The sequence below is a fragment of the Lysinibacillus sp. NPDC048646 genome, assembly GCF_050272295.1.
In the GTDB taxonomy this organism is placed as follows: Bacteria; Bacillota; Bacilli; order Bacillales_A; family Planococcaceae; genus Lysinibacillus.
This window is the reverse complement of record NZ_JBNNLZ010000018.1, coordinates 1-57,671: the sequence shown is the minus strand read 5'-3', so window position 1 is coordinate 57,671 and position 57,671 is coordinate 1. Positions and strand designations below refer to the sequence as shown.

Annotated in this window: 61 protein-coding genes and 6 pseudogenes (1 of these 67 running past the window's edge); 41 read left to right on the top strand and 26 right to left on the bottom strand. The window is 35.4% G+C overall.

The annotated features are described in order from the left end of the window. The 5 genes from ACQKII_RS17515 to ACQKII_RS17495 form a co-directional block, all read right to left on the bottom strand. Window positions 1-670: the start of a spore germination protein gene (locus ACQKII_RS17515; protein ID WP_427461396.1), read on the bottom strand. Its footprint begins 791 nt before the window's first position; only the first 670 of its 1,461 coding nucleotides appear in the window; the start codon lies at window positions 668-670; its stop codon lies off the left edge, out of view. Further along, window positions 670-1,794: an endospore germination permease gene (locus ACQKII_RS17510; protein ID WP_427461394.1), complete on the bottom strand. Its 1,125-nt coding sequence runs from the start codon at window positions 1,792-1,794 to the stop codon at window positions 670-672. The genes ACQKII_RS17515 and ACQKII_RS17510 overlap by 1 nt, the downstream gene beginning before the upstream one ends. Before the next feature lie 109 nt (window positions 1,795-1,903). Next, entirely contained in the window at window positions 1,904-2,794 is an 891-nt protein-coding gene (locus tag ACQKII_RS17505; protein ID WP_427461392.1) for a DUF3298 domain-containing protein, read from the bottom strand. Then, complete coding sequence (locus tag ACQKII_RS17500) at window positions 2,787-3,305, bottom strand: RNA polymerase sigma factor (RefSeq protein ID WP_427461390.1); 519 nt, start codon at window positions 3,303-3,305, stop codon at window positions 2,787-2,789. Before ACQKII_RS17500 ends, ACQKII_RS17505 begins: the two co-directional genes overlap by 8 nt. A gap of 249 nt (window positions 3,306-3,554) precedes the next feature. After that, window positions 3,555-4,322 carry a sulfite exporter TauE/SafE family protein gene (locus ACQKII_RS17495; protein ID WP_427461388.1) on the bottom strand — a complete coding sequence of 256 codons (768 nt, stop codon included), beginning with the start codon at window positions 4,320-4,322 and terminating at the stop codon, window positions 3,555-3,557. A gap of 247 nt (window positions 4,323-4,569) precedes the next feature. Here ACQKII_RS17495 and ACQKII_RS17490 point away from each other — a divergent pair, with 247 nt between their 5' ends. Continuing rightward, window positions 4,570-4,995: a hypothetical protein gene (locus tag ACQKII_RS17490; protein ID WP_427461386.1), complete on the top strand. Its 426-nt coding sequence runs from the start codon at window positions 4,570-4,572 to the stop codon at window positions 4,993-4,995. Window positions 4,996-5,070: 75 nt separating this feature from the next. Beyond that, window positions 5,071-6,063, top strand: coding sequence for an LLM class flavin-dependent oxidoreductase (locus ACQKII_RS17485; protein ID WP_427461384.1), 993 nt, complete (start codon window positions 5,071-5,073; stop codon window positions 6,061-6,063). A 113-nt stretch (window positions 6,064-6,176) separates the two neighbouring features. Here ACQKII_RS17485 and yfkAB read toward each other — a convergent pair whose 3' ends face one another. Then, the gene (gene yfkAB / locus ACQKII_RS17480) at window positions 6,177-7,289 is read right to left on the bottom strand and encodes a radical SAM/CxCxxxxC motif protein YfkAB (RefSeq protein WP_427461382.1); all 1,113 of its coding nucleotides are present in this window, start codon (window positions 7,287-7,289) and stop codon (window positions 6,177-6,179) included. 266 nt (window positions 7,290-7,555) lie between these two features. Here yfkAB and ACQKII_RS17475 point away from each other — a divergent pair, with 266 nt between their 5' ends. From ACQKII_RS17475 to ACQKII_RS17465, 3 genes are all read left to right on the top strand, one after another. Beyond that, the gene (locus ACQKII_RS17475; RefSeq protein ID WP_427461380.1) at window positions 7,556-8,245 is read left to right on the top strand and encodes a YjjG family noncanonical pyrimidine nucleotidase; all 690 of its coding nucleotides are present in this window, start codon (window positions 7,556-7,558) and stop codon (window positions 8,243-8,245) included. A gap of 214 nt (window positions 8,246-8,459) precedes the next feature. Beyond that, window positions 8,460-9,374, top strand: a complete 915-nt coding sequence (locus ACQKII_RS17470; protein WP_427461378.1) for an S-layer homology domain-containing protein — start codon at window positions 8,460-8,462, stop codon at window positions 9,372-9,374. Window positions 9,375-9,538: 164 nt separating this feature from the next. After that, window positions 9,539-10,171: a 50S ribosomal protein L25/general stress protein Ctc gene (locus ACQKII_RS17465; protein ID WP_427461376.1), complete on the top strand. Its 633-nt coding sequence runs from the start codon at window positions 9,539-9,541 to the stop codon at window positions 10,169-10,171. A 222-nt stretch (window positions 10,172-10,393) separates the two neighbouring features. On the opposite strand, the gene ACQKII_RS17460 is transcribed toward ACQKII_RS17465, so the two are convergent. Beyond that, window positions 10,394-11,020 carry a YczE/YyaS/YitT family protein gene (locus ACQKII_RS17460; RefSeq protein WP_427461374.1) on the bottom strand — a complete coding sequence of 209 codons (627 nt, stop codon included), beginning with the start codon at window positions 11,018-11,020 and terminating at the stop codon, window positions 10,394-10,396. Between the two features lie 165 nt (window positions 11,021-11,185). On the opposite strand from ACQKII_RS17460, the gene ACQKII_RS17455 reads away from it, so the two are divergent. The 5 genes and pseudogenes from ACQKII_RS17455 (at window position 11,186) to ACQKII_RS17435 (ending at window position 16,569) form a co-directional block, all read left to right on the top strand. Beyond that, complete coding sequence (locus tag ACQKII_RS17455) at window positions 11,186-11,605, top strand: pyridoxamine 5'-phosphate oxidase family protein (RefSeq protein WP_427461372.1); 420 nt, start codon at window positions 11,186-11,188, stop codon at window positions 11,603-11,605. Between the two features lie 314 nt (window positions 11,606-11,919). Further along, a pseudogene (locus tag ACQKII_RS17450) lies at window positions 11,920-12,169 on the top strand (transposase); the annotation flags it as partial. Between the two features lie 119 nt (window positions 12,170-12,288). Next, a complete protein-coding gene (gene ade, locus ACQKII_RS17445; protein WP_427461371.1) occupies window positions 12,289-14,034 on the top strand; it encodes an adenine deaminase in 1,746 nt (581 codons plus the stop codon). A gap of 240 nt (window positions 14,035-14,274) precedes the next feature. After that, complete coding sequence (locus ACQKII_RS17440) at window positions 14,275-15,933, top strand: right-handed parallel beta-helix repeat-containing protein (RefSeq protein ID WP_427461370.1); 1,659 nt, start codon at window positions 14,275-14,277, stop codon at window positions 15,931-15,933. A gap of 444 nt (window positions 15,934-16,377) precedes the next feature. Beyond that, a complete protein-coding gene (locus tag ACQKII_RS17435) occupies window positions 16,378-16,569 on the top strand; it encodes a hypothetical protein (RefSeq protein WP_427461369.1) in 192 nt (63 codons plus the stop codon). 437 nt (window positions 16,570-17,006) lie between these two features. Here ACQKII_RS17435 and aac(6') read toward each other — a convergent pair whose 3' ends face one another. Continuing rightward, window positions 17,007-17,441 (bottom strand): aminoglycoside 6'-N-acetyltransferase, encoded by a 435-nt coding sequence (gene aac(6') / locus ACQKII_RS17430; RefSeq protein ID WP_427461368.1) that lies wholly within the window; start codon window positions 17,439-17,441, stop codon window positions 17,007-17,009. Between the two features lie 156 nt (window positions 17,442-17,597). On the opposite strand from aac(6'), the gene ACQKII_RS17425 reads away from it, so the two are divergent. The 4 genes from ACQKII_RS17425 (at window position 17,598) to ACQKII_RS17410 (ending at window position 19,737) form a co-directional block, all read left to right on the top strand. Next, window positions 17,598-17,762, top strand: a complete 165-nt coding sequence (locus ACQKII_RS17425; protein ID WP_427461366.1) for an isochorismatase family protein — start codon at window positions 17,598-17,600, stop codon at window positions 17,760-17,762. 75 nt (window positions 17,763-17,837) lie between these two features. After that, the gene (locus ACQKII_RS17420; RefSeq protein ID WP_427461364.1) at window positions 17,838-18,434 is read left to right on the top strand and encodes a class I SAM-dependent methyltransferase; all 597 of its coding nucleotides are present in this window, start codon (window positions 17,838-17,840) and stop codon (window positions 18,432-18,434) included. 45 nt (window positions 18,435-18,479) lie between these two features. Beyond that, window positions 18,480-19,049: a DNA-3-methyladenine glycosylase I gene (locus ACQKII_RS17415; RefSeq protein ID WP_427461362.1), complete on the top strand. Its 570-nt coding sequence runs from the start codon at window positions 18,480-18,482 to the stop codon at window positions 19,047-19,049. Window position 19,050: 1 nt separating this feature from the next. Continuing rightward, complete coding sequence (locus ACQKII_RS17410; RefSeq protein ID WP_427461360.1) at window positions 19,051-19,737, top strand: DUF1963 domain-containing protein; 687 nt, start codon at window positions 19,051-19,053, stop codon at window positions 19,735-19,737. 162 nt (window positions 19,738-19,899) lie between these two features. Here ACQKII_RS17410 and ACQKII_RS17405 read toward each other — a convergent pair whose 3' ends face one another. Both ACQKII_RS17405 and ACQKII_RS17400 read right to left on the bottom strand, forming a co-directional pair. Further along, window positions 19,900-20,679 carry an alpha/beta fold hydrolase gene (locus tag ACQKII_RS17405; RefSeq protein WP_427461359.1) on the bottom strand — a complete coding sequence of 260 codons (780 nt, stop codon included), beginning with the start codon at window positions 20,677-20,679 and terminating at the stop codon, window positions 19,900-19,902. Between the two features lie 59 nt (window positions 20,680-20,738). Further along, the gene (locus ACQKII_RS17400; RefSeq protein WP_427461357.1) at window positions 20,739-21,167 is read right to left on the bottom strand and encodes a MarR family winged helix-turn-helix transcriptional regulator; all 429 of its coding nucleotides are present in this window, start codon (window positions 21,165-21,167) and stop codon (window positions 20,739-20,741) included. Between the two features lie 726 nt (window positions 21,168-21,893). On the opposite strand from ACQKII_RS17400, the gene ACQKII_RS17395 reads away from it, so the two are divergent. After that, entirely contained in the window at window positions 21,894-22,094 is a 201-nt protein-coding gene (locus ACQKII_RS17395) for a cold-shock protein (protein ID WP_010859579.1), read from the top strand. A 158-nt stretch (window positions 22,095-22,252) separates the two neighbouring features. Here ACQKII_RS17395 and ACQKII_RS17390 read toward each other — a convergent pair whose 3' ends face one another. Together ACQKII_RS17390 and ACQKII_RS17385 are read right to left on the bottom strand one after the other, a co-directional pair. Beyond that, a complete protein-coding gene (locus ACQKII_RS17390; RefSeq protein ID WP_427461355.1) occupies window positions 22,253-22,540 on the bottom strand; it encodes a transposase in 288 nt (95 codons plus the stop codon). A gap of 318 nt (window positions 22,541-22,858) precedes the next feature. Continuing rightward, window positions 22,859-23,080 (bottom strand): hypothetical protein, encoded by a 222-nt coding sequence (locus tag ACQKII_RS17385; RefSeq protein WP_427461353.1) that lies wholly within the window; start codon window positions 23,078-23,080, stop codon window positions 22,859-22,861. Between the two features lie 164 nt (window positions 23,081-23,244). Here ACQKII_RS17385 and ACQKII_RS17380 point away from each other — a divergent pair, with 164 nt between their 5' ends. Then, entirely contained in the window at window positions 23,245-23,448 is a 204-nt protein-coding gene (locus ACQKII_RS17380) for a hypothetical protein (protein ID WP_427461351.1), read from the top strand. Between the two features lie 324 nt (window positions 23,449-23,772). Beyond that, a complete protein-coding gene (locus ACQKII_RS17375) occupies window positions 23,773-24,066 on the top strand; it encodes a hypothetical protein (RefSeq protein WP_427461349.1) in 294 nt (97 codons plus the stop codon). A gap of 209 nt (window positions 24,067-24,275) precedes the next feature. Here ACQKII_RS17375 and ACQKII_RS17370 read toward each other — a convergent pair whose 3' ends face one another. Beyond that, the gene (locus tag ACQKII_RS17370) at window positions 24,276-24,680 is read right to left on the bottom strand and encodes a hypothetical protein (protein WP_427461347.1); all 405 of its coding nucleotides are present in this window, start codon (window positions 24,678-24,680) and stop codon (window positions 24,276-24,278) included. A 352-nt stretch (window positions 24,681-25,032) separates the two neighbouring features. On the opposite strand from ACQKII_RS17370, the gene ACQKII_RS17365 reads away from it, so the two are divergent. From ACQKII_RS17365 to ACQKII_RS17355, 3 genes and pseudogenes are all read left to right on the top strand, one after another. Beyond that, on the top strand, window positions 25,033-25,410 hold the full coding sequence (locus ACQKII_RS17365) for a hypothetical protein (protein WP_427461345.1): 378 nt from the start codon (window positions 25,033-25,035) through the stop codon (window positions 25,408-25,410). 321 nt (window positions 25,411-25,731) lie between these two features. Further along, window positions 25,732-25,989 (top strand): annotated as a pseudogene (locus tag ACQKII_RS17360) (transposase); the annotation flags it as partial. A gap of 181 nt (window positions 25,990-26,170) precedes the next feature. Continuing rightward, window positions 26,171-26,791 (top strand): NAD(P)-dependent oxidoreductase, encoded by a 621-nt coding sequence (locus ACQKII_RS17355; protein WP_427461343.1) that lies wholly within the window; start codon window positions 26,171-26,173, stop codon window positions 26,789-26,791. Window positions 26,792-27,036: 245 nt separating this feature from the next. On the opposite strand, the gene ACQKII_RS17350 is transcribed toward ACQKII_RS17355, so the two are convergent. Beyond that, window positions 27,037-27,867, bottom strand: coding sequence for a DNA alkylation repair protein (locus ACQKII_RS17350; RefSeq protein ID WP_427461341.1), 831 nt, complete (start codon window positions 27,865-27,867; stop codon window positions 27,037-27,039). A 169-nt stretch (window positions 27,868-28,036) separates the two neighbouring features. Next, window positions 28,037-28,801 carry a TSUP family transporter gene (locus tag ACQKII_RS17345; protein ID WP_427461339.1) on the bottom strand — a complete coding sequence of 255 codons (765 nt, stop codon included), beginning with the start codon at window positions 28,799-28,801 and terminating at the stop codon, window positions 28,037-28,039. 125 nt (window positions 28,802-28,926) lie between these two features. Here ACQKII_RS17345 and ACQKII_RS17340 point away from each other — a divergent pair, with 125 nt between their 5' ends. From ACQKII_RS17340 to ACQKII_RS17320, 5 genes and pseudogenes are all read left to right on the top strand, one after another. Further along, window positions 28,927-29,706 carry a TrmB family transcriptional regulator gene (locus ACQKII_RS17340; RefSeq protein WP_427461337.1) on the top strand — a complete coding sequence of 260 codons (780 nt, stop codon included), beginning with the start codon at window positions 28,927-28,929 and terminating at the stop codon, window positions 29,704-29,706. A 258-nt stretch (window positions 29,707-29,964) separates the two neighbouring features. Then, window positions 29,965-30,123, top strand: coding sequence for a hypothetical protein (locus tag ACQKII_RS17335; protein ID WP_427461335.1), 159 nt, complete (start codon window positions 29,965-29,967; stop codon window positions 30,121-30,123). Window positions 30,124-30,478: 355 nt separating this feature from the next. Continuing rightward, window positions 30,479-30,769: pseudogene (locus tag ACQKII_RS17330) on the top strand (hypothetical protein); the annotation flags it as partial. Between the two features lie 380 nt (window positions 30,770-31,149). Beyond that, on the top strand, window positions 31,150-31,575 hold the full coding sequence (locus tag ACQKII_RS17325; protein WP_427461333.1) for a hypothetical protein: 426 nt from the start codon (window positions 31,150-31,152) through the stop codon (window positions 31,573-31,575). Continuing rightward, complete coding sequence (locus tag ACQKII_RS17320; protein ID WP_427461331.1) at window positions 31,562-32,200, top strand: O-methyltransferase; 639 nt, start codon at window positions 31,562-31,564, stop codon at window positions 32,198-32,200. The genes ACQKII_RS17325 and ACQKII_RS17320 overlap by 14 nt, the downstream gene beginning before the upstream one ends. Before the next feature lie 586 nt (window positions 32,201-32,786). Here ACQKII_RS17320 and ACQKII_RS17315 read toward each other — a convergent pair. Together ACQKII_RS17315 and ACQKII_RS17310 are read right to left on the bottom strand one after the other, a co-directional pair. Beyond that, complete coding sequence (locus ACQKII_RS17315) at window positions 32,787-32,918, bottom strand: hypothetical protein (protein WP_427461329.1); 132 nt, start codon at window positions 32,916-32,918, stop codon at window positions 32,787-32,789. Between the two features lie 259 nt (window positions 32,919-33,177). Then, window positions 33,178-33,378 (bottom strand): hypothetical protein, encoded by a 201-nt coding sequence (locus tag ACQKII_RS17310; protein ID WP_427461328.1) that lies wholly within the window; start codon window positions 33,376-33,378, stop codon window positions 33,178-33,180. A gap of 495 nt (window positions 33,379-33,873) precedes the next feature. Here ACQKII_RS17310 and ACQKII_RS17305 point away from each other — a divergent pair, with 495 nt between their 5' ends. The 3 genes from ACQKII_RS17305 (at window position 33,874) to ACQKII_RS17295 (ending at window position 35,754) form a co-directional block, all read left to right on the top strand. Then, complete coding sequence (locus ACQKII_RS17305; RefSeq protein WP_427461326.1) at window positions 33,874-34,284, top strand: MarR family winged helix-turn-helix transcriptional regulator; 411 nt, start codon at window positions 33,874-33,876, stop codon at window positions 34,282-34,284. Continuing rightward, window positions 34,281-34,754 (top strand): glutathione peroxidase, encoded by a 474-nt coding sequence (locus tag ACQKII_RS17300; RefSeq protein ID WP_427461324.1) that lies wholly within the window; start codon window positions 34,281-34,283, stop codon window positions 34,752-34,754. Before ACQKII_RS17305 ends, ACQKII_RS17300 begins: the two co-directional genes overlap by 4 nt. 643 nt (window positions 34,755-35,397) lie before the next feature. Continuing rightward, entirely contained in the window at window positions 35,398-35,754 is a 357-nt protein-coding gene (locus ACQKII_RS17295; protein WP_427461322.1) for a hypothetical protein, read from the top strand. 429 nt (window positions 35,755-36,183) lie between these two features. Here the strand turns inward: ACQKII_RS17295 and ACQKII_RS17290 are convergent. Further along, window positions 36,184-36,255: pseudogene (locus ACQKII_RS17290) on the bottom strand (YjcZ family sporulation protein); the annotation flags it as partial. Between the two features lie 368 nt (window positions 36,256-36,623). Between ACQKII_RS17290 and ACQKII_RS17285 the strand changes: the two are divergent. Beyond that, complete coding sequence (locus ACQKII_RS17285; RefSeq protein ID WP_427461320.1) at window positions 36,624-37,670, top strand: alpha/beta fold hydrolase; 1,047 nt, start codon at window positions 36,624-36,626, stop codon at window positions 37,668-37,670. A gap of 651 nt (window positions 37,671-38,321) precedes the next feature. Then, the gene (locus tag ACQKII_RS17280) at window positions 38,322-39,986 is read left to right on the top strand and encodes a methyl-accepting chemotaxis protein (protein ID WP_427461318.1); all 1,665 of its coding nucleotides are present in this window, start codon (window positions 38,322-38,324) and stop codon (window positions 39,984-39,986) included. 335 nt (window positions 39,987-40,321) lie between these two features. Here ACQKII_RS17280 and ACQKII_RS17275 read toward each other — a convergent pair whose 3' ends face one another. After that, window positions 40,322-41,194, bottom strand: a complete 873-nt coding sequence (locus ACQKII_RS17275; protein ID WP_427461316.1) for a DMT family transporter — start codon at window positions 41,192-41,194, stop codon at window positions 40,322-40,324. 412 nt (window positions 41,195-41,606) lie between these two features. On the opposite strand from ACQKII_RS17275, the gene ACQKII_RS17270 reads away from it, so the two are divergent. Together ACQKII_RS17270 and ACQKII_RS17265 are read left to right on the top strand one after the other, a co-directional pair. Next, window positions 41,607-41,774, top strand: coding sequence for a hypothetical protein (locus ACQKII_RS17270; protein ID WP_427461314.1), 168 nt, complete (start codon window positions 41,607-41,609; stop codon window positions 41,772-41,774). Between the two features lie 488 nt (window positions 41,775-42,262). Further along, window positions 42,263-42,421: pseudogene (locus tag ACQKII_RS17265) on the top strand (IS5/IS1182 family transposase); the annotation flags it as partial. Window positions 42,422-42,530: 109 nt separating this feature from the next. Here the strand turns inward: ACQKII_RS17265 and ACQKII_RS17260 are convergent. From ACQKII_RS17260 to ACQKII_RS17250, 3 genes are all read right to left on the bottom strand, one after another. After that, window positions 42,531-42,863, bottom strand: a complete 333-nt coding sequence (locus ACQKII_RS17260; protein ID WP_427461312.1) for a hypothetical protein — start codon at window positions 42,861-42,863, stop codon at window positions 42,531-42,533. A gap of 125 nt (window positions 42,864-42,988) precedes the next feature. Next, window positions 42,989-43,381: a hypothetical protein gene (locus ACQKII_RS17255; protein ID WP_427461310.1), complete on the bottom strand. Its 393-nt coding sequence runs from the start codon at window positions 43,379-43,381 to the stop codon at window positions 42,989-42,991. 26 nt (window positions 43,382-43,407) lie between these two features. Then, window positions 43,408-44,475: a hypothetical protein gene (locus tag ACQKII_RS17250; RefSeq protein ID WP_427461308.1), complete on the bottom strand. Its 1,068-nt coding sequence runs from the start codon at window positions 44,473-44,475 to the stop codon at window positions 43,408-43,410. Window positions 44,476-45,303: 828 nt separating this feature from the next. Between ACQKII_RS17250 and ACQKII_RS17245 the strand changes: the two genes are divergently transcribed. Continuing rightward, a complete protein-coding gene (locus ACQKII_RS17245; protein ID WP_427461306.1) occupies window positions 45,304-46,161 on the top strand; it encodes a PhzF family phenazine biosynthesis protein in 858 nt (285 codons plus the stop codon). Between the two features lie 427 nt (window positions 46,162-46,588). Continuing rightward, window positions 46,589-46,786 (top strand): annotated as a pseudogene (locus ACQKII_RS17240) (HNH endonuclease); the annotation flags it as partial. 138 nt (window positions 46,787-46,924) lie between these two features. Here the strand turns inward: ACQKII_RS17240 and ACQKII_RS17235 are convergent. The 4 genes from ACQKII_RS17235 to ACQKII_RS17220 form a co-directional block, all read right to left on the bottom strand. Continuing rightward, the gene (locus tag ACQKII_RS17235; protein ID WP_427461454.1) at window positions 46,925-47,026 is read right to left on the bottom strand and encodes a YjcZ family sporulation protein; all 102 of its coding nucleotides are present in this window, start codon (window positions 47,024-47,026) and stop codon (window positions 46,925-46,927) included. A gap of 415 nt (window positions 47,027-47,441) precedes the next feature. Beyond that, on the bottom strand, window positions 47,442-47,597 hold the full coding sequence (locus ACQKII_RS17230) for a YjcZ family sporulation protein (protein WP_427461304.1): 156 nt from the start codon (window positions 47,595-47,597) through the stop codon (window positions 47,442-47,444). Between the two features lie 174 nt (window positions 47,598-47,771). Further along, complete coding sequence (locus ACQKII_RS17225) at window positions 47,772-48,059, bottom strand: hydrolase (RefSeq protein WP_427461302.1); 288 nt, start codon at window positions 48,057-48,059, stop codon at window positions 47,772-47,774. Window positions 48,060-49,101: 1,042 nt separating this feature from the next. Next, window positions 49,102-49,356, bottom strand: coding sequence for a hypothetical protein (locus ACQKII_RS17220; RefSeq protein WP_427461300.1), 255 nt, complete (start codon window positions 49,354-49,356; stop codon window positions 49,102-49,104). A gap of 405 nt (window positions 49,357-49,761) precedes the next feature. Between ACQKII_RS17220 and ACQKII_RS17215 the strand changes: the two genes are divergently transcribed. The 7 genes from ACQKII_RS17215 (at window position 49,762) to ACQKII_RS17185 (ending at window position 57,049) form a co-directional block, all read left to right on the top strand. Then, window positions 49,762-50,262 carry a sigma-70 family RNA polymerase sigma factor gene (locus ACQKII_RS17215; protein WP_427461299.1) on the top strand — a complete coding sequence of 167 codons (501 nt, stop codon included), beginning with the start codon at window positions 49,762-49,764 and terminating at the stop codon, window positions 50,260-50,262. Further along, window positions 50,259-51,518 carry a DUF4179 domain-containing protein gene (locus ACQKII_RS17210; protein ID WP_427461297.1) on the top strand — a complete coding sequence of 420 codons (1,260 nt, stop codon included), beginning with the start codon at window positions 50,259-50,261 and terminating at the stop codon, window positions 51,516-51,518. The genes ACQKII_RS17215 and ACQKII_RS17210 overlap by 4 nt, the downstream gene beginning before the upstream one ends. Window positions 51,519-52,616: 1,098 nt before the next feature. Next, window positions 52,617-53,798: a NupC/NupG family nucleoside CNT transporter gene (locus ACQKII_RS17205; protein ID WP_427461295.1), complete on the top strand. Its 1,182-nt coding sequence runs from the start codon at window positions 52,617-52,619 to the stop codon at window positions 53,796-53,798. A 532-nt stretch (window positions 53,799-54,330) separates the two neighbouring features. After that, window positions 54,331-54,801 (top strand): GNAT family N-acetyltransferase, encoded by a 471-nt coding sequence (locus ACQKII_RS17200; protein WP_427461293.1) that lies wholly within the window; start codon window positions 54,331-54,333, stop codon window positions 54,799-54,801. Between the two features lie 132 nt (window positions 54,802-54,933). Further along, window positions 54,934-55,110 (top strand): hypothetical protein, encoded by a 177-nt coding sequence (locus ACQKII_RS17195; protein WP_427461291.1) that lies wholly within the window; start codon window positions 54,934-54,936, stop codon window positions 55,108-55,110. A 364-nt stretch (window positions 55,111-55,474) separates the two neighbouring features. Beyond that, entirely contained in the window at window positions 55,475-56,104 is a 630-nt protein-coding gene (locus ACQKII_RS17190) for a class I SAM-dependent methyltransferase (protein ID WP_427461289.1), read from the top strand. A 420-nt stretch (window positions 56,105-56,524) separates the two neighbouring features. Next, entirely contained in the window at window positions 56,525-57,049 is a 525-nt protein-coding gene (locus ACQKII_RS17185; protein ID WP_427461287.1) for a GNAT family N-acetyltransferase, read from the top strand. The last annotated feature ends 622 nt before the right edge of the window (window positions 57,050-57,671 follow it).

Here is a 57,671-nt window from a genome sequence, read left to right as displayed (position 1 = left end):
CGAATTTCGGGAATAATTTTGAATTTTTATTGATCCGTTCCATCAATAAATCACCACTAAATACAATGTCTGTGTCCACTGCTGCTAATTGCTTTTTGATGCCATGTAAAATGTCCAAATCAACAATATCTTCAAAATAAAGAATGGCTACTGTTGTCTTTGAGCGTTCTCCTAAAGTCATTTTTTCGACACATAAAGAATTAGTAGGGAGCCGTTTCCGTAATAATGCGATATTGACGGAGATATCTTCAATAAAGTTGTCCCTAGGACCTTTTACAAGAACTTCCATTCTTGTCTCTTCGGGATTTCGATTGGGTTTTTTCGCGATATTACTTGCGAATAAAAGTCCCTCATCTTCAAAATAAAGCAGGAGATACCCGGTGTATACAAGTGATATGGCTTCTGCCTTATCAGTTACTGGTATTAAATTTGGTATGTGCAATTGTGTGTTTATGCCTTCTTCAATGGATTTATCTGCTAAAATATCAAAAAAATGCTGAATACGTTCAATAATGACTTCATTAAGTAATTGCTGATCAATCATCGCATTACAAGTAATGAACTGTACTTTGTGTTGGTGAAATGTATATTCTTGAAATACAATATCGGCTGATTTATGGAATAATTGTTTTAAGGTGTTTAAATCTATGGCCTTATCCACCTGGGGCATTAGGATTCACCGCTTTCCATTTCTTGTTTATCAGGTTTAACCTTTTTAGATGACTTATCTGATATGAAAGCTACAATTACTAAAAAAATTGATAATAGTAAAAAGAAAACAAAAGTAGATGTCAATATATAATTCCCTTTAACCTTTAAAAATATGTTTTCATTCAACATCATGAGCGGTAAACACAGGAAGAAGAAGGGAGGAGCAAGCATTTTCCATATGCGCTTCGGGTCTCCAGTCATATTCAACAAATCCGCTACAATATATAGAATGAAGCTAACGCGTATAAATGTGCCTGTAAGCCATTGATAAATAGAGAAAAAATCAAGATGCTCGATATAACGTCCGATTGTCACTAATCCCCATTCTTCAAAGGCCGGATATCTTTGTTTTGCAGCTTCACTTGGTCCGAATTCTGTAATGGCTCCAATCAGTGGTCCGGTTGTGAGTCCCATCAAAATAAAAAGCATGATGGAAAAATGATACCAGCGAATACGATCTTTAATTTGATGCTGTAAAAACAACAGCATTATGAGTTCAACAAATCCTGATGCGGGATAGATCAAGCCATTCACAATAGGTTTGAATCCATGCTCGAAAAATGGACGTAACAATGCATAGTCTTTTACCTGCATGTTTGTAAAAGCCACAAAAAATCCTAAGACCACTACTCCAAATAACACAAATACATTTAAAATAACAATCGTTTGTAGACTTGTGGTAACCAGTAGTATGCAGAGAATAGTATAGATAAATAACAATATAATAACTGGTGTTTGTGGTAAAAACGTGGTATTTACCCATTGCAATGTTTCAACCATCGAAAAGGCAGTCAATATTACTAAATACCCCACTAAAATATAAATGATGACCTTAGAGCCGGTTTTTCCAATTTTTTGCTCTAGCCAGTCTTTTAAAGGCTCTTGCTTGGTCTTTTTTTGAATATAAACTAATAAAAATAGCCAAAAGAATATAATGAACGCGGCCAAAATCACAGATAGCCAACCATCCCTACCTACAACATCTAACAGTGGCGGAAGAATCGTTACGTGATTTTTTAATCCAATAACTGTCATTGAAAGGAAGATAACATGTAATATACTAATTGATCCTACGTTTTTCATATGAAAACCCTCTAACATATATTGATACAGTATAGCTTTGACAAAAAATTGCAGGATTATAAGTAATGAAAAAGGCACTATCTCATGTTATTTGAGATAGTGCCTACTATTAATGTATATACTGATTGCTAACAAGTTTATCTTGCAGGACTTCTGTAGGTATTTCAAATTCTACAATGCCCATATATCCAGGTGCCACTTCATATTTATCGAAGGAAATCACGAGTTTGCCCTTATCGTTAATGTAGAATTCCTGTTGCGCTTTTATGCCTGTAAAGTCGTCCATAAGCTCTTCGTCAGCTAGGCCAGCACCTTTCACCCAATACACTTTCTCTTCATTGCTTGCACTTATTTCGGCGCGCATTTGCTCTTTGATATTTTCACTAATCACATTCATATAACTCTCATCTTTAAAGAGCATTGGTAACGTGATTAAAATTTCGTTTTGTTTATCAATCGTGTCGTAATGCATAACAGTTGAAGAAGAAGCAACTGTATTAACCGTATATCGACCAATCGATAAAATCTGATCGTTATCCGTTTTAATTTCGTAGCCGCTATCAACGCCTAAATGGCCACCTCCATTTGCCTTTAAATCCCCAACTTCTGCTATAAAATCATTATAAAGTGCGTTACCTTCTGAACGGTATTTGTCATTTAATGTATTTGCAAGATCTTTATTTTCTAAATTCTCTATGGAAGGTACTTTGATGTTGGCATCGTAGGTGTCTTCTGCTATTTCATATTCTGTCCATGTTAAAACCTTTACAACACTACCAACAACAGGTATTTCTGAAAGGCTACGTGCCATTACTGGACTGACATTTAAACTAGCTGTAAAAAGCATAACGGCAGCAGCAGATCCAAGTAACCATTGTGGTGTTCGATTCTTTTTCTTTTTTTTCCCTTGTTTTAATGCATTCTCCACGATGAAATCTAGCTCCTTTGGTATAGGTACTTCATTATAATGTTTTTCTAAGTCATTTAATTTTTTATCCATGTGATGTTTCTCCCTTCACATCTTGCAATTGTATTTTTAGTAGTTTTAGCGCTTTGTAAAGTCGCGATTTGACGGTACTTAACTTAATGTCAAGTATGTTGGCAACATCTGCAAGCTTTAAATCTTCAAAATAATGCAAGATGACAACTTCACGAAACATCTGAGGCAACTCTGCTAACGCATGCTCCAAATCAACGTTTTCGTAGACATCTTCTTGAGCGGGCGTTAAATATTGCATTGTGTCGTCATCTGTCACCTGTAAGCGTTTATGCTTGCGTAAAAAATCAATTGCTGTACGAACTACAATTTTGTAAAACCAGCTTTTCATATAATCCACATTTTCTAGTCGATCGAGAGAAAGCATAGCTTTTTGAATACTGTCCTGTACAACATCGAGGGCATCCTGTTCATTCTTTGTGTAGCTATACGCGAGCAAATAAAAACGTTCTTTTTGTTCACGAATAAACGGGACAAACACCTCTTCATGTTGAAATGTATTTTTTGTTTTCATGTCTAAAGAAGCTCCTTTATAACTTTATTCAGCTGAAGTTTCCCTTTTTTATAGGGTGTTGAAATGAACGCCGACAAGCTTATGATTCAATGGTAGTTAAAGACTACCTGAAACTAATCGTTCAATTTCATTTGTATACAACTACTAGACGTATGGAAGGGGAGAAAAAGTTGATGGAATGAAAAAAACTTACCCCACAACGAGGTAAGGTTTATCTTATTCAATTACATCAAGGTATTAAATGATGTGTCACGAAAAATAGTCATATGTATTTTTCAGTAGTAATACAATGGTTACGACGATAAAGAGCTTACGCACATAACCACTACCACGTTTAATCGCAAATTTAGAGCCTACAATCGCGCCAGCAATTTGAGCAAGCCCCATTGGTAAACCATAGGCATAATGGATCTGCCCTAGGTACATAAACATGAGAAGCGCGGCAATATTGCTACCGAAATTTAGGAATTTAGCATTGCCGGCAGATTTTAAAAAATCAAAACCGACAATTAAAAAGGCAAAAAGTAAAAATGAGCCTGTACCAGGACCTAAAAAGCCATCATAAAAGCCAATTAATGTAATGATAACGATGAATAATGCATAGCGTTTTGGTGTTAGTTTTTTATAAGTGGAAATGCCACCCCAGTCTTTTTTGAAAATCGTATAAGCGGCTACAGCTGCTAACATGACAAGCATTAATGGCTTTAAGACACTCGGGTCCATTAAATGGACAATCCATGCCCCAATCATGGAGCCGAAAAAGACAAAAGGAAACAGTTTATAAACAGATTTAATATCTAGTTTACCAGAGCGATAAAACGTAATCGTACTTGTTAGAGATCCCATCGTACCTGCTAGTTTATTTGTTGCCACAGCTGCTGAAGGTGGTAATCCGACGAACATAAGGGCTGGTAATGAAATGAGTCCACCACCACCGACAACTGAATCGATGAAAGCAGCTAAAAAGCCAAAAAGAATAAGAATTAGTAGAATATTAAAATCTAAATCAAAAGGCACGACAGTCAACTCTTTTCTATAATAATAATCTGATATTATCGGAACAAAGAGCGACTGTAAATAGCCTGAAAAATTTTACACTTTCACTTAATGGAGGATACTCCTTTTTTTACTAGTAAATAGTATGTGGCGTATTTTGACGAAATATAATAAATTCTGCAAAAAACAAAAATATTCTGTTTTAAGTAATTATTTTAATGTATTATGAAAGAAATGGTGTTTTTGCGTAAAGGGGACGTGATGACATTTGAGTTTAGGAAATCATTTTAGAGTATTTGTTTGTGTTGTGTTCATGGGGGTGCTTGTTGGCTTTGTTTATAACGCCAAGAAAGATGTTACAGATAACACGTTTATCGATGCAGTAAAGGAAGGGTACTTGGCTGATTATTCTGATGTAACAGTCCGAAATGCATTTAATTACGCGTTTAAAGAGCCTTATTGGCGTTATTACGAGACAACAACAGGTCAGCATGTTGTAGAACTATCAGGGGAAATAGCACACTTAGGAGAACAGGGCCATGCCATTTTACAGTTTGTGGTGAATGAAGAAGAAACAAGATTTACACTCTTTGCCATGAAATTTAACGAATCTGTATTAGATATGCAACAAAAATGGACATTTATAGGTGCAGTTTATGAAACATGGCAGATGAAACAACTTGCTTATCAATAGTGCCTTTTACTTTTGAAAAAGAAAATCCTATATTACAGTAGAAAGGGGAGCTACATACAGAAAGGGTGTTTTTCAATGATATTAAGTATTTTAGATCAAATTCCTGTGCCCAAAGGACATACTGCTGAGGACGCCTTTAAGCGAACAGAGCAGCTAGCGCTATTAGGTGAAGAGCTTGGCTTCCATCGTATGTGGCTGGCAGAGCATCATAATAGTGGGTCACTTGCGAGTTCGGCGCCTGAAATCACAGCTGCCTTTTTAGCGGCGAAAACAAAACGTCTGCGTATCGGTACAGGGGGCGTCATGATGATGCATTATTCGCCCTATAAGCTGGCCGAGATATTTAAAACTTTAAGTGCTCTTGCACCTAATCGTATTGACTTTGGTGTAGGTCGTGCTCCAGGTGGTGATCATCCATCCATTTATGCGCTTGCTGAAGGTCGTAGACAACGAATGACAGAGCAGTACGACAAACTCGATGTTATTTTGAAGCTCATGAACGAGCAAAAATCGGGGGAGTATGTTTATGATCAGGTCATTGCGTCACCGACAAATATTCAGTTACCCGAAGCATGGTTACTTGGCTCAAGTGGCCAAAGTGCAATGCAGGCAGGACAGCAAGGTGTTGGCTATTCATATGCACAATTTTTCACCGGTAATATGTCAAAAGATATTTTTGATACGTATAAGTCATACTTTACACCGTCTTATTATATGGAAAAGCCACAAATTATCGTCACTTATGCGACTACGGTTGCGGATACATTAGATGAAGCAGAATATTTGGCAAAGCCGATTGATATTACGCGTCTTCAGCTAATGAAGGGGCAAATTATTCAATCGATGTCACCTGAAGAGGCGAAGGATTACCCACTAACAGAGATGGACAAACTAACGATTGCGAATAATCGTAAGGCAAATCTTGTTGGCACACCGAAAGATATTGCCCAATATTTAGTAGCAGAGCAAGAACAATATGGTTTTGATGAAGTGATGCTAAACTGCAATCAATTTTCACAGGAAAGTCGTTTGAATTGCTATAAGCTACTAGCGAAGGAATTATTATAGAACATAGCTACCAGTTGCTTTAGCTTCGATATCATTTGTTAATAAACTTTTAATATTCTATACATGAAAAACGTCCAATGCAGCCACCAGTGACTGTATTGGACGTTTTCTTATCATATTATCGCTGAGCCACTTACAAAAGGAGCATCTTGATAATACATATTTTTAACAAGAACGTTTGGACCTAGGCATTTCACCGCAGGACAGTGACAATTTAGTGATTGTGCTAAATCGGTTGTCATCCATTTGTCGAAAACAGCTGGTAGCTCGTCGTTTACGATATTGCCAAGAGCAGGTGTATCACCAAAATCTGTAACGATGACATCGCCTGTAAAAATATTGACGTTTAACCGTGAACGGCCATCTGGGTCGTTACGCATTGTAACATTCTTCGATTCGCGTAAGCGTTTTAATAGCTTTTGATCCTCCTCGTTTGTGCTACAAGGATAGAATGGCAATGTACCGAACAGCATCCACGTATTGTCATCACGCACATCAAGGAGATGATGAATGGCTTCGCGTGTTTCTTCTAGCGAAAGTGATGATAGTGAACTTGCAAAATCTGATGGATACATTGGGTGTACTTCATGTCGTGCGCATTTCATGTCATTGATGATTTGATTATGGATATGCTCTAAATAGGGCAATGTTTTTTTGTTGAGCATCGTTTCTGCCGATACCATAACACCGTGATCTGCTAGCATTTTTGAGTTATCAATCATGCGTTGGAAAAGCGCTGCACGTTGTTCATAAGTCGGTTTACGCTCCATCATTGCAAAGCCTGTTTCGACGAATTCATCGACTGTGCCCCAGTTATGTGAAATATGTAGCACATCTAAATACGGTGCAATGAGTAAATAGCGTTCCGGCTCTATTGTTAAGTTGGAGTTGATTTGTGTACGTACGCCTCGAGCATGTGCATATTTTAACAGTGGTAATACATAGTTTTGCACCGATTTTTTGCTCATCATCGGTTCTCCACCTGTAATGCTAAGTGTTTTTAAATGCGGAATTCCATCAAGGCGCTTTGTAATTAGCGCCATTGATAATGCTTCAGGATCTTTATGTTGTAGTGTATAGCCGACTGCACAGTGTGCGCAACGCATATTGCAAAGGTTAGTTGTTGTAAATTCAATATTCGATAGAGTCATTTGTCCATGTTGTTCGACATCTAAATACGCTTCCCATGGATCAAACGAAGGCGTAAGTTTTTGTAAAGTCGTCATAATTCGTACATCTTCCTTTCTAGCATTCTATTGTCTCATATTCGGTGATATTTTCAAATATGAAATTCTTGAAAGGGGTTTTATTTGGCTGAAAGAACATTTTTGTCACCTTTCTAGGAAGTTCAGCTAATGCTTTTACGAGTGGTATTTTTCAAACAATTCCGCAAATAGGTAATATGGAGTGATTTTACTGCTATTTTTTGAAATAAACGTTATGATAGAAGGAGCAAGACGGCAAGACCGTAGGGAAGGAAGTAGGAAATAAGTTGACTAAATATGAAACACTATTGTTTGATGTAGATGACACATTATTAGATTTTGATTTAGCCGAAAATGCCGCACTGGACCGATTATTCGATCAAGAAAAAATTGCGACAACACCGATGATGATTGCCCGTTATAAGGAAATTAATGAATCCATGTGGCGTGCATTTGAACGAGGTGAAGTGACAAAAAATACACTACATAATACTAGATTTTCGATAGCACTGAAAGAGTTTGGCCTAGAAGTAGACGGTGAATATTTTGAAGCTATATTTCAAAAGTATTTGCAAGAGGCACATCATTTCGTTGATGGCGCATACGAACTGATTGCACAGCTTGCGGACAACTATAATTTATATGTCGTTTCGAATGGTAAAACGATAACGCAAAATAAACGTTTAGTCGATGCAGATTTAGCGAAATACTTTAAAGGTATTTTTATATCGGAGCAAACAGGTTATCAGAAGCCAATGCCTGCATTTTTCGATTATGTTTTTGAACGAATTGAAGGATTAAATAAGGAAAAAGCGCTTATTGTCGGAGATTCTCTCACTTCTGATGTGAAGGGTGGATTACAAGTAGGGATTGATACGTGTTGGTTTAATATTCACGAGGTTGAAAATACAAGTGAAATAAGCCCAAATTATGAGATTAAAAAGTTACATGAACTTTATACGGTATTAGAAAAATAATGAATCCCCGCGGGTAAAATGTTACTTTTGCGGGGATTTCATGTTTGGACGGATAAAAGTGGGGAACTTACAGATAAATATGATAAATAGTTGGATTATAATCGCCAAAATAGGACAAGAGACAGGATAGTAATGCGTGCTAAAAATACTATATTTTTACACAAATAAATCCATTATGATTATGATAGATCGATGAAAGGAAGGAAGAGGTAATATGAAAGGGATTTTCCCAAAAACGCTTATGGTGGCATTGCTAGGCGTATCATTGGCTACACCGCTACAAGCATATGCCTATCAAGAGCCAACGAATTATGTACATATGAAAACCGAAAATATGACGGTTTACTCTGCATATGGCGCTAAAATTGCTGCGGCAGAAAAACAAGGAACTTATAGTGTAAAAGCAAATGTTGTCAATAATCGTCAACCATTAGAAGTTGAAATTTTTAAAAACGGGCAATCTGGGGTCTTAAAGCAAATGGTTAAAAAAGGTGTAATGGAGCCAGTTGCCTATCGGGATGAAGGCGATCGATTGGTTGCAATGATACATAATAATGCAGAATTAAAGTTTGCATATCCTGCGCAAATATATTTTCGTGATATAGAAAAATCGGCATATAGCTCTTATATTACTGCATTAGCAGAGCGCGGGATTGTTCAAGGACGTACATCTGATAACTTTGGGGTAAATGATTCCTTAACGCGAGCACAGTTGAGTGTATTAATCGTCCGTGCATTTAGCTTCCAACAGGAACCATTGACCCAGTTTAAAGATATCAATGCGAAAAAATCATGGTTTGGCGGACATGTTGGAGCCCTACATTCATTAGGGATTATAAATGGCAAATCTCCAAATACATTTGATCCACACGGGAAAATCACTCGTCAACAGGCCATTTTAATGATTGGGCGAACATTAGATGCGGTAGATTTTGTATCGGAAGAATATGACTCTTTACCTTATCAAGATAGTCGCGATTTCCAAGGTGAAATCTTGCACCATACACAGACATTGTATGGAATTGGAGCTCTTGATGACAATACAAATTTATTGCCAAACCAGCACATTACACGTGGCCAATTTGCTAAAATGTTGGCGGTGTCTTTAGAAGCATCAGGAAGATTATAATGATATAGCAAAACATAACAGCCGAGGGCATCTTTTAGTCATCGGCTTTTTATGATGGATTCCGTGGATGTATGGTCGTGTTTTAGAATACACCATAGGTATAAAAATCTGCTTAACGGGCAAAACCTTTTATGAGACTAGTTTCATGAAAGGGGAGAAAAAGAATGAGTACAATTTTAAATGCCATAAAACGTGATAAAGGAAGACGCTCATCGTTAACACAGCTTAGACAGAATGGTTCTATTCCTGGAGTTGTTTACGGTTATCAAATGGAGTCCACTTCGATAGCACTTGATGCAAGAACATTTGCTAAAGTGCTTGCAGAAATAGGCAGTAAGAGTGTGTTTCAATTAGATATTGAGGGAAAAAAGGTAAATGCGGTGTTAACAGAAATGCAGCGTAGTGCCTTAAAGGGATTTGTGAAGCATGTAGACTTTAAATCAATCAATATGTCTGAAGAGTTAGAAGTCGATATCCCAATTACAGTAGTTGGAGACGCCATTGGAGTCGCTGACGGTGGTTTCTTGTTACAACCAAATCGTGAGGTACGAATTCAAGTGAAGCCAGCAGAAATACCTGAAACGATAGAAGTGGATGTTTCGGATGTAGCAATTGGCTCTTCGCTTTATGTTGCAGATATTCGTCATAAATGTTCCTTTGAAATCTTAAATGAAGACGATTATACATTAGTGGCGATCACACCACCACCTGCTGAAAATCAGCAAGAAGAAACGGTAGATGAAACTCCTGAAGCAATAGAAGCAACAGGACAAAATACGTCTGAACCAAAAGAATAACAAGGGTTGATTCGTCTACGTCATAAGTCAATTTTTTGATTTATGACGTTTTTATGATTGGCGATAAGAAAAAAATGCCAACTCAAATGTGGATGCATAAAATTATCTCAAGACATTTTCCTAAATACAAAAAAAGCTTGCGAGATCATTAGGATTTCACAAGCTTTTTCATACATACTATAAAGTTTTTGTCGTTGAAATCAAAAATATATGTTGCATTTCTTAAACAACAACACTCTTAACGCCAGTCCATTTCATAAATAATTTCTCATTGAAAGCTAGTGCATATTGGACAATTGGTCCAAGCCCGAATGCCATCAGTACAGTACCAACCCCAACAGGGCCGCCAAGGAAGAAACCAAGTACAGCGACGGTTACTTCCATCGTAGTACGAGCGCGTGTAACACTCCAGTTAAACTTGTGGACGAAAAGAAGCATTAATGTATCCCGTGGCCCAATACCTAGATTTGCCACCATATACATCCCGCATCCCCAGCCAAGTAGCACAAGGCCAGTAAGGTAAGCAAGTAACTGCATCCAAAATCCATCAATATCCGGTAACCAATAGTTAAAAATATCAATAAAAATACCCGCTAAAAACATATCCACAAATGTACCCGGAAGCGGCCATTTCTTCGTCACCAGCATATCAAATGCTAGGATGGCTAGTCCAAGTAAAATAGACCAAGTGCCTATAGATAAACCGATAGTTTTAGTTAGTCCGATATGTAAAACATCCCAAGAACCGACGCCAAAAAGTTGTCCTTTTATTGTCAAGGTTATACCAAAAGATAAGACCAAGATGCCTGTAAAGAAGAATAGACATCGTGCAAAAAATGCTTGCTTCATATTTAATACCCTCATTCTGAAAATTCATGTTGTCCAAAAAAATATTATAACAAGAGATTGCGCATATTACCGAAGATTATCATTTCTTATTTTTCAAAAAAAGGTGTTTTAGCTTAGGTCAGGAAGGGCATTATAAAAGGGAGGCAATAGAGAGGAGGGGATGAAATGACTTCTGTACGAGATGAAATTTTAGAAGTATTAAATCGTGAAAAAATAGGAACGATGGCAACAGTTGAAAATGGGAAACCATACTCGCGTTATATGACATTCCAAAATGATGAATTTGTATTGTATACAGTGACGAATAAACACTCAGAGAAAATAGAGGAGTTACAAAAGAATCCGTATACACATATTTTGTATGGCTACGAAAATGAAGGCTTTGGTGATACTTTTGTTGAAATAGAAGGAAAATTGACTGAAATTCATGAAGAAGGTTTGAAAAACAAACTGGCAGAATTTTTTACGGGTATTTTCATTGGCAACAAAGATGAAATGGTGACATTAAAAATTGAACCCATTCGTATGCGCTTGATGAACAAAAAAGGAGAACTACCGAAAGAATTAGAGTTTCCAACAGAATAGCCCATACTTAGCGACCATTTAGATGTGGTCGTTCCAGACTGTAGACAAACTCAAAAATTTTGGGTTGTTACAGTCTTTTTTTCTTTTAAAATGATAATAACTAAAAATACCGTTGATTTCCACTACAGCCAACGCTTTCCGCGGACGGCCCGTGTGAGCCTCCTCGTCGCAAGCTCCTGCGGGGTCTCGCCTGGGCACGCTGTTTCCGCAGGAGTCGCCACTTCCGTTTCAATCAACTCGTGTACGTTTTTAAATATTTAGAGGAGATTGTCCTCATGACACTCATACAAAATCTGTTACCATTCGCTTCTTGCTTGTCGCATGCGACGACAACGAAAGAGGGTCATCGTCTAATCCAGCCCTCTTCATTGTACGAAATGTCCTTTGCATTCATAATGTACGAACAGTAAAGATTAACCAAAGATTATTGAGCTACATATTTGGGCACATCATTTAGAAGCAGCGGATCACTTACGCCATCAAAATGATATTAAAAAAATCTACGTGCGTCGCAAAGAAACGATTGAACGCGTTTTGCTAAAAGCAAAGGAAAAGCATGGTATGTTGAAATACGCAAAAGTTTTTTATAAAGTTCAAATTTGAGGAAAAAAATTGTACATTACTTGAATCTAGTCGGTAATTCATGCATGATAATTCATAAAGAAAAAGAGGGAGTGCATAGAATGACAACAAAACTTCAACAGCTTGCACAAAACATATTGACGTCTCAAGGAAAGGTAGAAGCAGACTTTATTTTGCGTAATGCTATGGTTGCGGATGTGTTTACATTGACCTGGAAAAAGGCAGATATCGTCGTAAACAATGGACAAATCGTTGCACTGGATACACACAATCAATTTAAAGCTACATCTGAGGAGGATGCAGCAGGACAGTATGTTGTGCCGGGCCTTATTGATGGGCATATACATATTGAATCGTCTATGCTAACACCTGCTGAATTTAGTCGTGTGCTCGTACCTCATGGGATAACTACAGTAATCACAGACCCCCATGAAATCGCAAACGTTGCGGGTACGGATGGAATTCAGTTTATGCTAGACGACGCTAAAAATGCCGACATGGATATTTTTGTCATGCTGCCTTCGAGTGTGCCTGGTACTAGTTTTGAAAATGCAGGTGCTACATTAAAAGCACAAGATTTAGCGCCATTTTTAACCCATGAAGATGTACGCGGATTGGCGGAGGTTATGGATTTTCCAGCTGTATTGACTGGTGAAGCAAACATGCTTGAAAAAATCATGCTTGCACAGCAAGCAAATCTTGTTGTAGATGGACATTGTGCAGGTTTAAATCGTGCACAAATTACAGGCTACCGTGCTGCTGGTATTCATACCGATCATGAATGTGTAACAGCAGAGGAAGCGATAGACCGTGTAGAGCAAGGGATGTATGTTTTAATTCGTGAGGGTTCTGCCGCAAAAAATTTACGTGATCTATTGCCAGCTGTCAATGCAACAAATGCTCGTCGCTTCGGTTTTTGTACAGATGATAAATACGTGGATGAATTGTTAGATGAAGGTAGCATCAACTTTGATGTGGCCATGGCTATTGAAGAAGGCATGGAGCCATTACAGGCTATTCAGCTTGCAACCATCAACACAGCCGAGTGCTATCGTTTGAATGATCGTGGTGCATTAGCACCGGGGTATAAAGCAGATTTTGTATTGGTGGAAGATATAAACGAAATGCGTGCGAAAGTAGTTTGGAAAAATGGTGTGAAGGTTGCTGAAAATGGCGTCATGCTAACTGCTCGCACAAAAACGGATGTACCTGCGCATATCCAGCAATCTGTTCATTTACCAACAGTGACGAAAGAGATGCTAACGATACCTTTTAAAAAAGGAACGAAGGCCAATGTGATGGAAATCGTGCCGAATCAGCTGATTACAAATCATTTAGTCGTAGATGTCCCTGTTAAAGATGGCCTATTTGAACCATCAGTGGAACAAGATCTACTGAAGCTTGCCGTTATTGAGCGCCACCACAATTTGCATACGACTGGGCTTGGCATTGTCAAAGGTTTCGGCTTGCAAAAAGGTGCAGTTGCGACAACCGTTGCACATGATTCTCATAATGCATTAGTAGTTGGTACAAATGATGCAGATATGCTAATAGCCCTCACACGGATTCAAGAAATCCAAGGTGGTTTTGTCATAGTAGCAGATGGCGCAATCATAGCAGAGATGCCCTTGACAATAGGTGGCTTAATGACGAATGCACCAGCGGATGAGGCTAAAGCGCAATTAGCAGATTTGCACAATGCCTTACATGAGCTAAATCCAAACTTAGATTTCCATTTCTTACTGACATTCTCGTTTGTCGCGTTACCTGTCATTCCAACCTTGAAATTAACAGACACAGGCTTATTTAACGTGACAACTTTCCAGCATATATCGGTGGAAGCATAACGATGAAAAATAGGGTTGACCTATAACAATTTATTAGACATTTTTATTCATTGAAAAGAGAGCAAGGTTTAGAGCCTTTGCTCTCTTTTCATGCTTAAGCAGTTCTTTTGAGCCATTTGTAAATTATTTGTACATAATTGAATAACAGGAAGTTCATTAGGTATATAAATAGAATGAAAACGAGTAAAAATAATTTATCTGTAAAATAAGAATCTTTGTTTAGGCAGGAGGAGCATGTAGATGGCAACACTTGTTGTAAAGAAGAACATTATGCACCGTTATCAGAGTATTGGACAAGCAATTCAAGATGCTGAGGCTGGGGATTTTATAGAAATAAGAGATGGTGTTTACGAAGAAAGTATCGATATTTCTAAAAGACTGATCCTCTATGGGGTGGGGGATGTCACAATTAAAGGCGGCGTGTTTATTCGTTACCATACGCATGTGGAAATGCGAAATCTTCGTTTTAGTCAGGGGCAGGGAATTTATATTAAAGGAGATTTACAGTTAGAAAACTGCGTGATAGAGCAACAAATGGTGAGGACACAAGTTTCCGTCAACTTTGGTAGTTTGACGATGAAAAATGTTGATTTGATAGCGAGTCCGTTAAATCAATATGGATTGCGTATCGATAACGGTTCGAGTGTTATGCTTACTGATTCAACGATTCAGCATCATACAAAAGCTCAAATCATTGCACAAAATAGTGACCTTGTTTTGACTAATTGTATGTTGTTAGAGGGTCAAATGAATGCACTCTTTGCTATAAGTAATGTGAAAATAGATATAGCAAATTGTGAGGTTCATGGTCACCAGAAAACGCAAATTGTTGCAGCCTCAAGTACGATTTCGATGAAGAATACGCTAATTCATCAAGGGCAAGATATGGGTATTCAACTATTTGATCATTCTAAAATGATGATGGAGCTTTGTGAGGTCAAACAACATGTTGGCACAAATTTGGTAGTACATGAAAGTGAGCTAAAGGTCTCAGACTCTATTTTTGCAGAGGGGCAAGGAAACGGTATTTATGTGGGGGAGCACTCGAAGGCGATTATCTATGACTGTCAGTTAAATGGGCATAACAAGCCGCAAATTTTTATAGAAAACAGTAAAGCCGAGATTCAAAAATGTTCTGTCAGAAATGGCGCTACTTCAGGGGTTACGATTTTTAATGAGGCCGACGTAACTATGTCTGAATGCAGGATACAGCACCATGCACAATTTCATATTATTGTGGATGCAAGTGGGCTACAGTTAAATCAGTCCATTATTGAGAACGGTCAGGCAGGCGGTATTTATGGAAATGAACATGCGAAAATTACGCTGAAAAATACGTCCATTCGGGAGGTAGACAGTCATCATCTTTATATAAATAATGCACGATTATTTGTAGAAAATAGTACATTTTCCCATATCGTTGGCAATGGTATCACCTGTATCGATGCAATTTTTGAAATTATCAGTAGTGATTTTATCTATGCTAGACAGAGCCCTTACGCCATCATTTGGTCTGATAAATCAATGGGCCGTATTGAGAATTGCGTGGTCCAAGAAACTGAGCGAATATTTTTAGCAATGACTAATCAGTCACTGCTTGAAATCGTAAACACAGATCTTGCTGATGTAAAGACGGCAGCAATTGTTCAGGATAAGAGTCAACTATATGTTCGAGGCTATGCGAATGGTGCAACATGGCAAGGAGATGCCTCCTCAAAAATTGTCAATCGAGATTTTAAACCAACTTCTTCTGATGAAAAAAGTCAACACATTGTGAATATGCTAAGTAGTTCAAAAACAATTAATGTACAGAAATTGAATAAGGAATTACAAATATCTGCTGAAGTATTACAGGAAATATATACAATACTCCACAGCAAAGATGTTAAGAAAGCCTAATACACGACTAAAACGAGTAGTTTCATTTTTTGAAATTACTTTTTTCTTTTAAGTGAAAGGAAAAGGATTGCACAACCCTTATAAATCATAAAAGCCCCGAAGTAATGGGGAGATTGAATATTGAATAATTTGGGAAAAGGAATATATGATCGTGGAAGAGTGGTAATTATCAGTACTAGGTATAAAATTATTCCTATAAAAAACCTTGTTATTCTAGAAAAAGGTTTTATTTAGCGGGGAAACTATGAATGTAATAATAATAATTACTTATCACCGAAGAAAATATTGTTAGAAAATTTAGTTTTTAGATTGATTAATTTCTATGTTTTATCCTATAATTAGTAAAAATGATTCGTTTATAGTAGTATGTATGTAATGTTCTAGCTCTTTAGATAATAATTTCGGAATAATAAAATGGATGAGTGGAATGGAGGTGGAAAAGGTATGTTTGGGCTTTCGAAAGAAGAAATAATGATGCTGCTCGAAAAAGTGGAATTGGCAGATAATCAAAAAAATGCAATAGCTGATATCTTTCATCTTAACAATATGCGAATTGAGCAACAGCTAGCATTAATTATCCACCTAGTGATAGATGAGCGCGAACGAAACATAACAAACAATACATATTTAAATTAAACGTAAAATATTTTGTCGAAAGTTAGAGGAATCAGTCTTTGACATAGTACATATCACTTTATGCCCTATAATAATAGCTGGACATAGAAAAAGGTGTCGTGTTATTTACGTTTTGCCTAAATTCACCTTTGAATAATAAACCTAGTAGGATATTAGATAACAATCACAGTATTTAGCTTTCTACTAAATACTTGTGATTGTTTTCCTTTTACCGAATACCAGTCTCCTTTCTGGAATTTAAATGGTTTTATAAATAAGTTAACAACGAAAAGGATATTAAAAAAGTTTTCATAATAGTAATTTAGATCATTCCTTAAAAATGGAGTAGGAATGACCTGGATTTTTAATTGATGAAGAAATTCTTAAGAACATAAAAAAAGTCTGTTAGCACTGTAAGCCAACAAACTTCTTAGGTAGTAACTGGTTATTTCAGGTGATTATAATGATTTTGTAAAGCAGATGATGCGGTTGGCTTCTGTGAAACCCAGTTTTTGATGAACTGCCAAGCTTTCTAGATTTTGCAGTTCGCAGTCACTTGCAAATTCGATACAGCCTTTCAGTTTAGCCCATTGCTCGCATTTAGCGACAAGTTGCTTGGCAAAGCCATATCTCCGATAGGCCTCCTTCACAAATAGACCCTCTAAATAGCCGACAGGACTGGAATCCGTACCCTCCACGTAATCAGTTCGAAGTTGACATTGTGCAAAACCAACTGCCTCTAAACCTTGATAGGCAAGAAAGATTGCCGAGTTTTCAGTGCTAGTATGTAACGTCATTTCTTCTATAAATTCTGTTAATGCATGGTGCGGCCATAGTAATCGTGCTAATTGTGCCGCGGTCTGAGCATCTTCATTACTTGCTTGTCTAATCATCAAAAAAACCTCCTTCTAATTATTGTATAACATTCCAATACACCTGAGCTGCGAAATTCAAAGAACTATTTTTCGATAACAGTACTAACAAGAGAACATGGTAAAAATTGAAACTAATTGATTATTAGACCGTATATGTGAGTATTAGAAAAAATCATGAAAGAAAGGAGCTGTAAGCAAATCATAATGGGTGTATTTACTGAAAGATATATTACTGCAACCGTAAATGGTGCCATTCGCAGAAGTTATCATGTTACTGTGGTAAAAGATGCTGTTGCAAGTACAACAGATAATAAAGAAGAGAGGCATTTAGGAACTTAGTCACCAAAGTGTAATGATGCTGGATTTCCTTGAACCATCAGAACAACTCACGTAAATCTAAGGAGTGAAGTTAAGATGACAATATTGCAAAGATTAATAGAACAAGCAAAAAGCCCTAAAGGATTTGTAGGATCTGTGATGTTACATATTATGAATGTTGCTCATCGCGGCATGAACAAATGGTTAATGGAGAGTGGCGCTATTAAAGATGGAGATATTGTTTTAGATATTGGTTGTGGAGGAGGAAAAATGCTTCAGTCATTAGCTAAAATCAATCATCGTGGTAAAATTTATGGGATTGACTTCTCACAACAGGCTGTCAAAGATTCCATCAAAGCAAACCAAGCGGATGTAACGAAAGGTAAAATAATAGTAAGGCAGGCCAGTGTGTCAAACATTCCATACCCTGAGGCGTTTTTTGACACAATCACTGCATTCCAAACGCATTACTTTTGGCCAAATCTAGCCCTTGATGTAAAAGAAGTATGTAGAGTGTTGAAAAAGGGTGGACAATTTATAATAATTTCCGAGATTTATAAAATCAATTATCATATGAAAGATTATAAAACCAAAACAGACATCAAGCAGTTATTTGAAAATATTGGATTTCAAAAGGTTGATATAAAAGAAGATACAAAAAAGGGTTGGTTATGTATTATAGGAATTAAATAATTCAATGAATAGTACTTAATTTACTTGGAAACGGAGGTAGGATTGATGAAGAGATGTACATGGGTGAAACTCGATGAACCATTATATGTCGACTATCATGACAAAGAATGGGGTGTGCCAGTTTATGACGATCAGCACTTATTTGAGATGCTATGCCTAGAGGGGGCGCAGGCAGGACTAAGCTGGTGGACAATTTTACAAAAAAGACAAGGCTATCGTGATGCTTTCGAGCAATTTGATGCAACGAAAATTGCTTTATATACCGAGGACAAGCTGTCAGAGCTTAGAGAGGATCAACGAATCGTTCGCAATAAACTCAAAATAGCCAGTGTTGTTACAAACGCACAAGCATTTCTTCGAATACAGCAACAATATGGCTCGTTTTCTGATTATATTTGGGGTTTCGTTAACCATAAGCCCATCATTAATCATTGGTCTACTATAGCACAAGTGCCAGTGACAACAGAACTAAGTGAACGTATGAGCAAGCAATTAAAAAAAGACGGATTCAAATTCGTCGGTAGCACGATATGTTATTCATTTATGCAGGCAACGGGCATGATAAATGATCATACAGTTGATTGTTTTTGTCGTCAAGTGAGCAGCGAGGTATAGGATGATGGGCATCGATGAAATCAAAGCACGATTAATGAGAAAGGCTACGCTATTTGAAACAGGCGGCATTAGACCAACTTATGAGCTGCATGAGAGCTGGTTCGGCAGTGTGACGTGGTCATTGCCAGAAGAACAGCCGCGTGATGGATTTCAGCCGCTTGCTACATTTTTTTTAAAAGAATTACCTTATGTGCCTGCATCACTAAGACATATTGAGCTGCTGACACTATTTTTAAGGGAGGAACTTTTTGATAATCTAGTAGAAGATGATCTTAGCCGTTTTTTTGAAATAAGAGCATACCCGTCAGTAACAGGGCTAATACAGCGGAACTGGCAACATGACAAGATACGAGCATTTCCGCTTAGACCAAGATTAATTGAAAATGATTACCCTGCATGGGACGGTGGTGGTATACCCTTTGATGTGGAAGAGGCAATAGTACGACATGAGAATGAAGGAGATATGGAGTACTTTGACGATATTGTAGAAGAAATCTACGCTGTCCATAAAATCGGTGGCTATCCGGCTTTTTGTCAAAGTGGAAATGATTTTGGGGAAGCCTATCCATTTGTTTTACAAATTGCTTCAGATGACAAGGCCCACTTCAATATCGTCGATCAAGGGAATTTTTATTTCTTTTATAATGCAGAAAAAAACGATTGGCGTATTTATTGTGATTTCTACTAATCTTTTCACAGATAACAGATTGATTTATTATTGAGGGGTTCGATACAGGAAGTCTACGAGTATTCTTTAAAAATGATTCAATGCCAAATAGACTTGTTCATCATCCCTAAAACAAGTCTATTTTATATCATCCGCAAGTAAGGAGAAACATAACAGTAAATTTTAGTCTATTATTTTACCTTCAGGTATGTTACCGTCATTCACCCATCCTTCGATCATTCGATTAAAGAAATCAGGTTTTGCCAAAGATACACCATGTCCAATCTTAGCTAATATGACTCCTTGACAATTTGGATTACTTTTCACTAGATCAATGGCCGATTTTCTCATCATGGCTTTTTCTTTCTCTCCCACAGTAATTAATATCTTTGTCTGTGCTTGGTTAAAACGTTCAGGTATCTCGAATGATAGGTTCTCTTCTATTATTCTAATAAGTGTTTCTACTTTCATTTGACAACTTTCTTTGTAATATCGTTGAAAATGATCATGCTCGATATAGAGCATTCTTGCTTGGATTTTTGAAAAAGCTTTATTTTTAATGAGAGGAAATGTCCATTTAATAGTGGGGCTAATAATTTTTTTAGCGTATGGGGATGGCCTTACTAACGCACTATTTATAATGGCAAAATCAATTAAATTTGCTTTTATACTTAACATTTGAATAGCTATTTGAGCCCCTAATGAAAATCCTATGACAACGACTTGTTTTCCCGGCGCTTTTTCTTCTATTAAATCAATTAGTTTTTCTGCACTATCGAGGATCGAAAAGTTTGGCTCATGCTTACTTAGACCTTGTTCTGGTAAGTCTGCTACAACACAATGATAATCTGTGAAGTATTGAATTTGTTTATCCCACATCCAACCACTTACGCCTCCACCATGTAAAAATAGGATCATCATGGAAGCGTTTTTATCGCCGTGTTCTTGGTAATACAAAGCCATCGCGTTCACCTTGCTTTCTTTATTAAAATGATTAACTCATGTTTTGTTCACCCGAATGATTAATGATTCTCTTGCACAATGACTTGTAATTTTTCTAGAATATTCTTTAACTGTTCCAAATCTTCTAGAGACAATTTTCCATAAATCTCTCTATTTATTTCATCTTTTAAAGAGGCTAAGTCGTTGAAATATTGATGGGCTTTATCAGCAAGTTGTAAAACGATCTCACGACGGTTCTTAGGGTTAATAGACCGTTCAATATAGCCTTTATGTTGTAATTTATTTAATATTTGGCTTATTGCGCTTGTTGAAACATTTAACTTATCTGCTAAATCTTTTGTTGAGGTAACACCCACTTTTATTAATTCAAGTAGTAATACTTGTTTTGCAGTTAACTGATTATCAATTTTGTGCTCGAACTTTTTTGCTAATTGGATATTAAAATTGTTTTGTAAAACGTTTATTTGATTCATATAATTATTTTTCAATAATTACACCTCGCTTAATAGTTAAGTGGCCTTAACTATAAAGGCTTGTTAACGAAATGTAAATAGTTAAAGTTGTATGTTTTTAATTCACAAGTCCAGGCAACAGCCTTGTTAAAGCATGATTTTTTACTAAAATTTATTTTGTTGCAAAAATGCAACGAATGATAAGCGAATGTTATGAATTCAGAAGAGGCTTCTATAAATCATAAGCGTCAAAAATTTTTTGCAATACTAAAATTTTTTATAAATTTTGCTTCTTTTTTACAAACAATGATCCAAATTACATGAAGGGACTGAAATGAAAATGAATTCACATTGCCGAATATGTCAATTCGTGAGTGGAAAGTGAAGGGTCAATTTAGCATTAGAGGAGGGCAATCAGTTATGTGAGGAGAAAAAGCATGCTAGTGAGCAAATTGAATAACAGACAAGTCTGCTAATTGTTGAAATCACACTTGCGGCACACTGATATAGATGGTAAAATCTTTAGAGTAAGTTTTTTAGAAAATGATTAAGTATTTAACTACATATAGAAATTATTTCATTAGACAATTTAAACAATATGGTGTATAGTGAAACTAATAAATAAATTCCTTTAGTGGAAATATTGAATTCACCTATTACAAAGAGTAATCGTGTTTATTCGGTACTTTTTGTAATATGTGAATTTTTTTATTTTATAGAAGAAATTATATATTACAATTTATTTTTTGGAGGTTTTCTTAAATGAAACAAGGTACAGTAAAATGGTTTAACGCAGAAAAAGGTTTTGGATTTATCGAAGTTGAAGGTGAAGCAGACGTATTCGCTCACTTCTCAGCGATTCAAAGCGAAGGTTTCAAATCACTTGACGAAGGTCAAAAAGTTGAGTTTGAAGTGGAAGACGGTAACCGCGGACCACAAGCTAAAAACATCGTTAAACTTTAATTAACACATGCATTTTATAAAAAGAGGCATCCTTAGGGAATGCTTCTTTTTTTTTTGTACATGGATAGTCATGCATAGAGGATGATAATCGCATTACGTATGGTCGGAGCTCACTCATAACTGGCCGTAGACTGAACGACTTAAATGTGCGCAAGATGTTATTTATCTTCTAATGTAAGTAACATCCATCTATAAATCATGAATACCCCCATATAAGCACCAACTACTAAAAAAAGAGGATTTAAAAAAACGGCATGAATGGTCGTCATAAATACAGCATCATCAACGATAATTTGATAGATGGAAGTGGCTGCAATACTGCCGAAGATAATTGATGCGACTACTACTCCAATATTAAAAAATTGGCGAAATTTTCCACTTAAATGTTGGAGATAAAGCATAAGGGTTGGTACAACTAAGATAGAAGTAATTATTAAGACTTTCACAATAACACGTCCTTTTTCTCATTATGCCCTTGAAAAAATGCTCATAATCAAACGAGGATCATCGATAGGACAAAAAATCTTCTTTGCAACATCAGCTAGGTGAAAGTGTTAATGTTTGTTACCGAGTGCTTGAAGCCAAACTGCGGACTTCAAAAACAAAGGTATGAATTTATAACAATATTCCAATTCAAATAAAGTATTCTAAAGATTGGCACCGACAATCAGAAATTTTTTCACTTTTTTTCTGTGCCATTTCTTACAGATGGAATGAAATCGGTAGAAGCTGTAAATAGAACGGGTAATGTAAATGGTGTTTTATTATAAGGGTTGTGGGTTATAGCAGGGTGGAAATCCATTGACATCTTGAATCATATGAAAATCATATTGTTTTAAAGCAAATTGAGTTTGATATAAGTATTCAAGGACAAGTAACTTGCCCCCAGCTACACCGCATAAAATACCTGAAGTCCCTTGACCGTTTGATAATGATATTCCAACAGGTTGACCGATTAAATACCGAATTTTATGTTGCCAGGACATGATGGTCACTCCTTTCAGTACATAATATGTTCTAGGGATTGTAAGGTGTTTTTTGTTTCAATGGAAAATCGTCAAAATTTCGTAGGTTGCAATCTTTATTGGACTAGGCGATAGCATATAAAGTGATATTCATCTTCAACGAAAATCTAGAAAGGAGAGAAAATGTGCTGAATAGACAGGCAATTAAAAGTAAAAAGATGAAGCGGGTGAATAAATTGGAGAATAAATCAGTAGTGAAAAATGGCATTGGGTTTGGTTCGGTATTAGCTATCACTATTTCATGGAGTGTCAATCATTCTATATTATGGGCTATTATTCATGGGTGTTTCAGTTGGCTATATGTAATTTATTATGCTTTAACAAGGTAAGGTGTTCAAAATAGTAATATATTTGTTGCTTTACCGTAATTTGACGTTGTCACATGATCTTCTACACACCTTAGGAACACAATAGTTTAAATGAATTTTGAAATGGGTAAAAATAAGAGAGGTTGTAATAATCGAAGAATGGAAATAGTATATACCGTTCATATCTGAAGTGACTCTGGCATAAATAACTAAGTGCTGGTTATTGCCATCAAAAATAACAAGCGCACAAATATTCGGAGAAAAGGATGGATACTATTCACGATATGGAAGGATGTTTCAAAATTCATACAACTATGACTGCAGCATTGAAGAAAGGTTGATAAGATGACACATCAAGTTACCGCTACGAGCAATATTGATTTCGGTGCTACAGGCGTTGATGAAATATTGCAAAATGTGGCTTATATTTTATCTACATTTGTAATATCTTGTCCTCTATATGGTAAGAGGTCAAAAACTGACGCACCCTTTTACCTTACAAAGAGACGTAATACCGCACGCATTATTGATAGTATTAAGCGTTTTGAGCCACGTGCAGTTGTTATAGATGTAGATTATCTTGGAGACGTATTTGTTGGGAAATTACAACCTGTCGTAAAAGTAATTGTCAATGAATAAAACCTAGGAGAAGGACAGTGGAGGGCCTTTCAGATATACAAATAGGTTAGATGGATTAATAAGTAGCTTTGTACCTATCCAACTAAATCCAAAAAGGTACGTTTTTATGTTGGATTTCTAGCACTAGCGCATTAACTGTGTATCAATAATTAAACCAATTGTTCAATTAAAAAAGGATCTCTTCCATTTAAGAAGAGATCCTTTTATCGTTATGCTGCCGGATTTCTTCTAATACCGTCAATTTTTTGACAGTCAATAACAATTGGTGTAGCTGCAGCAGCAGCTCCTACTTCAAGGAAGTAAGCACAGCAATTTTTTGGATCTAAGCTTACGAAAATAACACCAAGGAAACTACCGCCACCTGATAACAACACATCTACTAAAGTACCTGGTTCAAAGCGCTTTAAAAGATTACAGATACAACCTTTACAGTTATGGCTAAATTTATCGTCGCACTTATCTTCTTCGTGATGCTTTCTCATGCAATCGCATTTATCTTCTTTGTGATGTTTTCTCATGCAATCGCATTTATCATGTTTAGATTCGCATTTGTCACCTTTATTTAAATTGTTATGATCCCAATTCATATGCTTTACAAATCTATTATCTTGCATTCTTTAATCTCCCTGTTTATGTTAGTTTTTTTGTAATGCGAGTGCTGCTTTACTCTTATAATCTATGAATAGAGAGGGAAAGGAGATTGGTAATTTGCCCTGTAAAAGATTAAAATATAAGAATTTTCTTGTGAAAATCAAAAATTATGATTACCTATTGGATTTGAATGCTATGACAATGGGTATTTTCATGGAAATGTAAGATAGACTCTTACATTCAATTGGCAGTAAAGAACACATGCATAGATTGAATGCTATGAGCCGGCTCAAATTCACTTAGAATTTATTCGTAAAATGAAACGTATTTTATTATAAAAAAGAGAAATGGAGAGAATGGATGAAGGGACTAAAAATGAGTTTTCTTATTTTGTTTTTATTGCTATTCATCATAGTTGTATTTGTTAAAAATAACCCATCGCAAAGTAAGCAATCTCCTCAAACTCCTCGAAACGACTATAATCAAAATTATGCTGAGGAAATTGGTGGAAAATTACAAAGTTCAAGCTTTACTAAAGAAGTTTTAGAAGCCTTAAGAGCAGAGGGTTACTTTCCTGACAGCACCGTTGGCTATTTAGTAGATTCTCCTGACAAACAATTTATCGAAATTTATTTACATAATTCTGATAAATTGGATAAAGCGTCGAAGGAAGAGATTCAAATAATTATTAATACTGTCGCGAAAAACAATCATTTAAATTCATTCATTGTCGATATACAGGAAACAAATTAAGGAAACTATTGTTTGCATGAGCATATACCAAGAATCAAGAAGCTCTAAGGACAGTTGAGGGCACTGAAAAAGTCCATAAAATGAATTTTAGCCATGGCGGAAACGATTAATCGTTTCTGCCATGGCTTTTTCTTCGATACCGTTGATTTCCGTTTCGGTGAACGCTTTCCTGGGGGCGAACCTTGAACCTCCTCGTCGCTAACGCTCCTGCGGGGTCTCAAACTGTTCGCTAATCCCCCCAAGGAGTCGCCGCCTATAGCCAATCAACTAATTTTATCGTTTTTCTGAGTTTTTCATTCTTTCCGATTCACACCTAACCCTTTTGATGAGTTAAAAACAAAATATTGTTTGGATAATGGATGGAATGCGATTCCACGATTCGGATGTTCAAATATTTATTACTAAAACCAATTTTTGGTTAGCTCAGATGTAGACCTAGTGGAACGTTTAAAATACGATATGTCGTTTAAATATTTCTTAGATATGGCATCAGAAGAAGATGTTATCGATCCGAGCTCTCTCTCAAAGTTCCGCCGACTTCGTGAATTTGAAATGATCTTGAAGCTATTAAATGAAAAATAAGGGGATACCAAAAGAAAACCGGCACTTTCTGTTTAAAAATCAAACAAAAGTTGCCGGTTTTTACTATTGAAGAACATTACATTTTAAAAACGTAAATTTTTCAGTGCTCTTGGAAAGTTTGGTCTTTTTTTTCTTGAAAATGGGCATATGGTATAATGTATACGAGGAGGTGATTGTCGTGGAAATTTTAGTTTTAGGTGCGACGGGTCGGGTCGGTAGCCATATTATTTCACTTGCGCTACATGATGGACATCATGTTACTGCCTTAGTACGTACACCGAATAAAATGGAAATAAAAGATACAAATTTACACATTACTCATGGCAACGTATTAAATCAACAGGACCTAGAATCTGTAATGTCTGAGATTGACATTGTTATTAGTGCATTAAATACGGATGGCACAAATACACTTACCGAAAGTATGCGATTGATTCTTGAAACGATGAAAAAAGCAAATGTCAAACGAATTATTACCGTTGGTACAGCTGGAATTTTACAAAGTCGGTTAAACCCTGATTTACTTCGTTACCAGTCAAGTGAATCCAAACAGAAGTCCACTTATGCAGCAGAAGAGCATCACAAAGTTTTTGACATGTTAAGCCAATCTGACGTTGATTGGACAATTGTCTGTCCTACATATTTGCCTGATGGAGAATATACTGGCGTATATCGAATAGAACGAAATTTCTTGCCTGATGGTGGAACTAAAATTTCAGTGGCGGATACTGCTGAATTTACTTATCAACAAAGTATAAGTAGTGAATATTTGCAATCCCGTGTTGGAATAGCATACTAAAAGTTAGAAAATTTTTCTTTCCAAGCTTGAATACAAACAATTTGAACAATGAGTTTTCATATATTGCATGATTTCTTTCATGCAATAAGGGGCAGGAGGCTAATGTTATTTCTTGCGAATAGTTACTGTTAGACATAAAAATACTCCCCATAGAGAAAACAGATTTTTATTTTTTAAATCTGTTTTCTCTAGGGGAGCATATCAGCGCTTGAAAAAGTGATGCGATATGGGGTCTTTTTATTTAATTAACAATTATTTTTCATGATTGTTCTTGTCGCTTTTTTTATTATTTTTTCGGTGGCCTTTCCTACAGATTCTTTTTGCCATTTTTCACATATAGCTAGTACCCAATTTACTTGAGTTTTACTTGCATCGTTTAACCAATTACCGACAGAATCTTGAACATATTTCGATGAATCTGCTTTAAGTAAATCTAAAAGGGATAATGCTTTATGTGGTTCTTGCTTAAGGATTTCAATATGTTTTGTCCAAACTCCACGAGGTCTAATAGATTCAACTGCAAAACGTCGAATATTTTCATTATCATCCTTAGCCCACGCAGTTAATAATTCCACACTTTTATCTATATCTTCGGAAAGATCTTCTCTTATTGCCATCCAAGCAATTTCACGCACACCAAAATGATGATCCGCCGCAAAATGTCTGATAAATGATAGTTTTTCCGCTAGAGTTTGTTGGCGATGTTTATTCATAAAGGCTGCCCAACATCTTACGCTATCTGACATATGATTGGAGCAGTATGCCAATATTTCTAACTTTTTTGACTCGCTTTCATCAAACATTACTGTCGTTAGTAAATCACTAGTGGTACGTATCGCTTTCATCCCTGTAAAAGCATTATGATTGGCCATTTCAGTTAACAGTACATCCGATTTTCCCTTCTCCAAATTGAATGACGGTAATACATGCTTCAACAACGTGAAATGATTGACAGCTTGCCATTCAATAAGATTTACGCTCTCTATTAACCCGCGATTTAGCAAATCTAGTACTTCACGTGGGATATCACTAGTCTTCCTAGCGCCTTTTCGACTTTGAACATGTTCATGTATCATTTTGTGAATTCACCCTTGTATTAGTATATTTGTAAAAAATGGATCTGTTTCAATTGTATATTAACTATTAATCCACTTCAATTTCAAGAGGAGGGATGGGAAAGAGATACATGTCTTTTCTTCTATATTAAAAACTTCAAGCAAATATTATTAAACACGTATGACTACTTTAATTAATAAAGTAATCATACGTGTTTTTGATTAGAAGTGTAATTGATACGACAATAAATAGCTTTCGTACGAAGCCACTTCCTTTTTTTATAGCAACTTGAGAGCCAACAATTGCTCCAAAAATTTGAGCAGCTCCCATCACGAGACCGTAAACATAGTGAATCTGATCTAAATACATAAACATTAAAAGAGCAGCAATATTACTACCAAAGTTTAAAAATTTTGCATTACCTGCAGCTTTTAAAAAGTCTGTGCCAATCATGAGAAAGGCGAAAATAAAAAAGGAACCTGTGCCTGGACCGAGGAAGCCATCGTAAAATCCAATCCCAAAGAGAAGAAAAATAAAACCAAGTAATTTTACAGGAGATAATTTCTTAATGGCTGCGATACTGCCCCAATCTTTTTTGAAAATTGTATAGATGGCAATAACAGCGAGCATAAGTAACATCAGTGGTTTTAATATGTCTGGACTAATTAATGTAACGGTCCAAGCACCAATAAGAGCGCCAAAAAATGCGAGTGGGAAAAATTTTGCGACAGATTGCACATCAATTTTTCCAGATCGATAAAATGAAATGGTTGAAGTAAACGATCCGATTGTACCGGCAAGTTTATTTGTAGCGATGGCAGTAGTTGGGTTTAAACCAGCAAATAATAATACTGGTAATGCAATAAGTCCACCTCCACCAACGACTGAATCAATAAATGCCGCGAGAAAGCCAAATAGTATGAGTATCAGTAATAATTGTAAATCTAGCTGCATAAAATCACTCTTTCATTTAGTTACTACTGAAATAGTAACTAAATTATATGAATTTGTAAAGTGAATGTTTTTTCGCTATCTCATACGAAATTTGACTATAATAAAAGAAATGGGGGGATTCACTAGTGGAATTAATTAACCAATTCAAACAACTAGGCTATACAGAATATGAAGCGAAGGCATACATATCACTGGTGCAAAATAATAATGTGACAGCTTATCAAGTGAGTAAGAATTCAGGTATTCCACGTGCGCGTATTTATGGAATACTTGATTTATTAGTGGAGAAAGGTCTAGTTATGAAAGAAGAAACGCCAGAAATAACAACCTATACTGCGATAGCTGTATCCGTGTTTTTACAAAAGATAGAAAAGCATTGGCAATCCAGTTTTATATCCATGTCAAATCACTTAGATTCCTTAGAGCAACAGGAGTCAATAGCGGACAATAAAGTTTTAAGTATTAAGGATAGAGAAACTATCTTAGCTTATTGCCATTCGATGTTAAAAAAAGCGAAAAAACGAGTGCTATTATCGATGTGGGATGATGTTTATGAGGAATTACGGGAGGATTTGGATAGGGCCTCACAACAAGTGAAAGTGCATGGCATTACGCTTCATGTGATGGAACCTTTAGCTACTTTAGATCAACACCGTGTGACGGATTATACCGAAAAGACTACAACGGACCATTGGTTTATCCTATCAATCGATGGAAAAGAGATGATTTATGGACCATCACCTGATAACCGTGAGCTTGCGTTCTTTACAGATGATCCCATCCATATATACTTATTAGAGGATTATATTTGGCATGATGTTCTTGTAAATCGGTTAGTGAAGCGTAGCAAAGATGACCTAGGTGATTGGATTACAAAAGAACGAAATGTTTTTTTCGGAGTTTAAATCTCTTATTTTTTGATTGACGTGTCGGTAAAGTAACCGCTAAAAATAGGGGAACCCGACACATTGAATGTAGTCTTTTAATGTACGGTGTCATGTGAAATTACTTTGTGCGTTTAGCGAGGGAAAGGAACGGGTAATACAATATTACGATTGATCAAAGAAAAAAGGTCTACATCGTATTCATGCCGAGGTGATTCTCTATAGCATTAAAAAACGATGCACCCGGTAATAACAACGCAACAAAAGGAGCAAGATTACATGACAATTACAAGTACAGCAAAAGAGGATTTAAAAGCACTTTTTAAAGAAGCTAAGACAAGAGGGATTTTAAAAATCGATCATAGCGATCGTGTAGACCGTATGAGTGACGGCGATGCACTAGGATTGCTCATTTCGATGCTTAAACGAACGCTATAAGATGTGAGTCGCTCAGCTATTCACTTATTAAATAAAACTACAATGACCAACATAGCAAAGTGCTATATTGGTCATTTCAGACTGTAGACAAACTCAAAAAAATGAGTTTGTTTACAGTCCTTTTTCTTTTAAAATAGAAGGTTCTATATGAACCCGTTGATGTCCGCTACGGTGGACGCTTTTCGCGGGCACGGCTTCAGTCTCCTCGTCGCTACGCTCCTGCGGGGCCTTCAGCTCATGCTATTCCCGCAGAAAGCTTTGCTCTGTAGCGAAAGGCGAATGCCGTCAGCTACACTCGCCTCCTGCGCTCCCATCAACTAGTATACGTCTATAAATTATTGCGGTGATGAATAAGATGACGAAAAATATACATAATGAACGACATGAATTAGAAATGCTGACAATTGGCCAAATGGTGCCTGAAGAACATTTAGTCCGTAAATTAGAAGCTGGGATTGATTGTTCATTTATTTATCCAATGGTTGAGAGTGCGAATAAACGCAAGTTCGAAAAGAAAATAGTGCGCAAAGAAACACGTTCGTATGAGTCAAAGTTGCAGGAAGAATTAAACCAAGACCGTGTTGATCATGGGAAAAAGCCGGTTCCTCCAGAGAAATTCGAAAAGGAAGTAAAAGAAGCCGAAACATCTTCGTCATATTTATACAATTAGACAATTCTATGCACGTCGAAAAGAAAAGAGTAAACGGGTCTTTGCCGATGTAAAAGAAAAGCATGGTATGTATGTGAATTTACCTTAAAATAGCGTTTTCACTAGAATACTAGTTGGAAAATATATGACTAAGTGTAGTGTAAGTGCATTCAATCTAACTAATTGAAGTGGGACAGTTGGTTGGGTAGGGGGCAATAACCAACAATAATTCATTCAAGAGCTAGTAAAGTAAGAAGGCAGCTATTAAAATTGCGAATTTCAAGAAGAAAGGAATTGTATTTGACAATATGTATACGTTTGTATACAATTTGAAGTAATTAAGTGTATACATATGTATACAAAGGAGGGTATTTATATTGAGAGATGAAAATTTTAAAGAATTTAAAAAAGAGGGACATCAACGTGGTGAGCGACACGAGGGAAGAGATGGCTCACATCATCGTGGTGGGCGATACAAAGGAAGAGATGGTTCACATCAACGTGGGCCGAAAACCTTTCGCCGGGGGAGAGCAATTGCCTTTTTAGAAATGATGAATGTGAAGCGTTCGACGATTAAGCAACAGTTAGAGTTGCCGGAGTTCCAATCAATTCAAGCAATTTTAGTGGGTGAATTAAAAGCGATCGATATGATTATCAACGAATTTACTCAATTATTCGAAATCCATGAAGGTGAAGCAATGGATACATCCGGTGAAAATGTAGAGACAGAAAATTCGAAGTTGGGTAGTGAAAAGTCATTCGATAATGGTAAGGAGGAATTAAAGATTAGTGAAAATAATTAATAGTTATATCGATTCATTATTTCAACATCAAGATATTCTTTTGGAGGAGGTTATATCGTCAATAGAAGCACATGGTATGCCTTCCATCTCGGTATCACCGTCCTCTGGAAAACTTTTAACGATGCTTACAGCTATTTCAGGGGCCAAAAATATACTTGAAATAGGCGCTCTTGGAGGCTATAGCGGAATTTGCCTTGCCAGAGGATTTGGTAGCAAAGGACAATTAACTTCTCTTGAATTAGAGGAGAAATACGCAACGTTAGCATACAAAAATTTAACGAAAGCCGGTTTTGGTCATCAAGTATCCTATTTAACTGGACCTGCTTTACAAAGTTTAGAAAAACTGGTCGAGGATCATAAGCGATTCGACTTATTCTTTATCGATGCTGATAAAGAAAATTATGAAAATTATTTAAGTTACTGTATTCGACTTGCGCATGAGGGTGCTTTAATAGTGACTGATAATGTACTTGCTAACGGTAGTGTCGCAGACTCGAATGCTACACCAAAACGTTATACTGAAATGATGAAGAAATTCAATAAAATGGTGGCCAATCATCCTCAACTAGAATCTGTGATTGTTCCGATTGGTGATGGGATGACCCTTTCAAAAGTGAAGATATAAAAGTTTTTTTTCAAAGAGTTTATTTAATTTGGCTTGTGAACATCATGTTAGCCTAAGTTCGTCGCATCCATGCGACAACGGCTAACTGATCTGCATCGTGCAGGCCTAAGCACAAAGTCGAATCCGGACGCAATTATGCCGAGGCATAAATAAGATAGAAAAAATGACAAAAGCATCGAGCGTGTACGCTCGATGCTTTTTGTTGATAGTCTGCGTCTCTTCCTAACAAGAGACTTCTTAAAAATTACGCTGCAGCATTTCTTTTGACAATAGCATCAATTTTTTGACAGTCAATGATAACTGGTGTAGCCGCATCATCATCGCCTACTTCAAGGAAGTAGGCACAGCAATTTCGCGGATCTAAGGATGTGAAATACACACCAAAGACTCTACCGCCGTTTGGAAGGAAAATATCAACTAAAGTTCCTGGCTCAAAGCGTCTTAATAGATTACATACGCAACCGTTACAGTTCAGATTTATTAAAATCCCAGTAGTTTTATATGACCTAAAAACGGTTATGACAATAGAGTCGGTGGTCAATTAGATCATCAATATATAACCTCGTTATGTATGTTGTGAAAAGGACTAAAAAAATACCTTATCTTTTTCAAGTTCCTCTATACGTTTTTCTAATTTCTTGATTTTAGATTCATTCATCCCAGTAAGAACGAATGCTGCTGTTGCAATGGAAATAGTGAGTAATGAGGAAATATCCATGTTGTTAAACCTCCTGATATTAGTTGATGGAATTATACAATTAGGTGCTCTGTGCAACAATGTGAAAGAAATTATTATAGGGGTCACTTCCCTATCCGAAGTGACCCAAACCAACAAATCAGGGAATGTAAGGCTAAATTAGCTTTACACTACTATTACTATGATGTGATAGCTATCTTTGTATAGTTTATTGCCCGAGAAATAGATTTTAAAATAAAAAAAAGCCGCTGTGTTCTCACAAAAGTAACTGTCGCAAGGACTATTTAAACTTTTTAGGATGTTCAACTTTGATTGAAGCTACTTCTCCACAATTTTTACAAAAAGTATAAATGAGTGGAGAACCCAAGGAAAATACAGCGCCTAATGGACGGATAGTTGCATGTCCACTTTGTCGGCCTATTTCACCTTTTGTAAAGGAATCACTACCACAAGCCTTACAGATTAATTGATTGTTTTCCATAGTTTACACCTCATTATGTAATATATGTAAATTGTAGCATAAAAAATGTAGCATGTGACGATAATAGAAATTTCGATTGGAAATAAGCTTGACTATAAAGATTCAAAATGAGGAAAGCAACGATAAAAGGGTCACTCGGGTGAAAGTGACCCTCGTAACAAGTTTCGGAGGCGCAAAGCTAATTTAGCTTTACACTACTATTACTATGTTGAAATCAGTATGTTTGTATAGTTCTTAGTCTATGAATTTTCAAAATAATAATTCAAATCCTGTAAACAAGGACTTATCCAATGTAACAATATTTAGAATAGAAAACTATATTTTCATTCGAACGAAAGAGTAGCCAAAAAGTACTTCTTTTTTTTTGATACAAATTCAAAGAGTTATTTCTTGAAAGTATATCGTGTGCGATATAAAATGATCGTATGCGATATATATTAGGAGGCGAGTTTTAAAATTAAAGAATTTTTACTAGAGAATCAACTATGTTTCGCGGTGTATAAAGCAGCTAATCAATTTACAAAATTATATCGCCAAGTACTGGAACCATTTGATTTGACTTACCCGCAATATTTGGTGCTACTTGCATTATGGGAACAAGATAATCTTGTCGTAAAGCAAATAAGTGGAAAATTGAGTTTGGGAATAGGTACGTTAAATCCGATACTAAATAAGCTTGTCGATAAAGGTTGGGTGAAGAAAGAAACTTCTTCCATTGATAAACGGGCTGTTGTCATTTCATTAACAGAGAAGGCAAGGTTGACAGAAACATCTATTACAGCACAGTTAGTTGAAAAAATGACTCGATGTGATGCATTAACTGAAATTGACGGAGCATTAAGGGTACAGTTACAGAATTTAAACGTGATATTATCTCAAATGAATGATTTGGAGGAAAAAAGATGAGTATATATGACATCCATGTAAAATTAGAAGATGGTTCAGAATATAGTTTAGAGCAATACAAGGACAAGGCCTTACTCATTGTGAATACAGCAACAAAGTGCGGGTTTACACCACAATTTGAAGAATTAGAAGAATTGTACAAGAAATATCAAGCACGAGGATTTGAGGTACTAGGATTCCCTTCAGATCAGTTTAAACAAGAGGTTGATTCAGCCACAGAGGCAGCCGAAGCTTGCCGTTTAACATACGGGGTTACATTCCCAATGCATGAAATTGTAAAGGTAAACGGTAAAGAAGCACATCCTCTTTTTGAGCATTTAACAAGTCATTCAAAGGGATTTTTAGGAAGAAGCGTTAAATGGAATTTTACAAAGTTTTTAGTAAATCGAAATGGTGAAGTTGTATCTCGCTTTGCTTCAACGGATAAACCTAAAAGCTTTGAGGATGAAATTAAAAAAATCTTAAAATAACGAATGTAAGACGAAGATTTGTCATTAAAAGAATTCGGTATAGGCCTGGCGGTAGGACTGTGTAACTCGAATGAATGGGAAATACAGCATTTCTAAAAGGCTATTGGAGAACAACAAATGATAGTAGCACATACTGTTATCGTTTGTTGTTCTCTTTTTACGCAATAGATTATTTGGATTACGGATGAATTGATGAAGCGTTTTAGAAGTTATAATTAGGAAGTTCACATCTAAACAGGTGTGGCTTTTACGATGAATGAGAATGACATTATTAGAATTCTTTATTTATTCATTTAATGATGAATGGTGTCTTAATTAAAATACCTAAAGAGTCACATCTAACCAGATGTGACTTTTTATTTTGCATTTAATAACTATGTGTGGAGGATGATAAATGATTCGGAAGAACGCATACAAGAACTAATCATGTTCAACCAGACGACACAATTGATGGATGCAGTTACGACAAATAGCATTGGCGCGAAATTATTATGAATGCCAATTGTGCAAGGCAACTGGTCGTTATCACAAGGCAGAGAACATTCAGCACTTATAAAAGTAAAGACACATTCATTATCTGTCATTGACTCTAAGCAACTAACAATGCCTATGCATCAAATGTCATACCGATGTGCATGAGCATTTGGCATCAACAAAAGCATTTAGTCTATCCATGAAGAGAGGTGGTAATATGCAATTTACAGATGGCACATGGACATTTGATACAGAAGAGATCGAAGCAGCTGTTAAGAATCCCCAGCGAGAGGGGGATGAGCGAGACATGCTGAATGCATTTGCTCGCTATGCTTACTATCGATACAAGCAGATAAGAGACTGTGTTAACCCTCGTAAGTGTAAATACATGTGGATTGATAAAGTACGAGAACAATTAAAATCACCGGCTAAACTAAGAAGAGTGTGTAATTTATTAAACATTACAGAAGATGAAGTACTTTACATTGTAGCTTTTGTTAAAAAGCACTTGAAGTACGTAAAATAAATACCCCTAGACAATAAGTGTAACTACAGCAGGCAAATATAATACCTGAAGTGAAGGGATTTATTGAATACTATTTCCCATTCAAAAAATAATGAGATCTTTTTTATGGGGTGGGTGTTAGCAAAAATGGTTTCATTGCAATATGTAGAAATAGTTGTATTAACTAAATACTTCATAAAAGAAGGGGCTGTCCCAAAAGTCCTTCAAACAATAACCATCGTTTCCTATATGGTGAAAATGCACTCCGCTTTCCGGGGGTAAGGCTCGCATCAGGGCAATAGGATGTTGGTCACATAGGCGCGGCTCCTGTCGCTCCGTCATTTGAGAAGGAATCTATAAAAGGGTCACTTGGATAAAAGTGACCCTAGAATTAAAATCTGGAGGTGTTAAAATTTTATTTGACTATCATAGCTAATAAAAAATGATTTGTTAGTACATGAAACTAGCGCCGACAATAATAAGAAGAATAAATAGTACAACAATTAGAACGAATGATGAACCACTGTAGTTGTTTCCACCACCATAGCTATATCCCATAGGAATTCCCCTCCTTTCTACAATTTATAATATGTAGGGATATAAAAGTGAGAGGTGTTATTCATCTATCAATATCAAAAAGTCTATAAAAAGATTTGCTGAAATAACTCTTAGTATCAAAAACTGTATTGAATAGCCAATTGCATCAGTTCGAAGGTACTACGAACACTTTTTTTGCATACACTGACATGAAAACATAGCGGGTTCACTTTGCAAAAATCTCGAACAATTAGGTGCTCAGTCATTTATGAATTAAAGATTGATGTAAAGTATGAATTTTGAAATAATTATAGTAATTACGATAAGTAACATATTTAAAGTAATTTAAGTGTATGAAAGAGTTAAGGAAAGGATTTGGTAGGTTGGTGAGTCAATATTCGACAGTAAGTAAACCATTTAGAAGGTTAAAATTGCTAGGGCTAGCTTTTATTATTGTCATTTTATTCGCATTGTTCTCAGGGTTCCTTTATGAGTATATCCGTTATAAAAATGTTAAAAGTAAATACCCACCAGATGGACAAATGATAGATGTCGGAAATAGAGAACTCCATGTGAACATTCAAGGAACCAAAACGAATCTACCACCCGTTGTCATTGAAACTGGAACAGGTACTTGGTCCTATGATTGGGCAAAAGTTCAGAAAGCATTATCAAAACAAACCCAAGTTATCACATATGACCGAGCAGGATATGGCTGGAGTGACCCACCTCCCAATGGATTTTCTGTCGATGCGACAATAGAAGACTTAAGTAAGATTCTCGAATCTTCTAAAATTGACACGCCAGTAATATTAGTTGGTCATTCTGTTGGAGGGATTTATTCTCGTCTTTTTGCAGACAAGTACCCAGAAAAGGTATTTGGATTAGTTCTTGTTGATTCCAGGAATGAATATTTTGCAGAACAAGCTACAGAATTTAATAACAAGTTTTTCGAGACACAAGACCAGACTATGAATCGTATTTTATCTCAGTTTGGAATCGTACGACTACTAGGGGAAAGTATGTTCTCTAATTCTATGCCTGATTACATTTCCGCAGAAAAATATATAAATGTTCATTGGGACGCGCCATTTTTTAAAGTATTAGATGAAGAGATCAAGGAAATTAAAATCTCTGAAAAGTCACTAAAAAACATTCACTCTTTAGGGGATAAGCCTTTAACAATCATCACACCAATGGATGTAGAATTACTTGCTACAGAATTTGGATTTTCGAAACAAGAGGAGAGTAACCTGAACAAGCAATGGAAGGATTCTCAAAAACAATTGACCAATTTATCAACTAATAGTAATTTTGTTTCAGTTCCTAATAGTAGTCACTCTGTTATGTATGACCAACCTGAGGCAATAATTGAAGCAATATTGGACATGACTGATTAAAATAAATTGATTGTGAATTGGACTAAATAACTTTTTAAGGTCCTTGAAGTTTCGCATCTTGTGTTGCCGCAAAAACTAGCGAACATCATGTCAAGATGTTCGCTGTTTTTTTGTTACCTAATTAAACGTAATGAAAACGACGATACTTTATCTCATTAGATATTCTCCGATGATTTATTATAAAAAGTCACTCATTTAAGTTTGAAAAAATGAGTGACTTTCTTCTGATTTATGTTAGTTGGTAGTTGCCTGTAAATTAAAAATACAGGATGTCAACTTTTGCCGGGCTTCCTAGACTCACTGTGGATAATTCGGTAATCGCCTAATAGCGGAAGCTGTCGGGATTCAATATTCTTTAAGCGCAAAGAGCTGTCCATCCAGTGGGGCGATAGCTGAAGCCGCTTTTATGTACTTTACTAATTATGTTTATTTATCATGACCCGATTTATTCATTTAATATAGGTATTTTTATTGAATAATTAACATTACACCAGGACTATTATATCATATCGATCTAGGACTTAAGATGCTTAGTTAATATTTTAACGTTGACATTATAGTTCTTTTGAATAATAATATAATTAGGGTTTTTAGATATAAAGAATTATAACAATGCAAGATATATAGTGGTTTTCGAAAGGGGCAAATTAGATGAAAAGCAAAAGTATTAAGCGACAATTATTGTTTTTTACATTAGGATTACTGTTATTGTCATCAGTACTTAATTCTGTATTAAGTGTATGGATTGTTGGCAAAAATAGTCAAGAAGTTTTAGTTGAGAAAGCCAAGGATCAGGTTTTTGAAATGGCAAAGCAAGTGGAAATGATATTAAATTCAGAGAGCGATCCCATTTCATCTTTACAAGAATTTGTCCAATTAAAGGAAAAACAAGACAATGTGACGTATGCTATTATTATTGATACCAATGTTCAAGCGGTGGCGCATAGTGATAAACAAAAATTAGGAAAAGTGTATGAGGACGACTACACGATAGATGGTGCTAAAAACGGGAAAAACCAATTTACAAGATGGTATGCTGAAGTCCAAGGTATATGGACGTATGACATTATGGAGCCTGTATATAAAGACGGCGAGCTTTATGGAGTTATTGACATTGGAGTGCCTGAAAGCGGCATTAAATCAATTGTCAACTCTGTTCTAAGTTATCAGATTATTACAGGCATCGTAAGTTTTTTAGTCATAGGTGCTTTAATGTGGTGGATTATTGGGCGCATTGTAGCGGCAATTAAAAATCTTGAAAACGTCATTCATCAAACCGCAAGTTTAGATTTTACTGAAAGCCCAGAACTAGAGACGTTATTAAATCGACAGGATGAAATTGGACTCATGTCAAAAGGCATCTCTGGCATGCGGTCGGCATTAAAGGATGTTACCGTTAACATACAAAATACCAGTTTCGAGTTATCGGATTCCTCAAAAATCCTTATGCAAATATCAGATGATACGGTACGTACAACTGATGAAATTAGCTCAGCCATTAATGAGATAGCAAAAGCAACAGAAGAACAGGCTAATGATACAGAAAAAGGTGCTGAACAATTGAATCAACTTTCTGTGAATATTAATAGTGTTATTAATCGTACAGAGAAGATAGCGTCCATGACAGAGGATATTGATTATTTAAGTAATCAGGGTGTGGAAACCGTCAACCAACTTTCTATTTGGTCAGAAAAGAATCGCGTGTCTTCACAACAGGTAAGTAGCATCGTTCAAGAAGTAGATAGAACTTCTTCCGATATATCAAGTATTATTAATACAATTACAGAAATTGCAACTCAAACAAATTTATTGGCACTGAATGCATCTATTGAGTCAGCTCGTGTAGGCGCAGCTGGAAAAGGTTTCGCAGTTGTTGCAGATGAAATTCGAAAATTATCCGAACAGACATCTAATGCCACCGAAGATATTAAGAACAAAATCGCTGCTATTCAAAATATTTCCAAAAGTGCTGTGCAGGAAATTGGTACGAGCCTTAGCATTGTCGAACAAAATGCTAAAGCTACAGAAAATACGAGTGAGATATTTAATACAATAAAGACAGCTCTAGACCAAACGAGTAAAGTTGCGCAAGAGGTGAAACATTTATCTAATGAGATGAATGAACGCAAGGAGCAAATCATTAGTGCAGTTCACAACATATCAGCTTCTGCAGTAGAAACCTCTGCGGGAACAGAACAAGTTTCTGCTTCAGCGTATGAACAGCTAAAAAGTATCGAAACAGTTTCAGAAAAAGCGCAGGATCTAAATACAATTGCCGATACTTTAAGTAGAGAAATGAAAAGATTCACTATTTAATATCAGTGCAAAAGCTATAGGAAAACATTTGGCAATCGTAGAGCTGACCTAGTCGTTTCAAAAAACGAAGTTGTGGTTTTGAACAGAACATTTCTTAATGGAGCTGCTGTGTCAGTGCTATATAAGATTCCATCATAATAAACGCATATACATTTCTATGATATGTTCGGAGTCACATCTAACTAGATGTGGCTTTTTATTAATCACAGCTGGTCGTTATCACAAAGCTGAAAACGTTCACCATATGAAAGAAGTAAAGACACACCATATCTATTAACTGGTATTGAATAAAGTGCGTCTCTAAATAACATAGGAACGCACTTACCAAGTAAAATTTATTCATCTTTAATAACTATAAAAACACCACTAAAAATTAAAATTGTACCCAACCAAAAAGAAATTCCTATTGTTTCTCCCAACAATAGCCAACCCAAGAAGGTTCCGACAATTGGTTGGAAGAAAAAGAACAATCCACCACTAGAAGCATTCATTAATTGTAGACCTTTGTTCCATAATAAAAAACCACCAGCTGTTGAAATAACGCCTAAATAGAGTAATCCTCCTGAAATTGTCGGTTGCAATATACTAAATAGATTTAAATCATTTAACTTTGGTAGAACAAATGGCGTCAATAAAATGACTGCGATCATAGCTGAGTAAGTTGTAAAAACAATTTGTGAATAATGACCAGGAACTTTTTTGACTAATACGGACATCAATGCCCATGTTAATGCAGCAATTAATAAGGAGAAACCGCCTAATTGTTGTGTCCCGTCAATTTGTCCATGTCCAACAATAATGACAACCCCAATTGTTGCTAGCAGGATGGAAATACATTTTTTTGGCGTTATTTTTTCTTTTAAAATAAAGCGTGCAAACACGACCATAAAGGCAGGTGTTGTTGCTGTAATAATTGCACCCATTTGAGCAGTCGATAACATCGTGCCTATTTCTTGTGTGACAATCGATATTGTATTACCGATGAGACCTACAAGAAAAATAATCAACCAGTCTTTTTTAGCTATTTTCCATGATTGCTTCATGCATAAACCAACAATTGCAAGCACAATGACAGCAATCACATAACGAATCCAGACAAGTTCCAAAGGTGGAACAACATCAACCACTACTTTTACAACAACATACATTGCGCCCCAAATACTTGCTGCAAGTGATAAAAACAAGGCGCCTATTACTTTAGTACTCATATTTTCTCCTCCGTTTTTCATAGGTATCTATGTCCTTAACGGAGAAATACTCTTCTACCGTTAAGGAAGAAGGATTGTTGGTACGTCTTGTTCAAATAATGGTGAAAACATCAACTAAATCACTCCATGCTGTTTTTATTTTTATTTAGTATAAATCAATTGCAATCGTTTGAATAGGAATAGTTAAATTGGGTTCAAATTAATCGGGCAGGTATTAAAAAATAATTCGAGCGTAATAAATAAAAAAAATTAACATCCATCGGGGTGTTTTTTGTTTTGCCCTAAAAAGTGAACAGCAAGCGGACATCCTCTTGTTGCTAAATAAACGATTCTTGCTTTCAGAAGGAGATAATACCTAAATTCTTGATGTTAAATAGTGTTTTTTGTGCTATTTTGTTAATGAGGTGATTTTATGGCGAAAGATATTACAATAGATTTTAACAATCTCGGAAGCAAAACACCACATAGTGGACATGATAGACTGAACAACAGTAAAGCCATGAGTAATACAAAAATCACTAAAGAATGCGTTGACAAATTGATTGAGAATATTGACAAAACACTAAGGAAATCCGAGTAACGTCTTTTTGATGTCAAAACAGTATTGAGGTTATTGTACATGCTTTCTGCTCTATGATGGAGCGGCAGGCGAAAATGTGAGAAAGAATGATAATGGCTTATAAACATTGAGATAGGTGTTTGATCGCTAAGCAAAAGTATTTAAATTTGAGGACGATATGGGCAGAGCGAACAGGCACCTACACTAATGGAGGGCACTGAAAAAGTCCATAAAATGAATATTAGCCATGGCGGAAACGATTAATCGTTTCTGCCATGGCTTTTTCTTCGATGCCGTAGATTTCCGTTTCGGCGGCCGCCTTCCTGGGTGGCGAACCTTGAGCCTCCTCGTCACTAACGCTCCTGCGGGGTCTCAAGCTGTTCGTTAGTCCCTCAAGGAATCGCCGCCTACACGCCAATCAACTAATTTTATCGTTTCTGAGTTTTTCATTCTTTCCGATTTACCCCTAACCCTTTATCATGAAAGGATTAATGCAAGGTGTGCTGTCCATGATTTCCAAACAAGAAATATTCACGCTAAGCCCTTATAGGATGCTTTACGACTTAATTGTGCCTAAAGAGAATATGCTTCGTCAAATCAAGGAACTCGTTGATTTTTCTTCTGTTTTAGAGGAGTTAAAAACAAAATATTGTTTGGATAATGGGCGAGTAAGGCAAAATTAAAAGGATTAAGTCCGGTACAATACCGAACTCAATCCTTCGAAGTTACTTAACTAATAACATATCTAATGGTTCACTTCACACATGGTATCTTGTATTATTTTATAGGTACTTTAAGTCCTATGAATGAAGCGATAGATAAAATAGAGGTAACAACACCTAATAAAGTACTCAATTTCTCTAATGGTTTTTTAGCTTTCTCTTTATCACCGTTTTCTATATGAGTTTGGAGTAGTTCAAAATTGGCTTCTGCAATATCTCGTTGTTCATCGGATAGGCATTGAATTTCTTCGTGAAGTTGTTGTAAAGCATTGATAATATCATCAGAATGGCTAGCTTTTCCTTGATTGAGGGTACCGTTGTTTTCAATAGTTATATTCCCTTTGTTTTCTCCAAAAGTTAAACCACCATATTTACTAGATTCACTCATATAACCATCTCCTAAAATTATAGTTAAACTCCCAAGCTTTGATACTAAACCTAATAATTGACTAGAATGTTCTTTTTCTAAGGTATTTATAATTTTTCTTAAACTCTCAGGTTTATTTTGTTGATTTAAACCAACATAAAGCGTTTTGTTATTGTTTTTTTTTTTGAAAAATTTTGTTTGAAATCCTCACTTAATTCAATTATTGGAATAGTGTCTAAAGGACTAATACAATTTTCTGTTCCGCAATACTTACAAGTAATTTCTGGATCAATACGATCAAGTTCATATTTAGCAACAGTTAAAATGTTTCTATTGCATTCTTCGCAGAGAAACTCCAATTTTATGATAAGTGCTTCTTGTTCTTCCAATTCAGATAATTTGTCAATAACTACTCCAAGAGGTAAGTCAGTTATTTTTACAATATAACTATGGTAAAATTTTTCAATTTTACTATTCGCAATTGCCTCAAGTGCATTATTAATCTTTTGAGAAATTTCCCATGGTTTTAAATTGCTCACAACTTTTACCTCGCAGAATAAATTTGTTAAATCAATTTTTCTCTAATATAATGCAATACATGCTCAGACGCGAATACATTGAATTTAAATGTCTTTGTCGTTAAACCAATTCTAATAGAATATTCTTGTACCACTCCACCAACACTATGTTCAAATATTATAGATCCTTTTTGTTTGGCTAGGTAAGGTTCTAAATAATCATATAATGGTAATCCTCTTAGTTCTCTAATACTACCTAATCCTATTGTTTCAAGACCACTTAAAAGTAACATAGTAAAAGGTGTTGTTTCTAAAGTGCCGATGATATCTTCACTATTCAAATTTTGCTCAAGAACGGATAATTCACCCTTAGTATAGTATTCATCAATTGCAGAAAGTATACTTACAAATGATTGACCATGTGTTTCTTCAAATGTATTTACTATTCCTGCTGGTCTTCCTGTAGCATCAATAAGCTTTCCTTCAAGAACATCAACTAAAGAATCAAGAGTACCACCGTATCTCTCTAAAAAATCAAATTGTTTGAATTCATATTCATCATCCACTATTTTGGCTAATCCAGCAATAATTTTCTTTGCAACAGCTGAACTTGCTCGTACTTCGATTATTCCCTTAATTTCATCAATATAAACTGTCGTAATTTCGTGTTTAATGTATTCTCTACGATTAGCTAAAAAGTAATCAACATTAACCCCTGTACAATGAATAAATCTTAAATAATAAGCTTGTGACCCTTCGATTTCGGCAGCAGCAATAATTGTAGGTTCATTTGGAATATTCTCACTGTTGGGAGTAATCACTGTTTCAAAAGGATCAAATGGCATCTTATTAATAATACTTTGTTTAAGCCCCGTTAAACTAGATTGATTTGTAGTTTGATACCATGCTAAAGAAACAACTCCAGAAAAAATATTATTGCTTATTACTTCCAGGGCTTCACCTTCAATATGTTCAAACGCTGTCCACACTCTGCTTGTTAACTCATTTACATTTCCTGTTGATTCTAAAGTCATACCATTACAGATCTCTTTAAGTAGCGCTTTGTTTAATCTATTCAAGTCTTGGGGGAAAATCAAAGATTTAATTGTATTCATTTCTCACCTCTGGAATTATATAGTCGATTTTGTTAATATATTCTATATATTACCATAAAAAGATAATTATTTGTTATGAATGACAAAAAAAGATAAATAAGTATTAATTACACAATTGTCTAGATTAGAATTCTTAATTTCCTTATTTAGAACATATGCACGTAAAAATGATTTATGCCGTTATAGAAAAAAAAACATCAACAGTTTGATTTTTTTATAGGGGGAAAGAGTACCACCAGCGTAATAATCTGCTTTTGCGACACTTTCAAACAGTATCGAAACGAACAATAAAATTTAAAATGAGACAATGATTAACTTCAAATATTTCATTTTAAAAATTCCCATAGGATAATAACCCTGGAAAAAATAAACAGATATTTATTATGTTGGAACTACCGCAGCTATGAGGTGAAATTAACACAAAATGGTAGTAGGCGCATTCCTGTTTGAAAGATTTTCAGGTGCTTGAAAAAAAAGCCCTATAAACCTACGACCAGGTACTCGTGATGAAAATGAGTCCTGGTTGTTTTGATTATTGACTAAATTTACATCAAAAAATTGTAACAATTAAAGCAATGTACACAATATTAAAAGCCAATTATTACACGTTGCCATGCAACAACCGAGATACCTTGAAAATAATGACCATGCAGGAATAGCAACAAAAAAGAGGAACAATCTTGAGGGAAGGAGAGGTGAAAGCCAAGTAGTATTGTTCAATTAAAGGCCATATTGTAGAGTAATTATTGCTAAAATGTCGGTAAACTGAAATGCTTATAGTTAAGCAATAGAGACTTTTTAGAAATTACTAAAAAGGGGGAATTTGATTTGTTATATTATGTAATTGATGCTTTTACAGAAAAAAAATTTGGCGGGAATCCGGCAGGCGTAGTAATCCATGAAAATTTAAACGAAGAGTTTATGCAGAAATTTGCTGCAGAAGTTCGCTTTTCAGAAACAGCATTTATCAAAAAAATAGACAATAAAAATTTTGAAATAAAGTTTTTCACACCAACTTCACAGGCTGAACTTTGTGGACATGCTACCATTGCATCCTTCAAAGCCCTATTAGACAGCCATGCTATTGAAGATAATAATACCTATTATATGAAAACACTCGCTGGCACACTTTCTGTTGAAGTGAATCAATCATTTATAATGATGGAGCAAGCTGAACCTAAGCTAGGAAAAATATTTGATGATTATGATTATTTGTCTGACCTTTTTAAAATTGATAAAAGCCAAATAGGAAATATAAATTTCAATCTAGTACCTCAAGCTGCAAGCACTGGTCTTTGGGATATAATGCTTCCAATAAAAACAAAAGATGCTTTGTATGCTTTAAATCCTGATTTTAAAGCACTTGCTGAATATGCAAAAATCAATTTAGTGGGAGGAGTCCATGCATTTACGCTTGACACAAAAGAAGGAATAGCAGAGAGTAGAAATTTTTGCCCGCTCTACGGAATTGATGAGGAGGCCGCAACAGGTACTTCAAATGGGGCACTAACATATTATCTTTTTAATAACCACGTATTAAATAAATTTAATCAAGAGTACTCCTTCCTTCAAGGATATAGTATGGGCAGACCTTCTATTATCATTACAAAATTAATTAATAAAAATAATCCTAGAGTTATGGTAGGTGGGAAGACAATTATATTGACAAAAGGTAAACTATACTAAACGTCATCTTCATTTACCTGATAAAGTAATCTAGCTTTTTCGCAATCGGGTCTATTACTGAACAACATATGGGTGCGAAACGTTTCCCTATAAATGTTATTCATGAATTGGGAGGGCTGTTATCACAGCCACAACTGATTAACTGAAATTCGGAATGAAACCGTCATGTTGAGCTGAAACGAATTATCTGATACTCCTACATGCATGAACTGGTAATAGACAAGACATGTGTGAAGCTAGGTGAAGTCGACTGAAAAGTACCTAAGTTGCTAAGAAAGGATAGGGTTCTTGATAGGGCAGGATGCTACAAAATGTCTATGGCGAGAATACCTTTCAGGGCTGACAAACTTGCGAACGTACGGGTCTAAAATTGTATTATTTCTGAAAAGGATAAACTGCACAAGTAAAAACAGTCTTCTATAACAATAACCTTGAGTACGTTGTTAATCGAATTTCAAGATACTCCATGCAGTCAGGGAAATGTGCGATAACAGGAGAATTCTTAGTAGCAGAAGAAGTCCATTGTCATCATAGAATCCCTCGCCATATGGGAGGTACAGATGAATTTAAGAATCTCGTAATCGTGCATAGAAATATTCACAAATCTATTGCTATAAATGAGGAGTGAACTAAATATGTATATGAGGAAAGAAACAATTAAAAGGGTCACCCGGTGGAAAGTAACCCTCGGTATCAAAAAAAGGGGATGTGTAAGGCTAAATTAGAATTAACCTACTATAACTATGAGCAACGGATTGGAATGTTAATAGGAGTTATGCAAGAAACTAGCGCCGACAATAATTAGAAGAATGAATAGGACAACGATTAGAGCGAATGATGAATTATTACGCTTGCCATAGTCCATACCATAGTCTTGATTTCCCATAATAACTTCCCTCCTTTCTATAATCTAGAATATGTATAGTTATAGAAAGGAGAAATGGTATTCATCTATTTCCTTTTGAAAAAAATAAATAATCATGTTACGTAGTTTGAGAAAGAGAGTGGTTCGTGTGAAGCTGCATGAAATCCAGTTGAATTAAAAATTCATGATTTTGAATTATAAAAATATTACTGAACGCTTTGAGAAAAAAACTATTAAAAGGGTCACCAGGCTGGGAGCGACCCTTTGGTCATAACAGGAGTGTATAAGGCTGGTAGATTAGCATTGCACTACTATTATAATAGTTTGCAGAAGGGGTTTATGGAGATGATTGTTAGTTGCAAATGTTGAACGCGCTAACCTTCTTTTCATTTCTTACACTTAAAAACTGGAAATATTAATAACCTGTTTGCATGAAAGTTGCGCCGACAATAATTAAAAGAATGAATAGAACAACGATCAGAACGAATGTTGAACTATTGTTCTTGCCATAGTCCATGCCATAGCCTCCACAGTAACTATTATAATTACCTACATTTCCGGAGTATCCCATAAAAATCCCTCCTTTCTACAACCCATAATACGCACAGTTGCTGAAAGGAGAGGGGCTATTCGTCCAATCAATATTTTATTTTTAAAAATAAATAGTCATGTTACGTATTTTAAGGACAATAAAAAAGGGTCAATCGGATGAAAGTGACCCTGTAAAGGAGTGACCTCTTATAACTTAGTCTGCTTCTATTCGGATAGCTTGAATATCTTGACAGTCCACGATAATTGTTGAACCAGGTTCTGTCGTTGGATCATTAAAGAATGCACAACAATCTTTCGGGTCAAAGGTAATAAAAATAACATCTTCTATAACCTGACCTCCAATTAAGAAGAGATCAACTTCAGTCTGAGTTTGTAAACGTCTTAATTGATTACAAACACAACCTTTACAGCGATGGCTGGATTGTTTTTCATGTTTACCACAGGAATCAGAACTAGTTCTAATATTTATAATATCGCCCATTATCTATACCTCCATTTTTATTTTATTAAGGTAATAATAACCTTACTTTATTAATTTATGATTAGACAAAGAAATTTGATTGGCTATTTGTCTATTAAGTAATGATTTAGTTTTACAAAAAAAGAAAATGGTTAATAGACCATTTTAAGATTTCATAAATGTACGTCACAAAGATTTTGTACAGAGTGCGAAACGTTTCCCTATAAATGTCACTCATGAAATGGGAGGGCTGTCATCACAGCCACAACTGATTAATCGAAATTCGGAATGTAAGCCGTCATGTTGAGCTGAAACGAATTATCTAATACTCCTACATGCATGAAATGGTAATAGGCAGGACATGTACGAAGCTAGGTAAAGTCGGCTGAAAAGTACCTAAGTTGCTAATAAAGGATATGGTTCTCGATAGGTAGGGATGCTATAAAGTATCTATGGTGAGAATGCCCGTCAGGACTGACAAACTTACGAATGTAAGGGTCTAAACAATTACTATGCTTGAAAAACATAGTCTGGTTCAATCAGAGTTAAACACCGAAAAGTAACAATGCAGCATATGAAATTCGAGATATTCAACAATGAGAATATAGTTTAACAGGCTCATAGTAAGCACCTAAGGATATATATATGTACAGCTAGGTTAATCGGAACGTTGTAAGCAAGGAACATCCAATCATACGACTATTATCGGGATGGTGGATATAGTGAAAAGTTGAAGAATACCGAAATAGTGATTATTTAGCTACAGACTAAGATGCAATACAATCTAAGTGATAAGTCAATTTCTATCTAGAGAATTACTTCGATTTCATAAAAAAAGCAGTATTTGTATATGTATAAATGCAGCTATAAGTATGACGAATGGAATAAAATTGTTCAACACTTGGAATTAGAGAAAATTGAAATTGAAGGATAATAGACAATTCGAACATACGGCGCAACACAGATGACAAAAAAACTTAGCAGAATAATTAATGAATTTCAAATTATATGAGCCAATATCTAAGCACATCTATTAGATATTGGCTTTGCAGAAGTGCACTTGCTATGGTCGGTTCCAAATAAATGTTGTAACAATATACGGCAAAAGTATGGCGATGACAAAAATGAATAAATTACCATATAACCCTATTATTTTCAATTTTCCTTTAGAATACAACAAAGCTAAGATAATCCCTATTATAGGTCCTGTAATTAATACGCTTCGCCATACTATACCTGGAACAAGATCAATATTAAACATGGTTAGTGCATAAAAAAGTAAGTTAAAGATAAAAACATAAATTGATAAATGTTTCATAGCTAGGCTCCTTTTTGATTTCAGACTATTTATAATATACGTATAATACTGTCGTTAAGTTTCGATCGTGAACTTTTTATTTTTAATGAAGAAGCTTATTGTTAATACGAACTGTTAGGAATTTGAGACGTATTCCGAAATAATGTGCATTAGAAGAAAAGGTTCTTCTTCAACTAATGGGGTGCATTAATTAAAGATCATTGAGTTGCATAGGCAGCTCTTTTTTCTTTTATTGAACTAACGAAGGGAGTTTAGTTGAAGAAGGAATTAAAAACTTATGTCTTCAAAGGAACATCTTTGACGCAAAGATTAAAGGCAAATCCATAGACGGTTTCCTAAATAATTTTAAAATTTTTGAACGAAATGAAGCATTGCTGAGTCTAATTAAGGAAGGAGGCGAAAAGGATGGAATTTGAAATCGTGCAGCGTGCTATTCGTGGGGATCATCAAGCGATACTTTCACTTATTGAAATGGATGAAGATATTTTATATCGCATGGCTTTTACATATCTGAAAAATGAGCAAGACGCTTTAGACGTGATGCAGGACCTGGTTTACAAGGCACTGAAAAAAATGCATACCGTTAAACAGTACGAATATGCCAGAACATGGCTCGTGCGCGTCTTAATCAATTGTTGTAAAGACCATTTGCGAACACGCCAACCAACCGTTCCAATTGAGGAACATCACCTATATGAAGGGGCCATCTATTCTGATATGGAACGGTTATTGGAACATTTATCCTTGTCGGAGCAGCAACTCGTCTATATGAAATATTTTCAGCAACTAAAAAACAAAGAAATTGCTGAGCTAAATCAAATTCCGGAGGGTACTGTAAAGTCTAAGCTTCATCACATACTAAAGAAGCTTAGAAACTTCGCTGGAGAAAAGGAGGACTGGCTATGAGTAAACTACCGATTGACGTTCCAAAGGAGAAACTTCAACAAGTTCGGATGGATATGTTTCGTAAAGTTCAACGAGAAAAAAGAGCAAAGAAGCGCATTGTTTCGGTTGCAATAGCCTCTTTGTTTTGCTTAAGCCTTTTATTTTCAATTCGTGTTTCTCCTACGATTGCTAGCCATGTTGCAAAAATACCTGGCTTTCAAGAAATTGTATCAGCGGTTGTAAGAGATAAAGGGATAAAAGATATTGTGGATAATGAATACTATAAAGAAATCAATGTTACGCAGTCTAAAAATGGCCTATCGCTTACATTGCAAGGCGTGATTGCAGATAGCTCGGGATTAGTACTTTACTATGACGCCGATGGCTCATTTGATATTTCGGAATTACAGTTGGAGGAAGTTCAATTGTTCCAAGGGGACGAAAAAATTAAAGGCGGAGGTTCATTTACAAGCAATCAATCACATCAAACACACATCTCTTCTTCAGTAGAATATGGTTTTTCAGAGCCTTTCGCTTATACTTCAAAGGATTTTAAAGTGGTTTTTCGTTTTTATGAAAAAGATAAGGGGAACATTGAAATTACGATACCGTTTTCACTACAAAACGAAATCGTAAAGGAGAAAACTATTACTGCGAATCGTACTGTAGATGTCGAGGGTCAGAAATTTACGATTACAAAAATTCACCGTTCTCCATTAAAAACGACACTCGATATTGAAGTAGATGAAGCGAATACGATGCAAATTTTATCGCTTGATGATATTGCGGTCGAAACGGAAAATGGGGAGCGAAGAGAAGGCATTAAATACGGCATGGCAATGGACAGAAATATTCACGACGGTAAATTCACGGTATATTTGCAAAGTAATTATTTCCATGATTCAGATTCACTCAAAATATTAATTGGAGCTGTTCATGCCGTTCCAAAGGGCGAGGATTTTATCGAAGTTGATTTTGGTACAAAAGAAGTACTCACGAAGCCTGATTATTTGGATTGGGATATTTCTGTAACGCAGCAAAGTGTATCAGTTGCTGCAAAGAAATGGGATGATAGAACGCGACATACGTTTCTAAATAGCGCTGTAAAAGCAGATGGCACGACGTTAAAATATACAGGTGGCTCGTTCTCAGATGATGACCAGTACCTATTTGCGACGGAGAACTTTGAAAATTATGATGGCAAAGCAAAAATATATCTAAGCTATTACTTCAATCCTATTGGAAAAAATATTGAACTGAATATTCCATTGAAATAAAGTACAGGTGTTCAAAAAGGCTCTCCTTTTTGAATATCTTTTTAATTTTTCCATATTTATTGTAATATTCCTGTATTGGCTTTGGGGAAAGCCTACCGAATAACATGCTACTAGGTTATCTTGATTACAGTATGTGCTGAAGTTATCGCGATTGGAAATGCAATTTCAAACGGAGAAAGATACTTTGATACAATTGTTGCCGTTAGACATCCTTATTCTGTTGAGAAAAATAGAGAGTTAAGAGTAGTTAGTCCATTATTCGTAAGAGATTTTTAGCTATGCCTTTATTAACATTTATTTTTCTGACATTATTTAGTGAAAATACAATATCTTAAATGGTAAAAAATAACTTAGTTTATTAATATTCAGACCTCAACCGACTCTTCGTTGAGGTCTTTTTAATGCACTTATAAATATTGTCATCTTATCACCATGTCATTCGAGAAATATTTTATTCGAATTAATATGATTATTAATAGTCAATAGGGTATTTCAATAGTGGATTACTTGTACATGTAAGGGCAAGTAATCCATGTTCCGCTTTTTTTTATAAGAAACTGAACCCTTGACTTAAAAGCTGCTTTCTAAAAGATTGTTGTTATTCAACTAACGAGGAAGTTTGTGGACATAATATATCAAAAACCTCACACAATAAAAAAAAGTAATTTTGTGGGCTATTTTTATGATTGCCGCTACAAAAAATGCAAAGGTGGAGAACTAAAGATCCTCTGACAGAAAAACATTATTTTCATCAAGTTTTTAGGTTAGCAGATGGAATCGAGGAGTTTTTTGACCGTAATTCCAATTGTTAATTGAAGGTCTCATAAAACGATGATCTTGTTCCACAATTTTTTTTAGATACTGTATTTGTCGTACTTGTATGCCTTGTCGCATACTTTTTTTTCTTTTAACTATTGAATCGCAAGTTAAAAAACTGTTATAGTGAAATTGTTTGTCTGACGTCTGACTAATTATTTTCTCGTTAAGATCTTTGGCTGTTCTTCAAATTTCGATATTGGAACATAATGAGCGAAAGAATGACTTTGTAGTCTGGGTTCGAACGCCCGAAAATTATCATTTATATTTATGGAGGAACTTATGAGATACTTAATATCCTTTTGTGGATTGTTACTTGTTTTTGCTTTAGCTCTGTTAATGAGTAAAAACAAAAAAGAAATAAAATATAAAAATATAATTATGATGTTAATCATCCAATTTCTATTGGCAGCATTACTGCTAAATACAAAATTTGGTTATGTTTTAATTAAAGGAATAACAAATGTATTTGATCATTTATTGTCTTACGCAAATACGGGCATATCATTTGTTTTTGGAGGTTTAGCGAATATAGGAGAATATTCCTTCTTCCTAGGTGTATTATTACCGATTGTCTTTATATCGGTATTGATAGGGATCTTGCAGCATTTTAAAATTCTTCCTTTCTTCATGAAATGGATAGGTTTCCTATTAAGTAAAGTAAGTGGCATGGGGAAATTGGAATCCTATAATGCTGTTGCTTCTGCAATGGTAGGTCAATCTGAAGTATTCATTACTGTAAAGAAACAATTAGATAAGATTGCTCCACAGCGCATGTATACATTATGCGCATCAGCAATGTCGACCGTTTCGATGTCAGTTGTTGGAGCATACATGACGATGATTGAACCAAAATATGTAGTAACGGCAATTGTGTTGAACTTGTTTGGTGGATTTATTATTGTTTCAATCATTAATCCGTATACAGTAGAAGAAAGCGAAGATATCTTAACGATTGAAGATGAGCATAAGCAATCTTTCTTTCAAATGCTTGGAGAATATATCATGGATGGATTTAAAGTAGCCATCATTGTTGGCGCTATGCTTATCGGTTTCGTAGCATTAATGGATTTAATCAATTCACTATTTGAAATGATTATCGGTATATCTTTCCAAGAAATATTGGGTTATATCTTTGCACCAATCGCTTTCCTAATGGGTGTACCATGGGCAGATGCTATTTCTGCCGGAGGAATTATGGCCACCAAATTAGTAACAAATGAATTTGTTGCAATGATAAGCCTTGGAGAAGTAGCTAATTCTATGAGTGCACATACACTGGGCATTATTTCTGTATTTCTTGTATCCTTTGCAAACTTTTCATCTATCGGTATTATTTCTGGAGCAGTAAAAGGGTTGAATGAAAAGCAAGGGAATGTAGTTGCTCGTTTTGGCTTAAAGTTGTTGTATGGGGCCACACTTGTTAGTATTTTAACGGCTATAATTGTTGGTTTGGTTATTTAATTTTAAAAAAGAAGCAGTTGTTGCTATATCGTTTGAACTGCACGCCAATAGTTAGACACATCTATGGGGGGCAGTTTGAGGGAAATACAGTAGGCACGATGCTCGTTGGTCGTTTTCTTATTACCCTTCATGCGATAGAGCTTCAGCCAATCAGGATTAAACTCATCGCATGTCATTTTTGCATCAAAGGTATATGCTTTTTCAGTTCGGCAATTGCTTTTTCAACTCTTTCTCGGGTTTCTCCTTTATTTTTACCACTACGGGTAATTTAGCGACGTTTACCTGTGGCTGGATTATGTGGACCCTCACCTGTACAACGCCCTGTCTTCTTGTTGATCTGCACGAAATGCATTAGTTGTCACCACCTTATTGGATTGCATAGCAAACGGACGTGTCGGATGTTCCCTTTGAAAAGACACTCAGTGTAATAGCTGGGTGTCTTTTGTTGTATTTGAGATTTTTAAAAAATTCTAAAGTATATGTTACTATAATAGTTACGCGCTGTTAATTTAAAGAAATAGAGGGGATTACTATGAATTTAGAGTTTGTATTTACTGATTTTCCTATATTTGAGACTGAGCGTTTCATCTTACGTAAAGCTGTAGAAAAAGATTGTTATGATATTTTTGAACTTTATGCAGATGAAAAAGTGGTTAAATATATGCCTTTCACTCCATTTACTTCTATAGAAGATGCAATCAATGAGTTGAATTGGTATGATAAAATTTTCAAAGAACAGACAGGGTTACGATGGGTAATTGAAGAAGCTGAGTCCAATAAAGTAATTGGAACATGTGGGTTTTTAAATTATGAAAGAGCTCATAATCGTATAGAAATCGGATATGATCTAAATCCAAGTTATTGGGGGAAGGGCGTTATGAAAGAGGCATTAGGCTGTATCATGCATTTTGCCTTTAGTACGATGCATATAAATAAAATTGAAGCGAAAGTTGAACCGGAAAATAATGCATCAATTATTGTTAGAAAAATTGAATTTTTATAAAGAAGGCGTTTTAAGACAACATGAATTTGAAAATGGAAAATATGTTGATCTTGCTATCTTCTCTCAATTAAAAAGTGAATATAAGTAAAAGTTTATAGTTATATAGCTAAAACATTTGGGGAACCGAAGGGTATGTCATTTACGCCTTCAGATGCTACAGGAGGTACACCTTCGATTAATATTTGGTTAAATAACAAAAAAGAAGAAATAAACGAAGAAATGTTTCAACCTTTTATTGATTATTTACAGCATGAATTGAATGTTGAACATGCAGATGTAACTTTTTTGTATGATAATGAAACTGAATGATGGGGTATGGAATTTTAAATAAAGCATGGGGATATATTTTTTCCATGTTTTATTTTTATTTAACCTTCGAGTTAAACAATGCCAAATTAAAAATAGCTTAGCACTAACGGAAAAAGGTGTTCCTTCCATCCTATTTAAAAATATTTGTTAAAGATAAAGTCTGTTTTCTAAAAGAATGTCACTATTCAACTCCCATGAAAGAACATAATCATCTTTCATTTTCTATGGTGAGGTGCTGATTTTTGCGCTTCATGGATGGCTAACGAGGCAGAGTAGTTGAACAAGGAATAAATGTAATCTATGCTTATACAAAAACAGCAGATTTCAAAGAGAAAGAGCTAATATTTGTAAAGGGGATTGCGGTATGACAGAATTTTGGGAATCAAGTTTTATAGAAAATCAAATGATGTGGGGATTTGAACCTTCAGACTCCGCCATCTTGACAAAGGACTTTTTCCTTGAAAAGAGCGTTAAGGATATATTGATTCCTGGTATTGGATATGGTAGAAATGCAAAGGTTTTTATTGACAATGGCATAGATGTTTCAGGTATTGAGATTTCAAATACAGCGATTGAATTGGCAAGGCAAAATGGGCTTAACATTAGTATTTCTCATGGTTCAGTAACGGATATGCCTTTTGATAACAAACTTTATGACGGTATTTTTTGTTATGCACTTATTCACTTATTGAATAATCACGAGAGAGAGAAGCTTATTAAAGATTGCTATAATCAGTTAAAGCCAAACGGATATATGATTTTTACTACTATTTCAAAAGAAGCCCCAATGTTTGGAAAGGGCAAACAACTGGGTAAAGACTATTTCGAGATAATGGAAGGGGTAAAAATGTTTTTTTATGATTCTGACTCGATAAAACAAGAATTTGGAAAATATGGACTGATAGAATTTTCGGAAATTGTTGAGCCGCATAAGAATATGGAAAATAAGCCTCCTTTTAAATTTATAATGGTTAAATGTAAGAAAGAAATATAAAGATAATCATACAAAAAATATAAAAAGTGAATTGTTAGGTGATAGGATGTAGTTATGCTAACGGCTGCTTTCCTTAAATAATAGGAAGCCTTTTTTATGTAACAATCGGGGCAGCATCCCAGTAATATATGAGTGAAAAATTTCCAAACATAAAGACAGAGCTAATTCTACACATTTTGTAGATTGACTTTGTCTTTATGTTTTAACAGCAACAATCTTTGGAAAAACAATGCACAGGCTGTTAAAGAAGGCTTATTCAAGCTTCACATTTGAAGGAATTACAGAAAGGTTCTATGACAACTGATTATTTACTTGGTTTGTACATTACAATTCAGCAACGACGAGATAAATAAGTAATGAAATCCTTACTCTTTTGATTTAAAATGTGTAACATATAACTTACTTGGAAGAGGTGGAAAAATGTTTCCTATTTTAAATACTGATCGATTAGTGTTAAGAGAACTTACAGTTAATGACGCCCAAGCTATTTTAAATTGCTTTTCTAATCCTGATGTATTACGTCATTATGGGCAGAACCCATTGACTAGTTTAGATCAAGTTAAGCAAATCATTAATAATTTTTCAAAGAACTTTGATGAAAAGCGTGGCATTAAATGGGGAATTGAATTAAAAGGGCAAGAAGGTATAATTGGTACTATTGGTTTTCAGGAGTGGTCAACTGAGCATAAAAGAGCTGAAATAAGCTATGCACTTTTTCCAGAGAGTTGGAGAAAAGGGTATGCAATGGAAGCCGTTAATAGAGTAATCTCATTTGGCTTTCAAGAGATGGATTTAGTACGGATAGGGGCAATTGTTTTTACCGAAAATGATGCTTCAAACAAGCTGTTAACAAAAGCAGGCTTTGAAAAAGAAGGCATATTAAAAAAATATATGCATCAAAATAATGTTCCATTTGACACTTATATTTATTCTTTAATAAAGTAAAAATTATCCTAACTCTTATAAAAGACAAGATCCCTCGGGGTGTTTTTATTTTGCCTTAAAAATTGAGTATCCAACACAGTTTCCTCCTCTTCGATTCTTCGGTACTTGTTTTTGAGGTCAAAATTTATTGAGGTTTTGTACAATTTTTCGTTCTGGATAATATATGTTAAAATAGTTATTAATTACATAAATGCGAGTTAAATAATAGTATCAGGGAGGATATTTATGAAAATAGTAGATAATAGATGACTTTGAATTATATGGTCAAATTGAACAAGAAAAATTTTGTTCTAAATGCAAGTTTAATTTAGCATATTACGATGATTTTGATGCTTATTTTTGTCCTAAATGTAATAGTTGGACTGAATCAACATGTAGTGACCCTAATTGCAAATATTGCTCTAATCGACCAGAAACACCTTTAACTCACAAATAGCGTAATTAAACTCCCATGAAAGAACGTAATCATCTTTCATTTTCTGTGGTGTAGTATTAATTTCACACGACATGGATGGCTAACGGCGCAATTTAGTTGTGCGAAATGTTTCTAGTTTAAATTGAGAATGGTCACATTACTCAGGTAAAGGCTAGACAGTTCCTTTCGGAACTGAAGGGTTATATC

Excerpts from the sequence above, each read along its gene's own strand:
- ACQKII_RS17410 (WP_427461360.1), top strand. The coding sequence starts at position 19,051 with ATGATGGGCATCGATGAAATCAAAGCACGATTAATGAGAAAGGCTACG.
- ACQKII_RS17200 (WP_427461293.1), top strand. The coding sequence starts at position 54,331 with ATGAATTTAGAGTTTGTATTTACTGATTTTCCTATATTTGAGACTGAG.
- yfkAB (WP_427461382.1), bottom strand. The coding sequence starts at position 7,289 with ATGACGACTTTACAAAAACTTACGCCTTCGTTTGATCCATGGGAAGCG.
- ACQKII_RS17270 (WP_427461314.1), top strand. The coding sequence starts at position 41,607 with ATGGCGAAAGATATTACAATAGATTTTAACAATCTCGGAAGCAAAACA.
- ACQKII_RS17435 (WP_427461369.1), top strand. The coding sequence starts at position 16,378 with ATGTTTGGGCTTTCGAAAGAAGAAATAATGATGCTGCTCGAAAAAGTG.
- ACQKII_RS17415 (WP_427461362.1), top strand. The coding sequence starts at position 18,480 with ATGAAGAGATGTACATGGGTGAAACTCGATGAACCATTATATGTCGAC.
- ACQKII_RS17285 (WP_427461320.1), top strand. The coding sequence starts at position 36,624 with ATGAAAGAGTTAAGGAAAGGATTTGGTAGGTTGGTGAGTCAATATTCG.
- ACQKII_RS17300 (WP_427461324.1), top strand. The coding sequence starts at position 34,281 with ATGAGTATATATGACATCCATGTAAAATTAGAAGATGGTTCAGAATAT.
- ACQKII_RS17220 (WP_427461300.1), bottom strand. The coding sequence starts at position 49,356 with ATGAAACATTTATCAATTTATGTTTTTATCTTTAACTTACTTTTTTAT.
- ACQKII_RS17510 (WP_427461394.1), bottom strand. The coding sequence starts at position 1,794 with ATGAAAAACGTAGGATCAATTAGTATATTACATGTTATCTTCCTTTCA.
- ACQKII_RS17405 (WP_427461359.1), bottom strand. The coding sequence starts at position 20,679 with ATGGCTTTGTATTACCAAGAACACGGCGATAAAAACGCTTCCATGATG.
- ACQKII_RS17205 (WP_427461295.1), top strand. The coding sequence starts at position 52,617 with ATGAGATACTTAATATCCTTTTGTGGATTGTTACTTGTTTTTGCTTTA.
- ACQKII_RS17440 (WP_427461370.1), top strand. The coding sequence starts at position 14,275 with ATGGCAACACTTGTTGTAAAGAAGAACATTATGCACCGTTATCAGAGT.
- ACQKII_RS17315 (WP_427461329.1), bottom strand. The coding sequence starts at position 32,918 with ATGGATATTTCCTCATTACTCACTATTTCCATTGCAACAGCAGCATTC.
- ACQKII_RS17425 (WP_427461366.1), top strand. The coding sequence starts at position 17,598 with ATGAAAGAAAGGAGCTGTAAGCAAATCATAATGGGTGTATTTACTGAA.
- ACQKII_RS17225 (WP_427461302.1), bottom strand. The coding sequence starts at position 48,059 with ATGGGCGATATTATAAATATTAGAACTAGTTCTGATTCCTGTGGTAAA.
- ACQKII_RS17485 (WP_427461384.1), top strand. The coding sequence starts at position 5,071 with ATGATATTAAGTATTTTAGATCAAATTCCTGTGCCCAAAGGACATACT.
- ACQKII_RS17465 (WP_427461376.1), top strand. The coding sequence starts at position 9,539 with ATGAGTACAATTTTAAATGCCATAAAACGTGATAAAGGAAGACGCTCA.
- ACQKII_RS17420 (WP_427461364.1), top strand. The coding sequence starts at position 17,838 with ATGACAATATTGCAAAGATTAATAGAACAAGCAAAAAGCCCTAAAGGA.
- ACQKII_RS17195 (WP_427461291.1), top strand. The coding sequence starts at position 54,934 with ATGTCATTTACGCCTTCAGATGCTACAGGAGGTACACCTTCGATTAAT.
- ACQKII_RS17500 (WP_427461390.1), bottom strand. The coding sequence starts at position 3,305 with ATGAAAACAAAAAATACATTTCAACATGAAGAGGTGTTTGTCCCGTTT.
- ACQKII_RS17230 (WP_427461304.1), bottom strand. The coding sequence starts at position 47,597 with ATGGGATACTCCGGAAATGTAGGTAATTATAATAGTTACTGTGGAGGC.
- ACQKII_RS17335 (WP_427461335.1), top strand. The coding sequence starts at position 29,965 with ATGACAATTACAAGTACAGCAAAAGAGGATTTAAAAGCACTTTTTAAA.
- ACQKII_RS17370 (WP_427461347.1), bottom strand. The coding sequence starts at position 24,680 with ATGCAAGATAATAGATTTGTAAAGCATATGAATTGGGATCATAACAAT.
- ACQKII_RS17350 (WP_427461341.1), bottom strand. The coding sequence starts at position 27,867 with ATGATACATGAACATGTTCAAAGTCGAAAAGGCGCTAGGAAGACTAGT.
- ACQKII_RS17395 (WP_010859579.1), top strand. The coding sequence starts at position 21,894 with ATGAAACAAGGTACAGTAAAATGGTTTAACGCAGAAAAAGGTTTTGGA.
- ACQKII_RS17470 (WP_427461378.1), top strand. The coding sequence starts at position 8,460 with ATGAAAGGGATTTTCCCAAAAACGCTTATGGTGGCATTGCTAGGCGTA.
- ACQKII_RS17190 (WP_427461289.1), top strand. The coding sequence starts at position 55,475 with ATGACAGAATTTTGGGAATCAAGTTTTATAGAAAATCAAATGATGTGG.
- ACQKII_RS17185 (WP_427461287.1), top strand. The coding sequence starts at position 56,525 with ATGTTTCCTATTTTAAATACTGATCGATTAGTGTTAAGAGAACTTACA.
- ACQKII_RS17275 (WP_427461316.1), bottom strand. The coding sequence starts at position 41,194 with ATGAGTACTAAAGTAATAGGCGCCTTGTTTTTATCACTTGCAGCAAGT.
- ACQKII_RS17215 (WP_427461299.1), top strand. The coding sequence starts at position 49,762 with ATGGAATTTGAAATCGTGCAGCGTGCTATTCGTGGGGATCATCAAGCG.
- ACQKII_RS17365 (WP_427461345.1), top strand. The coding sequence starts at position 25,033 with ATGAGTTTTCTTATTTTGTTTTTATTGCTATTCATCATAGTTGTATTT.
- ACQKII_RS17310 (WP_427461328.1), bottom strand. The coding sequence starts at position 33,378 with ATGGAAAACAATCAATTAATCTGTAAGGCTTGTGGTAGTGATTCCTTT.
- ACQKII_RS17235 (WP_427461454.1), bottom strand. The coding sequence starts at position 47,026 with ATGGACTATGGCAAGCGTAATAATTCATCATTCGCTCTAATCGTTGTC.
- ACQKII_RS17505 (WP_427461392.1), bottom strand. The coding sequence starts at position 2,794 with ATGGATAAAAAATTAAATGACTTAGAAAAACATTATAATGAAGTACCT.
- ade (WP_427461371.1), top strand. The coding sequence starts at position 12,289 with ATGACAACAAAACTTCAACAGCTTGCACAAAACATATTGACGTCTCAA.
- ACQKII_RS17375 (WP_427461349.1), top strand. The coding sequence starts at position 23,773 with ATGACACATCAAGTTACCGCTACGAGCAATATTGATTTCGGTGCTACA.
- ACQKII_RS17210 (WP_427461297.1), top strand. The coding sequence starts at position 50,259 with ATGAGTAAACTACCGATTGACGTTCCAAAGGAGAAACTTCAACAAGTT.
- ACQKII_RS17460 (WP_427461374.1), bottom strand. The coding sequence starts at position 11,020 with ATGAAGCAAGCATTTTTTGCACGATGTCTATTCTTCTTTACAGGCATC.
- ACQKII_RS17345 (WP_427461339.1), bottom strand. The coding sequence starts at position 28,801 with ATGCAGCTAGATTTACAATTATTACTGATACTCATACTATTTGGCTTT.
- ACQKII_RS17385 (WP_427461353.1), bottom strand. The coding sequence starts at position 23,080 with ATGTCCTGGCAACATAAAATTCGGTATTTAATCGGTCAACCTGTTGGA.
- ACQKII_RS17455 (WP_427461372.1), top strand. The coding sequence starts at position 11,186 with ATGACTTCTGTACGAGATGAAATTTTAGAAGTATTAAATCGTGAAAAA.
- ACQKII_RS17260 (WP_427461312.1), bottom strand. The coding sequence starts at position 42,863 with ATGAGTGAATCTAGTAAATATGGTGGTTTAACTTTTGGAGAAAACAAA.
- ACQKII_RS17280 (WP_427461318.1), top strand. The coding sequence starts at position 38,322 with ATGAAAAGCAAAAGTATTAAGCGACAATTATTGTTTTTTACATTAGGA.
- ACQKII_RS17250 (WP_427461308.1), bottom strand. The coding sequence starts at position 44,475 with ATGAATACAATTAAATCTTTGATTTTCCCCCAAGACTTGAATAGATTA.